The sequence below is a fragment of the Pseudomonas sp. RW409 genome (assembly GCF_003184125.1).
Taxonomy (GTDB): Bacteria; Pseudomonadota; Gammaproteobacteria; order Pseudomonadales; family Pseudomonadaceae; genus Aquipseudomonas; species Aquipseudomonas chlororaphis_I.
Genome location: NZ_QHHP01000042.1, coordinates 130,335 through 188,005, shown reverse-complemented (window position 1 = coordinate 188,005; position 57,671 = coordinate 130,335). Strand labels below are relative to the sequence as shown.

The following is a 57,671-nucleotide window of genomic DNA, read 5'->3' as shown; positions in this document are numbered from 1 at the left end:
GCGCATGCTGATCGGCGGCGTCTTGATCATCCTTGCCATCGTGGTCTCCAGCAGCCTGTCCGGCTCAAGCAAAAAAACCGTAGCAGCAGAAGCAGCGTCTCACTGAGTGCGGTCGTTGTGACCGAGGTCGCGCTGCGGGTCGATCTGGTCGCGCACCCGCTGCTTGAGCACCTTGGCTTCGGGGAAACCGCCATCGGCCTTGCGCTCCCAGATCTGTACGCCGTCGCAGGTAATGCGGAACGTGCCGCCGGTGGCCGGTTCCAGGGACACCTTGCCCAGGTCGTCGCTGAAGGTGCTCAGCAGTTCCTGGGCCAGCCAGGCGGCGCGCAGCAGCCACTGGCACTGTGTGCAATAGGTGATGACCACTTCCGGTTTACGTTCTGTCATGGTGCTGCCGACTCCTGGGCTCAAGGGCGTCGTTATAATAGCCGCCTTTATCGCTCGCCCCGAGATCCATGATGCGTCGTTTGCTGTCCTGCCTGCTCCTGTGTTTGCTCCCCGTGTTCCTGCACGCCGCCGAGGCGCCACGGCCGAAGATCGGCCTGGTGTTGTCCGGTGGCGCGGCCCGTGGCCTGGCACATATCGGCGTGCTCAAGGCCCTGGAAGAGCAAGGCGTGAAGATCGATGCGATTGCCGGTACCAGCATGGGCGCGGTGATCGGCGGGCTGTACGCCTCGGGCTACAAGATCGACGAGCTGGAAAAACTGGCCCTGGGCATCGACTGGCAACAGGCGCTGTCCGACGCGCCGCCTCGGGAAGACATACCCTTTCGGCGCAAGCAGGACGACCGCGACTTCCTGGTGAAACAGAAACTCAGCTTCCGTGACGACGGCAGCCTCGGCCTGCCGCTGGGGGTGATCCAGGGCCAGAACCTGGCGCTGCTGCTGGAAAGCATGCTGGCCCACGCCAGCGACACCCGGGACTTCGACAAATTGCCGATCCCCTTCCGCGCGGTCGCCACGGACATCGCCAGTGGCGAGAAAGTGGTATTTCGCAAGGGCCACCTGCCCCGGGTGATTCGCGCCAGCATGTCGATCCCGGCGGTGTTCGCCCCGGTGGAGATGGATGGCCGGCTGCTGGTGGACGGTGGCATGACCGACAACATTCCGCTGGATGTGGCCCGTGATATGGGCGTGGACATCGCCATTGTGGTCGACATCGGCACCCCGCTGCGCTCGCGCCAGCAACTGGCGACCGTGGTCGATGTGCTGAACCAGTCGATCACCTTGATGACCCGGCGCAACTCCGAGGAACAACTGGCGTCCCTGCACAAGAGCGACGTGCTGATCCAGCCTCCCCTGGCCAGTTTCGGGGTCACCGACTTCGGCCGCGCCCAGGAAATGATCGACGCCGGCTACCGCGCCACCCGCATCCTCGACGCACGCCTGGCGCCGCTGCGCCGGGCCGAACCTATGGATGCCGAACTCAGCGCCGCGCGCACGCCCAGCCAGCGCACCCCGATCATCACCGCAATCCGGGTGGAAAACGATTCGAAGGTCAGCGACGACGTGATCCGCTACTACATCCGCCAGCATATCGGCGAGCCTCTGGACCTGGGCCGGCTGCAGACCGACATGGGCACGCTGTACGGCCTGGACTACTTCGAGCAGGTGCAATACCGCGTGGTCCACAAAGGCAATGACCACACCCTGGTGATCAACGCCCGGGGCAAACGCAGCGGCACCGACTACCTGCGCCTGGGGCTGAACCTGTCCGACGACATGCGCGGCGACAGCGCCTTCAACCTGGGCGCCAGCTACCGGGTCAACGGCATCAACAGCCTCGGCGCCGAATGGCTGACCCGGGTGCAGATCGGCGATCAGCAGGAGCTCTACAGCGAGTTCTATCAGCCATTGGATGTCGGCTCGCGCTACTTCATCGCGCCTTACATCGGCATCGAATCGCAGAATATCGAAGCCGTGCTGGATAACGACCCGATCGCCGAATACCGCCTGGAGCGCTACGGTTTCGGCCTCAATATCGGGCGCCAGATCGGCAACAGCGGCGAGATCCGCTTCGGCGTCGGCGAGGCCTGGGGCAAGGCCGATGTGCGCGTCGGCGACCAGGACCTGCCCAGCGAAAGCTTCAACGAGGGTTACTACGAACTGCGCTACTCGTTCGACTCCCTGGACAATGTCTACTTCCCCCACGCGGGCGAGGACATCGGCCTGTCGCTGCGCCAGTTCGAACCCAGCCTGGGCTCGGACAAACGCTACCGGCAGTGGGAGTTCAAGCTGGACAAGGCCCTGAGCAGCGGCCCGAACACCTTTATCCTCGGCGGTCGATATGGCCGGACCCTGGATGAGGCCGAAGTGGTGACCTCGAGCTTCGTGCTCGGCGGCGCCCGCCAGCTATCGGGCTTCCGCCAGGATGCCCTGTCGGGCCAGAACATCAGCCTGATGCGGGGCGTCTACTACCGGCGGCTGACACCCCGCTCCTACCTGCCCCTGGACTTCCCGCTGTATATCGGCGGCTCCCTGGAGCGAGGGCGGGCCTGGAACAACGACAACGAGTTCGACAGCGGCTATATCAACGCTGCCAGCGTCTTCCTCGGCTTCGACACGCCGCTGGGGCCACTGAATTTCAGTTATGGCATCAACGACGACAACCAGAAAGCGGTCTACCTCAACTTGGGCCAGACGTTCTGAGGCTGGGCGTCCGACTCGGCTTCGGCCTTGGTGCCGGAGCCCGGCTCGTCTGGTTCCTCCAGGCGCCAGACGATCGAGTCGGCATTGAAGGGCGCCGGTGTGGCAGCGGGAGACGCCGGAACGCTGGCGGGCTCGGAAGGTGCGATCAGGTCCCAGTCGACATCGATCGAAGGCTCGCGATCGGCAAGCCGCTCTCCTGCCACGGGCTGTACCGGAGCAACCGGGGGCGTTGATCTCAACGACTCCCGGGCTGCCACTGTCGTCACAGCAGTGGCCAGCGTTCGTGTGGGCCGGTTCTCGGGGGTCAACCGCGCGTCCGCTACGGCTGCGGACTGACGACGGCGACGCATGACCAGCACCACCAGCAAGGCCGTCAGCAGCAAGGCGGCAAGCATCAGCCAGGGATTCGAGCCTTCGGCCTCTGGCGCCTGTTCGGCTGGCGGAGGTGGACTGACGGCGGTGGGCGTCGCGGGTACAGGTGCGGAAGCCGGGGCAGGATTATCAGCAGGCTTGCTCCGGACTTCGGCCAACTGACGTTGCAGCTCCACCAGCTGTTGCTGCTGGCGCGCCAGTTGTTCGTCCCGCTGCTGCAATGTGTTCTGCAGCGCTCGGGCCTGGTCCTGCAATTGCTGGTTGGCCTGCAGGGCTTGCGCCAACTGTCCGGCCACCGGATCAACCGCCTTGGCCGCCGCTGGGGGAGCCTGGGTGGCAATCGTCGGTTCAGGTTTCGCGACCTCCCTGGCCGGGGCCGGCACTATCTCGGGGCTGCCCGGGGGATCGATCAGCAGCGTGTATTCGCGCAACTGCCGGCCATTGGCCTGGTTCACCTGCAACAGGAAATCCAGGAACGGCTCGTTCACCGGCTTGCTCGACACCACCCGGATCACCCTGCGTTCACCCCGCAGGATCGGGGTAAAGCGCAAGTCCTCGAGAAACGGCAAGCGCTCGACACCGGCCTGCTTGAACTCGCCGGCCGTCGCCAGGCTGACCGCCAACTCGCCCTCCTCCAGGCCTTGCGCCTGCACCAGGGCGATCTCCGCCTCCAGCGGCTGGTTCAGCGCCGAATGCACGGTGATTTCGCCCAGGCCTACCGCCGAGGCCAGGGACGAATACAGGGTCGCCAGCAACAGCAGAAGGAGCCAGGGACGATTTCCCAGGCAAGATGACCCGACGGAGCCGCGCAGAGCGGCCAGCAGACTCTGGAACATGAGCAACCTTTTTTGAGGACCGAAAGCGACCACAGCGGCGATACGCTGGCTGCGCATGCCGCTGTGGACCTGGTATTTCTTATAGTCCGCCGGTGTCGGTAGCTCAAAAATCCGCGGCGCTAGTTATGCCTCAAGACTTTTCCAGATTGGCCAGAATATGCGCGTGAACCCGCATGCATACCCGCATATCCTCTTCATCGACACCGACGAACAATTCACTGCGCAAGGCGGTGGCGATGGTTTCGATCTGCTCGATCAAGGGCAGCGCCGGGGCGCACAGAACGATCTTCTTCGCCCGGCGATCCTCGACCACCGACTGCCGTTGCACCAGGCCCTGGGTTTCCAGGCTGTCGAGCAGCCGCGCCAGGGTCGGTCCTTCGACGCCGACACTCTGGGCAAGTTCACGCTGGGTCGGAGCTTCATCGAAACGGGCGAGGTGCAGCAGCACCAGCCAGCGGGCCTGGGACAGGCCAAGTCCGGCCAGACGGCGATCCAGTTCGGCGCGCCAGCCTCGGGACATCTGCGCCAACTGCATGCCAAAACGGTGTTGATCGGTTAACGGCATAGACAACTCATGAGTTAGTAGACTGAAAATTAAGAAAAACTAATTATTAGTCAGCTAAGCATGACAGTTGCCGAGTGGCAAGGTTTGCCATGAACTGAATCGTTACATCTTGCCGCCAGACGACTCACATCTCGAATTCCGATTCCAGCGCCGCACGCACGCAATACAGCACACCTTCCGGCACGCGACCGGCAAACAGCTCGGCCACTTCGCTCACCGAAGGCAGCTCGCCTTCGCCGTCGAGAAAGGCGTCCTGGATCTCGCCGAGCAGGTCTTCCGGCAGATCCAGCGCCTGCTCCAGGGACAGCTGCTGCTTGCCCACGGCTTCGGCGAGCATTGTGTAAACGTTCTTTTCCGAGCACTGCAATTGCCCGGCGATCTGCAGCGGCGTCATACCGGCGCGGGCCAGGGTAATCAGCTCGTGGCGGATGTCGGCCACCACTTTCGGCACCTGGGCCTGGCCGCCCAGCACTTCGAGGAACGCCTCGCCGTAGCGCTCCAGTTTGCGCGCGCCGACGCCGCTGACCCGGGCCATTTCCGCCAGGGAGCCGGGCTGGCTGCGGAGCATTTCCAGCAGGGTAGAGTCGGGGAAAATGACATAGGGCGGCACGCCATGTTCTTCCGCCAGTTTGCGCCGCAGGGCGCGCAAGGCTTCCCACTGTTCGCGCTCTTCGCCACGTACCAGTTGGCTGGCCTGGCTGGTGCTGCTCTTGGCGGCGGTCTGCGGCTTTATGTCGCGGCGCAGCTCCAGGCTCACCTCGCCCTTGAGCAGCGGCCGGCAGCTGTCGCTCAGACGCAGGCCGCCGTAGCCTTCCAGATCGATGTCGGCCAGGCCGCGGGCCACCAGTTGGCGGAACAGCGAGCGCCATTCGCCTTCGCTACGCGCCTTGCCCACGCCGAACACGGAAAGATGCTGATGGCCGAAGCTGCGGACCTTTTCCGTGTCCTTGCCCAGCAGCACGTCCACCAGGTGGCCGACGCCATAACGCTGGCCGGTACGATAGATCGCCGACAGCGCTTGGCGCGCCGGCTCGGTGGCATCCCAGGTCTGCACGCCATCGACGCAGTTGTCGCAATGGCCGCATGGCTGCGGCATGTCTTCGTCGAAGTAGGCCAGCAGGGTCTGGCGCCGGCAGCGGGTTTCCTCGCACAACGCCAGCATGGCATCGAGCTTGTGCTGCTCCAGGCGCTTGTGGCGCTCGTCGCCCTCGGAGTTCTGCAGCATCTGCTTGAGCATCAGCACGTCCTGCAGGCCGTAGGCCATCCAGGCATCGGCAGGCAGGCCGTCACGCCCGGCACGCCCGGTTTCCTGGTAATAGGCCTCGAGGGACTTGGGCAGGTCCAGGTGCGCCACGAACCGCACGTTGGGCTTGTCGATACCCATGCCGAAGGCGATGGTCGCGACCATGATCAGCCCTTCCTCGTTGAGGAAACGCTTCTGGTGATAGGCACGCAGTTCGCTGGGCAATCCAGCGTGATAGGGCAACGCCGGGAAGCCTTGCTCGCAGAGGAATGCGGCCACCTCGTCGACCTTCTTGCGCGACAGGCAGTAGACGATGCCGGCGTCGCTGCGCCGCTCACCGAGGAACGCCAGCAGCTGCTTGCGTGGCTGCTCCTTGGGAACGATGCGATAGAAGATGTTCGGACGGTCGAAACTGGAGAGGAAACGCTCGGCATTCTGCAGGTGCAGGCGATTGACGATTTCCTCGCGGGTCCGCTTGTCCGCGGTGGCGGTCAGGGCGATGCGCGGCACCTGGGGAAACATTTCCGCCAGTTGGCCCAATTGCAGGTATTCCGGGCGGAAATCATGCCCCCACTGGGACACGCAATGCGCCTCGTCGATGGCGAACAGGGCGATGTCGAGGTTCTGCAGGAACGCCAGCATCCGCGGTTGCACCAGGCGCTCCGGCGCCAGGTACAGCATCTTCACTTCGCCCCGCCGGATGCGCGCGGCCAGGTCGCGCTGCTGCTCGGCGCTCAGGGTGGAGTTCAGCGCCGCCGCGGCGACCCCGAGTTCCTCCAGGGTCGCGACCTGATCGTCCATCAGCGCGATCAACGGCGAGACCACCACCGCCAGGCCCTCGCGCAGCAAGGCCGGAACCTGGAAGCACAACGACTTGCCGCCGCCGGTAGGCATCAGTACCAGAGCGTCGCCGCCACTGGCCACGCGCTCAATGATCGCACCTTGGCGGCCACGGAAACTGTCGTAGCCGAAGATGTCCTTGAGGACGCGCTGAGCCTGTTCGAGCATGAAAAACTCCAAAAATCGCTGAAATCCCTGTGCGCAGGCTGGCCGAAAAGACCACGGTTTTCACTGACAAATCCGTTAGCGGACTTTTCCTGGACCGTTACGACGCCTGCCGGGCATCACAAAACGCGCAAGTATACCCGAGCGCTTGCCGGCGAAGGGTGCCGACAATGGACCGCTGGTAACCTTCAGGCTCTGCATGAAAAGTGGCTGCACGCTGGGCGCCTTCGGCGCTACGCAGGCCATGCTGCGCGCTAGACGCCTACGGCGTTACGCAGAAACAGGCTCGGAATACTCATGTAGGTCCCTACAGTCGGGCGCGACCCCGGCCGTTCCTCGCCTGTTTTTGCCTTGCCTGGCCTTCGCTCGCCGACTTTCCTGCAAAGCCCGGAAGCGCGCAAATATGCGCTGCGGCTGGCCTGAGCGCTCAAGAAGGCCTAGAATTCAGCATCGTTTATTCCCAAGGTAGTCCTTCAATGTCCTTCGCTGAGCAATTAACCCGCCTGCAAGCCTTCCTCGACGCCGATGAGCTGCATGACGAGGCGCTGGACTATGTGGCCGCCCACGGCTACCTGACTGCGCTGTCCATCTGTTCCGAAAGCGTTCCCGACCGTGAGTGGATCGACGCCCTGTTCGCCGAGGAGCCGCACTACAGCGACGCCGCCCAGCGCGAAGAGATCGAATCCACCCTGATTGCCCTCAAGGCCCACATCGCCCGCCAACTGGCCTCCGACGAAGAGTTCGAGCTGCCGTGCGACCTCGACCTCGGCGACGAGCCGGACGACTCCGACCTGCGCGGCTGGTGCATCGGCTTCATGGAAGGCGTGTTCCTGCGCGAAGCGGCCTGGTTCGAGACCGCCGAGGAAGAAGTCAGCGAGATGCTCCTGCCGATCATGGTCGGTTCCGGCCTGTTCGACGAGCAACCCGAGTTCTCCGACATCGCCAGCGATGCCAATCTGATGGACGACATGATCGTGCAGATCCCGGAAGCCCTGACCGCGCTGTACCTGCTGTGCAACGCGCCGGACGAAAAACCGGCCATTCTCAAGCCCCGCCACCACTGAGTCACTGCCTATGGCCAAGCCCATAGGCAACCGCCCCCTGATCCTGCGTTACGTTCTGCTGGCCATCGGCTGGCTGAGCGTAGTGCTGGGGGTGACCGGCATCTTCCTCCCTGTATTGCCCACTACCCCTTTCCTGCTGCTGGCCGCCGCCTGCTTTGCCCGCAGTTCGCCGCGCTTCTATCAATGGCTGGTGGACCATCCGCGGCTCGGCCCATGGATCCGCGATTACCTGGACGGCCACGGCATTCCGCTCAAAGGCAAGGTCTACGCCATCGGCCTGATGTGGCTGAGCATCGGCCTGTCCTGCTACCTCGTGCCCCTGCCCTGGGCCCGCGGCTTCATGCTGACCAGCGCGGTGCTGGTGACAATCTACATCCTGCGCCAGAAGACCCTGCACAGGCCTTGAGCCCGGCCCTTGCGCGCCTCCTTCCTCTGCTCGTGGCAACCCGACCAGCTGCCCATGCTCGCGAAAAATACCGCCTAGACTTCAGAAACCTGCATTCGAGCAGCCCGCCATGCCCGCACGTTCGCGTCGCCCCGAGTGGACACTGCTCCGGCCTCGGCTGGCCGGCTGGTCGCTGTTGCTGGTCTGTTTATGGACCGACCCGGGCAATGTGCGGGCGAACTGGGAATTCGTTTCTGTCCTGAGCACCTTCGAGCACCGCCATCAGGTCCTGGGCCCGGCCCGGGAGCGTCTCGACGCCTGGAACCAGTTATTGCAGGACGTGACCGGGCAACCGGAAGACGAACAACTGAATGCCATCAACCGCTTCTTCAACCAACAACTGAGCTTCAAGGAGGACCAGCGCACTTGGCAGCAGAGCGACTATTGGGCCACGCCGATCGAGGCCCTGCTCAAGGGCGCCGGGGATTGCGAGGACTATGCGCTGGCCAAGTATTTCAGCCTGCGCAGCCTGGGGGTTTCCAGCGACAAACTGCGTCTCACCTACGTCAAGGCCAGGCGCGGCAACCGGCCGCACATGGTCCTGGCCTATTACCCCAGCCCCGGCGCCGGACCGCTGATACTGGACAACCTCAGCAACGACATTCGTTCCGCCGCCCAGCGCCAGGACCCGAACCCGGTATACGCCTTCAATGCCGAGGGGCTGTACCTGCCCGGAGCCGCGGGCGACACGCGCAGCATCGATCCGAAAAAACTCTCGCGCTGGCAGGACGTGCTGAAAAAGATGCAGGACGAGGGCTTCACCGTGGGTAATGGCTGATCCGACAAGGAGTGCCGAATGTCGCTACTCAAGCAACTGTTTCTCGCCATCTGCCTGTTCCTGCTGGTGGCCTTCAGCGGCAGTTTTTTTGTCAGCCTGGAAAGCTCCCGCGAGCAGATGCTCAGCCAGTTGCGCTCCCACGCCCAGGATGCGGCCACCGCCCTGGGCCTGTCCCTGACCAGCCAGATCGACGACCCGGCGATGATGGAACTGATGGTCAGCTCGATCTTCGACAGCGGCTACTACAACAGCATCCGGGTGGTGAACATCGAAGACGAAAGCCTTCTGCTGGAGCGTTCGGTGCCCGCCAACATCGAAGGCGTCCCCCAGTGGTTCGTCAGGCTGGTGAACCTGCACCCGCAAGGCGGCGACGCCCTGGTCATGCGCGGCTGGGAACAGGTGGCGCGGGTGGAGGTGCTGAGCAACCCGCAGTTCGCCCTGGCCAGGCTCTGGGACAGCAGCCTCGGCGGCCTGCTCTGGCTGCTGGTCTGCGGGCTGCTCAGCGCGGTGTTCGGCGGCTGGCTGCTGCGGCGCCAGTTGCGACCGCTGGATGCCATGGTCAGGCAGGCCGAAGCCATCAGCCATCGTGAGTTCATCAGCCTGCCGACGGCGCCACGCACCCCCGAACTCAAGCGGGTGGTCCTGGCCATGAACCAGATGGTGGAAAAACTCAAGGCCCTGTTCACCGAGGAGGCTGCGCGCAGCGAGAAGCTGCGGGCCGAGTCCTATCAGGACAGCCTGACCGGCCTGGCCAACCGGCGCCTGCTGGACGAACAGCTCGGCGATCAGTTGCTGCTCAACGAGCAGAGTGGCGATGGTTACCTGCTGATGCTGCGGGTCAACGACCTCAGTGGCCTGAACCAGCGCCTGGGCGGCCAGCGCACCGACGCCCTGATCAAAAGCATCGGCGACCTGCTCAAGCGCATCGGCACCCAGGCCGACCGGCGCCACTGGCTGGCGGCGCGCAATCGCGGCGGCGAATTCAGCCTGCTCACGCCGGGCCTGGACAGCCGCGGCGCCGAGCGCCTGGCCATGGAAATCAGCGCCACCCTGGAGAACCTGCGCCTGACCGGGGCCAGCGACTGCACGCCGGTGGCGCACCTGGGCATCGTCGCCTACCGGCCGGGCGACCCGCTGAGCGGCGTATGGCTGCGTCTGGACCAGGCGCTGGCGCAGGCCCAGCAGCACCCCGAACGTCCCTGGGCGCTGCTGCAGGACTTCGCCGCCGGCCCCAGCCAGCCGCAGCATGACTGGCGCGCCTGGATCGACGACGCCCTGAGCAACGGCAAGTTGAAGTTGTATTTCCAGCCGGTGGTGCAGTGCGCCGACACCAGCGAGGTGCTGCATCACAAGGTGCTGGCGCGCTTGCTCGACCCGCAGGGCGAAGCCATCGCCGCCGGGCATTTCCTACCCTGGATCGAGCGTCTCGGCTGGTCGGCGCGCTTCGACCTGGCCATGCTCGAACACACCCTGGATTATCTGGTCGAGCATGCCTGGCCGCTGGCCCTGAGCCTGTCCGACAGCACCCTGCGCGACCCCGACGCCTTGCAGCGGATCCTCGACCAGCTCAAGGCCCTGCCCGACCTGGCCAAGTTACTGACACTGGAGATCGACGAACGCCAACTGCCCTCGGCCAGCGAGTTGCAGCAATTGAGCCAGCGCCTGCGGGACAGCGGCTACCGGATCGGCCTGCAACATTTCGGCGGCAACTTCAGCCAGATCGGCAATCTCGCCCACCTCGGCCTGGCCTACCTGAAAGTCGATGGCAGCTACATCCGCGACATCGACCGGCAAAGCGACAAACAGCTGTTCATCGAGGCGGTATTTCGCGCCACCCACAGCATCGACCTGCCGCTGATCGCCGAACAGGTCGAAACCCAGGGTGAACTGGACACCCTCAAGGCCCTGGGCCTGTTCGGGGTCATGGGGCGGCTGATCGGCCCACCGCAACCGATGTAGGCCCTTCCCCGTTCAGCCCCGGCGCCAGCCTCGCTCGAGGCTGGCGCCGGGCCCGTCGGGCCTCAGACGGTATCGACCTTCAGCGAATGGTCGTTGAGCATGCCGTTGATGATGGTCGCGGTATCCGCGCCACCGGCGATCACCCCACCCGCGCCCGGCGTCACCCCGTAATGCGCCGCCAGGTTGACCCCGGCCAGGTCGATGGTCTGGCTCGGCGTGGCCCCCGCCGCCGCGCTGACATCGATGCTGGTGACCAGCGACGGGCCGCTGCCGGTGACGGTGAAGTGCAGGTAGTCATCCAGCGATGCGCTGCTGGCGTTCTCGCCTTGCAGCAGTTGCGACAGGTCGAGCTTGTCGGTGCCCGGCGTGAAGTCGGTGACCAGGTCATGCCCGCTGTTGCCCTGCTGCCACTGGAAGGTGTCGCTGCCGCTGCCACCGGTCAGGGTGTTGTTGCCCAGCCCGCCGATCAACAGGTCGTCGCCGCCACCGCCGTTGAGCACATCGTTGCCCAGGCCGCCGGTGATGATGTTGGCGTTGCTGTCGCCGGTCAGGCTGTCGTTGTAGTTGGAGCCCACCAGGTTTTCGATGGCGGCCAGGATATCGGTGCCGGCACCGCCGGTGTTCTGCGCACCGAGCAGCGCGAGGTCGACCGTGACCCCGGCACTGGCATGGGCGTAGCTGGCGGTGTCGTTGCCCGTGCCACCGTCGAGCAGGTCGTTGCCCGGCCCGCTGAACAGCAGGTCATTGCCAGCGTCGCCATGCAGGGTGTTGTTGCCGCTGCCGGCGATAAGCACGTCGTTGCCGTCGCCGGCATTGATCAGGTTGTCGCCGCTGCCGGCCAGCAGCACATCGTCGCCAGCGGTGCCGGTCAGGGTATGGCCGCCCTGATAGCTGATGCTCACCGCCGCGCTGTCGCTGCCGCCATGGCTGTCGCTGGCGGTGTAGGTGCCGTGGTAATCCGGCGTGGATTCCTGGCCGCCGGCGTAGTTGACGGTCATGGTCAGTTGGTAGTTTTCCGAACCGTTGGCGTTGCCGCCGCTGGGGTTGGTCAGGTTGGTGATATGGATCTGGTAGGTGCCGTCCGCCCCCGCGGTGAACGAGCCACCGTCGGTAATCGCGGTGTAGGCCCCGCCATTGAAGGCGTACTCCATGCCCACCCGGCCCGCCGTCAGGTTGTGATCCAGGTTCAGGGTCTCGCCCTGCTTCAGGTTGACGCTGATCACATCCTCGTCGTTGTCATTGCCGTTGTTGATGCTGCCCAGGAAGCCGCTGATCACCACCGCGGCCGTCATCGCCGCCGTATTGGCATTGAACGAGGCCCGGGCGACGGTCAGGGTCTGGTTGGACCCTCCGGTGAAGCCGATGGTCTGCAGGCTGCCGGCGGTAAAGTCCGCCCCCGGGGACAACCAGCCGGTGTTGAAGCTGGTCGGCGCGGCCGTCAGCGGATCGCCGTTGGCGTCGCTGTCGTTGGCCAGCAGGGCATCGGCCGGCACCACGATAGTGCCCGACAGAATGTTGGTGATGATGTGGTCGTCGCCCGCCACCGGCGCCGCGTTCGGGTTGACCTTGACCACCAGGGTCGAGCTGGCCAGGTCGCCGTCGTTGTCGCTGACGGTGAAGCCGACCGTCTCGGTCAGCACCACGCTGGTGATTTTCTGCGAGGTGTAGGTGTAGTCGCCCGTGTCGAGTTTCACCACCAGCGTGCCGCCATTGTTGGTGGCGATGCTGAGGCTGTTGTCCAGGGTGTTGAAGGTGCCGTGGTTGACCCCGCCGCTGAAGCTCAGCGAGCCCTGGTTGCCATTGCCGCTGGGGTCATAGGTGTAGGTGGTGCCATCGACCACCAGGGTCTTGATGAAACCGCCGTCGGCGCCGAACGAGCCGCCTTCGCCGAGCAGCGAGCCGGTGACCGGGGTGCCCTGTACCGTACCGGCCAGCACCGAGTCGAGCTGGTTCAGGTCGGTGACCACCACGGCATTGGTGTCGATATGAGTACTGCCGTCATAGGCCAGCGGGTCGAGGTTGCTGTTGCTGACACCGCTGCCCAGGCCGATTGCATAGTTCTTGATGCCGTTGGCGTCGAGGAAGGCTTTCCAGGCGGTCTCGTCAGCCGTGCCGATTTCCTGGCCATCGGTGGGCTTGCCGTCGGAGAAGAAATAACCGACGTTCTGCGCGCCGCTGATCTGGCCACTGGTGCCGAACGCCAGCTTCGCCGCGGCTACGGCCGCATCGTAGTTGGTGCCGCCGCCCGCGCTCAGTGAGGCAATGATCGACTTGGCCGTCGCCACATCGACCCAGATCGGCGTCTTGTCCGTGGCGCTGCTGCTGAAGGTGACGATCTGCACCTTCACATCGCCCATGTCGTCGTACTTGTCGAGCAAGGTGCTGATCGCCTGCTTGGCCAGCTCCAGGCGCGACAGGCCGGGGACGCCCGACGGATCGGCCATGCTGCCGGAGACGTCGATCACCAGCAGCAGGTTGGAATCGACTTCCAGCGCGGTGACCGAACGCTCGCTGGCGACCGCCTGGGGCACATCGTCGACGATGCTGATCTGGATGGTGCTAGTGGTGGTATTGCCCACCGCGTCGGTGGCCTTGTAGGTGAAGCTTTCGCTCAGCACGTTGGGGCCGTCGTTGGCGGTCGGCGAGGTTTTCGGCGCCGAGGTCAGGGTGTAGCGGTAGGTGCCGTCGGGGTTGAGCAGGATCTGCCCGTAAGTGCCAGTGGCGCTGCCGACCAGGGTGTAGGTGATCGCCCCACTGCCGCCGATGACCGAGCCGACCAGGGTGCCGGTGGCGGTTTCGCCGGTATTGCCCGGGTCACTGCCGATCACCGTGCCGGCCGCCAGGTCCTGGCCATCCTTGTTCAGGTCCAGGGCTTTTTCGAAGACAGTGACATCCTGGTCAGTGACCGCCCTGAGCTCGTTGCCGCAGATCTGGATGGTGATGGTGGTGGTGCTTTCATCGCCGTCCGCGTCACGCACGGTGTAGACGAACACATCCTCCGAATCGGGAGCGGTGACCGAGTTCGGATAGCTGTGATAGGTCGCGTTGCCGAAGGCGTCCAGGGTCAGCGTGCCATACAGGCCGTTGATGGTGGTGTTCAAACCGCCAATGGCCGAGGTCGAGGTATCGCTGCCGGCGCGCACGCCGACCACCGCGCCCGTGGCTGCCGGCCCATCGGCTCCCCCAACGTCGTTACCCAGCACGTTACCGCTGATGGTGGTGCCTTCGTCGGCCATCACCACGTCAGGATTCGCGGTGGGCAAGTCATCGACGATATTCACATCGATCACCCCGGAGGCACTGCTGCCGTCGCCATCGCTGGCGAACACAGTGAAATGCTCGGCGATGCTGTTGGCCCCCAGCCCCGTCGGGTGATTTTCATTGTCAAGCAAGGTGTAGCTGTAACTGACGACACCGGTGCTGGCGTCGTAACCGTTAATGGTCAGGACGTTGCCCAGGGCGGTCATTATCGATTGCGGGAAGCCCGCGGCCACTCCGCCGGTCACCACATTGATCCCGCCCACGGTCAGGGTTTGCAGGCCGTCCGGCGCGCTAACGGCGAAGAAGCCGCTCTGGGTCAAGGCCGGGGCATTGGGGCTGGTACCGTCGCTGAGGTGCTTCTCGTAGACCGTCAGCTCGCCACCCGGGACATCCAGGCAGTAGAGGGTCACGCAGTCATCGTTGTTATGGATGTCCAGCACCAGGTTGGCGGTGCTGGAGTCGCCGTCGGCGTCGGTGATGGTGTAGGCGAAGGTCTCCGTGCCGTTGCCATTGCCGTACAAGGCCTTGAAGTCGGCATCCTCGGCATTGAGGGTATAGGTGTAGGTGCCATCGGCTGCGAGAACCAGGGTGCCGTAGGTGCCGGTGAAGGTGCCGGCGGTGACTGGACCAGTAGGTACCCGGTCGGCGCCTTGTATATCGTTGGTCAGTACGTTGCCACTGAGCACCAGCTGGCTTTCCGAGGCGACGCCGTTGCTGTCATTGACCGCTGTTGGCAGGTCATCCACCACGTTCACATCCAGCGAACCGCTGGCGGTGCTGCCATCGACATCGGTCGCCAGCACACTGAAATGTTCGCTGAGGCTGTTGGCGCCGTTGGCGGTTGGGTGATCCTCGTTGTCCACCAGGGTGTAGCTGTAGCTGATCACCCCGGTAGCCGCGTTGTAGCCGGTGATGGTCAGGGTATTGCCCAGGTCGGTGGTGATCGATTGGGGGAAGCCCGCGGGCACCCCGCCGGTCACCACATTAACTCCGCCTACGCTCAGGCTCTGCAGGCCGTCCGGCGCGGTCACGGTGAAGGTGCCGCTCTGGGTCAGCGCGCCTGCATCCGGGCTGCTGCCATCTGACAGATTCTTCTCGTAGACCGTCAGTTCACCGCCGTTGCTGTCCAGACCATTAAGGGTCACGCCGTCGTCGTTGTTGTGCACCTGCAACACCAGGTTGGCGGTGCTGCTGTCACCGTCGGCATCGGTCAGGGTGTAGGTAAAGGTCTCGGTGCCGCTACCGCCGCCCTGAAGGGCGAGGAACGCTGAATCACCAGGGTGCAGGGTGTAGGTATAGGTACCGTCGGCCGCCAGTACCAGGGTGCCGTAGGTACCGTTGAAGGTGCCGGCGGTGATCGGCCCGCTGGGCACCCGGTCGGCGCCCTGTACATCGTTGGTCAGCACATTACCGCTCAGGGTCAGCTGGCTTTCCGAGGCGACACCATTGCTGTCGTCGACCGCCGTCGGCACGTCATCGACCACATTGATATCCAGCAGGCCACTGATAGTGCTGCCGTCGACGTCCGTGACGGACACCGTGAAACTCTCACCCAGCGCGTTGCTACCGTTGCCGGTCGGGTGCGCGTCATTGGCGGCCAGGGTGTAGCTATAGCTGACCACGCCAGTGCCGGGGTCGTAGCCGGTGATGGTCAGGGTATTGCCCAGGCCGGTGGTGATCGATTGAGGGAAGCCCGCAGCCACTCCGCCGCTGACCAGGGAGAGACCGCCGACCGTCAGGTTTTGCAGGCCGTCGAGCGCCGAGATGCTGAAGGTGCCGCTCTGGGTCAGCGCGCCCGCATCCGGGCTGCTGCCGTCCGCCAGGTGCTTCTCGTAGACCGTGACCTCGGCGCCTTCGAGGTTGAAGCCGCGAATCACCACCGGATCGTCGTTGTTGTGCACCTGCAGCACCAGGTTGGCGGTGCTGCTGTCACCATCGGCATCGGTCAGGGTGTAGGTAAAGGTTTCAGTGCCACTGCCGCCGCCCTTGAGCGCGAGGAATGCCGGATCGCCAGTGTGCAGGGTGTAGGTATAGGTACCGTCGGCCGCCAGCACCAGGGTGCCGTAGGTGCCATTGAAGGTACCGGCGATGATCGGTCCGCTGGGCACCCGGTCGGCGCCCTGCACATCATTGGTCAGGACATTGCCAGTGAGTACCAGCTGGCTTTCCGAGGCGACACCATTGCCGTCGTTGAACGCCTGGGGCACATCGTCGGTAATGTTGATGTCCAGCGAGTTGCTCGCCGAATCGCCATTGCTGTCGCTGGCCAGCACGGTGAAATGCTCGCTCAGGTTGTTGGCGCCATCGGCGGCGGAATGGATTTCGTTGCCGACCAGGGTGTAGCTATAGCTGACCGTACCCGTGGCAGGATCGAAACCGGTGATGGTCAGGGTGTTCCCCAGGGCAGTGGTGATCGACTGGGGAAAGCCCGCGGCCACCCCGCCACTGACCACGACGATCCCGCCCACACTGAGGTTGAGCAGGCCGTCGGGCGCGGAAACACTGAAGGTGCCGTTCTGCACCAGCGCCGCCGGATTGCTCGCCGAGCCTTGGGGCAGATTGGCTTCGCTGAGGGTCAACTCGCCATTGGCGACCGACAGGCCGCCCAGGGTGACCGGGTTGTTCGGTGGGGGTGGCGGTGCGATACCGCTGTCGTCGCTTGGCGGTACCGCGGCAATCCGCTCAGGCACGAATTCGGGAATTCCGTTGAAGCCCGCGGTGGGGAAACCAATGACCGGCTCGACCCGACCCGCGACTTCTTCAAGCAGTACAAAGGTGTGCCCGCCGCCCAGGGCGCCGGCGGTGCCACCCGTGGCACCGGGGCCGGCCGCCGTGGCTTCGCCGGTTTGCGTCGGGTCGGCACCGGCAGCAATGGCTTTCTGCAGTTGCTCGACATCGGTCAGCTGCGCCGCGCTGGGGGTCACGGCTTCCGGAGTCTGTACATGGGGCGCCTGGTGCGCCAACAGTTGCGGAGTCAATTGCAGGCTGCTGTCGCGCCCGAGGGTCAGTTCCTGGCCGTTCTGCAAATGCACGGCCACCGCGCCTTGCGCACCGGTCACCAGTTGATCCCCTGCGAACAGACGATCGCCTTCTATCAGGACGCGCCGGCTGCCATCCGCCGCGACCACTACTACCTGCCCGATTACCTTACTGACGACGCCGATCAACTTAGCCATGAGCACTTCCTCCGCTGCCGACCGCTATCGGCATCTGGTTGCACGGAAAAGTGCTATGGCGTTATCGGGTCAGCGACGGGAAACGCCAGCCTGAAGGCTCGCTGATGTCTGCTCAGTCGAACCTGCGCACCGGCCTGTCCCTCTCGCTCGTCCCTCGCTGGCCTGCTGTTTCTGCCGAAGGCAAAACCGAATGCAGTCAAGCGCATTCCGGCTCCGGACAGCCCTCCCGCGAAAGTCGCGACACGGATTAAAACACTGCAAGTGACAAAAAAATGTCGCTCAAAAATCCGTATCGCACCCTCCTCACCGCTCCTTTCCCGCCCTATGTCGCAAATTTTGTTGAACCTTTTCAAGTCCCCAAAAAGCTCCCTAGAGCCTATAAATACGGGGCTTTCGAACTGAACAATGTGCTGGATTTCACAGAGTGCATAAGTTTTTTTCAGCATAAGGCTTATGAAAAATTCTTCTTAGCTTCCGCTCAGGATGTTCTTAGCTCTGTTGTTACAAGCCTGAAACGGTTTGACCTATAAATTTCGTCATTTTTTTGGCGACTGCAAAGCACCATACATGGACCAGGGAGATGTACCTCATGCGCGTTTTTACCCCCCTCAGTAGCGCGATTTTATTAGCCATGGCCTGTATTCATCAGGCCCAAGCCATGTCTCTGACGGAGGCGATTCAAAGCACGCTGGACAACCACCCGGAACTGCGCGCGAGCCAGAACAACCGTCTGTCGGCTGATGAGGACGTCAAGGTCGCCAAAGGGGGCTTCTATCCATCGCTGGACCTGAATGCTGCCTATGGCCGTGGCTACAGCGACAACACCACCACGCGCGCGTTGGGCAACCATCACACCGAGACGCTGACCTATACCCAGTCGGAGTTGCGCCTGCGGCAAATGCTCTTCGACGGCTTCAATACCGCCAACGAGGTCGGGCGCACCCAGTCGGTCTCCAACTCGCGGGCCTACTACACCCGCGGTACCGCCGAGAGCCTGGCCCTGCGCACCATCGAGGTGTACCTGGAAGTGCTCAAGCGCCGCGAACTGGTGACCCTGGCCAAGAACAACCTGCAGGCGCACCTGCGGGTCAACGACCAGATCAGCCTGCGCAGCGAACGCGGTGTCGGCAGCACCGCCGACCTCGACCAGTCCAAGGCCCGTCGCGCCCTGGCGGAAAACAACTACGACACCGCGCAGGTCGACCTGGCCGATGCCGAGGCCAACTTCTTCAGCGCCGTGGGCCGTATGCCCGACGAACTGGAAAGCCTGCCTTCGGTGCGCGGCGAGATCCCCGCCAGCCTGCCGGACGCCCGGCAGAGCATGCTGGAGAACAACCCCTACCTGAAATCGGCCCAGGCCGACGTGCACGCGGCCGAAAGCCAGTACGAGGTCGCCAAGTCGCCGTTCTACCCACGCTTCGATGCCGAGGCCGCGGTGGGCGCCAACGACAACGTGCAGGGCGACAAGGGCCACGACAATGAATGGCGGGTGGGCGTGGTGATGAACTACAACCTGTTCCGCGGCGGCAGCGACAAGGCCCGCCTGCAATCGGACGCGCACAAGATCAACCAGGCCATGGACATCCGCAACAACGCGCTGCGCATGCTCAACGAGAACATCACCCTGGCCTGGAACGCCATGCTCAACGCCAAGAAGCAGACCCCCACCGCTCGCGAATACGCTGAAACCACCACCCGCGTACGGGCCGCCTACCAGGACCAGTTCGGTCTCGGCCAGCGCACCCTGCTCGACCTGCTGGACAGCGAAAACGAGCTGTACAACGCCAACCGCCGCTACACCGAAGTGCGCTACACCGAGGAGTTCTCGATGTATCGCGTGCTGGCGAACATGGGCGAGCTGTTGAACAAGGAAAAAGTCGTGGTGCCAGCCGAAGCGATCGCCCAGACCGAAGTGAAGAGCGACGCCCGTCTGCCGGAGATGCGTTAAGTCCTCGGAGGACTTCAATGTGACCAGCATGGAACCCGGGAGCTCAGGCGTCGATCCGCGCCTGAGCTTTGATGACCCGTTGTTGGACGGATTGCTGATCCTCTGCAAACTGCATGACTGCACCGTCAGCCGTGCCAGCCTCAGCGCGGGGCTGCCCCTGGCCCAGCAACGCCTGAGCCTGGACCTGCTGCCCCGCGCCGCGGCCCGCGCCAGCCTGCAGGCGCGCCTGCTGCGCCGCGAGCTGTCGGCGATTTCCAAGCTCAACCTGCCGGTGCTGCTGATCCTCAAGCATGGCCGCTGCGCGGTCCTGCGCCGCTGGGGCGATGACGGCCAGGCGCTGATCCTGCCCAGCGAAGCCGAGGGCGGCGAACAGTGGGTCAGCCAGGCGGAGCTGAATGACGACTACAGTGGCCAGGCGCTGTTCGCCCGGCCACGCCATGAACTGGAAGAACTGCGCAATTCCCTGGTGCCGCGGGTCGAAGCCTGGTTCCGCGACACCCTGAAACTCTCGCGCTGGCTGTACAGCGACGCGATCCTCGCCAGCCTGTTGATCAACCTGCTGGGGCTGATGGTGCCGCTGTTCGTCATGCAGACCTACGACCGCGTGGTGCCCAACCAGGCCACCTCGACCCTCTGGGTGCTGGCTATTGGTCTGTTGATCGGCACTGGCTTCGAGCTGGTGCTGCGGGTGGTGCGCGCCCATCTGCTGGACAGCGCCGGCAAGCGCACCGACGTGATCCTCTCCGCCACCCTGTTCGAGCGCATCACCGGCATGGCGATGAAAGCCAAGCCGGCGACCATCGGCGGCTTCGCCCAGAGCATCCATGACTTCCAGGGCCTGCGCGAGTTTCTCACCGCCGTGACCCTGACCAGCCTGATCGACCTGCCCTTCGCCGTCCTGATGCTGCTGGTGATCGGCCTGCTCGGCGGCTGGCTGGTGGTGATTCCGCTGCTGGCGTTTCCCCTGACCATCGTCTTCGCCATGCTGATCCAGGCCCGCCTGCGCGACACCGTGCAAAAGAGCCTGAGCCTGGGCGCCGAACGCCAGGCGCTGCTGATCGAGACCCTCGGCGGCCTGGAAACCCTCAAGGCCTGCAGCGCCGAAAGCGAACGCCAGCACCGCTGGGAAAGCACCCACGGCGCCCTCACCCGCCTCGACAGCCACGCGCGCAATCTCTCGGCCCTGGCCACCAACGGCACCCTGTTCATCCAGCAGTTCTGCGGCATGGCGACCATAGTCGCCGGGGTCTACAGCATCATCGCCGGCAACCTCAGCGTCGGCGCGCTGGTGGCCACCTACATGCTCGGCAGCCGGGTCCTGGCGCCGCTGGGGCAGATCGCCGGGCTGATCACCCGCTACCAGCAGGCGCAACTGACCATGCGCAGCACCGACGCCCTGATGGCCCTGCCCCAGGAGCGCGATGCCCGCCAGCGCCCGCTGGAACGCACGCAACTGCAAGGCGCGCTGGCGCTCAATCAGGTGACCTTCCGTTATCAGGGGCAGAATGCCGCGGCCCTGAGCAATATCAGCTTCAGCATGCAGCCCGGCGAACGCATCGGCATCATCGGCCGCAGCGGCTCCGGCAAGAGCACCCTGGGGCGCCTGGTCATGGGTTTCTATGCCCCCGAGGAAGGCCAGTTGCTGCTGGACGGCCTCGACCTGCGCCAACTGGACGTGGCCGACCTGCGCCAGCAGATCGGCTATGTCGCCCATGACCTGCCGCTGCTGGCCGGCAGCCTGCGCGACAACCTGACCCTCGGCGCCCGCTATATCAGCGATGCACGCATGCTCGAGGTCGCCGAGCTGACCGGAGTCACCGAACTGGCCCGCCAGCATCCCCAGGGCTTCGACCGGCCGGTGGGCGAGCGCGGCCAACTGCTGTCCGGCGGCCAGCGCCAGGCGGTGCTGCTGGCCCGAGCGCTGCTGCTGGACCCGCCGATCATGCTCCTGGACGAACCCACCAGCGCCATGGACAACAGCAGCGAAGACGCCCTGCGCCAGCGCCTGCACGCCTGGGTACAGGGCAAGACCCTGCTGCTGGTGACCCACCGCACCTCGATGCTCAGCCTGGTGGACCGGCTGGTGGTCCTGGACAACGGGCGGATCGTCGCCGACGGGCCGAAAGAAGCGGTCATCGATGCACTGCGCAAGGGCCGTGTCGGCTCTGCGGCGGTCTAGGAGTCGCCCCATGCCTGCCTCATCGCAATCACGCGGCTACTTCGCCAGCCTGCGCAAAAGCGCGGAAAGCGAGTTCATGCCCGAAACCGCCGGTGCCTCGCTGCAGGACTCGCCCCGCGGCTCGCGCATTGTCGTCTGGCTGACCACCGGGCTGCTCATCAGTGCCCTGCTCTGGGCCAAGTTCGCGGTGCTGCAGGAGGTGACCACCGGCGAAGGCAAGGCCATTCCGTCGAGCAAGGTGCAGGTGGTGCAGAACCTGGAGGGCGGCATCGTCACCGAGATCTTCGTGCGTGAAGGGCAGATGGTGAACAAGGGCGACACCCTGCTGCGCCTGGACGACACGCGCTTTTTGTCGAACAAGGGCGAAAGCGAGGCCGACCGCTATGCCTTGATGGCCCAGGTCGAACGCCTGTCCGCCGAAGCCGAGGGCCGGCCGTTCAAGCCATCCGACGAGGTGGTGGCCAAGGCGCCGCAGGTGGCGGAGGACGAACGCTCGCTGTACGAACAGCGCCAGCGTCGCCTGGCCAGCGAACAGCGGACCTTGAGCGAACAGCTGCGGCAAAAGACCCAGGAGCTGGCGGAGTTCCGCTCGAAACAGGGGCAATTCAGTTCCAGCCTGGCCCTGCTCAACCAGGAGATGAACATGTCGGCGCCGCTGGTAAGTACCGGCGCGGTGTCACCGGTGGAGATCCTGCGTCTCAAGCGCAGCGCGGTGGAGATCCGCGGCTCGCTGAATGCCACGACACTGGCCATTCCCCGGGCGGAATCGGCGATCAACGAAATCCGGAGCAAGATCGACGAGTCCGAACAAGGCTTCCGCTCCGACGCCGCCAAGGAGCTCAACGAGAAACGCACCGACCTGTCGAAAATCACCGCCTCGAGCATCGCCATCGACGACCGGGTGACCCGCACCACCGTGACCTCGCCGGTGCACGGGGTGATCAAGCAGCTCAAGGTCAACACCATCGGCGGCGTGGTCCAGCCGGGCAGCGACATGCTGGAAATCGTGCCGCTGGAGGACAACCTGCTGATCGAGGCCAAGGTACGGCCGCAGGACGTGGCCTTCCTCCATCCCGGGCAGAAAGCCATGGTCAAGTTCAGCGCCTACGACTACACCATCTACGGCGGCCTGAGCGCCAAGCTGGAACTGATCGGCGCCGACACCATCACCGACGACAAGGGCAACAGCTTCTACCTGATCCAGGTGCGGACCGACAAGAACCACCTGGGCGGCGACCTCAAGCCGCTGCTGATCATCCCCGGGATGGTCGCCACGGTGGACATCATCACCGGCGAGAAAAGCGTGCTCGACTACCTGCTCAAGCCGGTGCTCAAGGCGCGGACCGAGGCGATGCGCGAGCGTTAACCTGTAGCCGCTGCCGCAGGCTGCGACCGACCGCGAAGCGGGCGTCAATCAGGCGCCTCGGTCTTTCAGATGGTATGAGGTATGGCGTTTTGGGCCGCTGCGCAGCCCATCGCAGCCTGCGGCAGCGGCTACAGGGAGTCGTCTTGCGCCCGCAGGTGGTTACGCTGATAGGTGTCCTCCCCCATCGCCGCAATCTGCCCGTCGATCAAGGCCTCGAAAGGTTTCAGCAAGGGCTCGAACGAGGTTGGCGCCTCCAGGGTCTGCAGGGCCTGGACGATGGCTTCGATGGTCGACAAGGCCCCCGGTCCCGGCGCCTTGCGCAGCCGGTAACGGGACACCGCGCCTGCGGCCAGGGTCACTCGCGGCAACGCGGCCAGCAGCGGATTGAGGTGCAGCAACTTGCGCGCCTTGCGCCAGGTGCCGTCGGGTACCACCAGCAGCAAGGGCTGCGCGTCCGGCGTGCTGGAATAGGCCTGCAACGGCTGCGCGTCTTCCGCCGGGAACAGCAGGCGCGCCTGATACCCGGGGCAGTTCAACAGCTTCGGCAGGTCGTCAAACACCTCCCCCACGATCAACTCGGCATTGTTCAGCCCCAGCGCCGCCAAGCGCGCAGTATTCAGCGCGTGGTTCACTTCGCTGGGATGCTGCAACAGCAGGATCCGGGTGCGACTGTCCAACCGTGGAATCAACGGGCACAGGCAATGGGTTTTCGGGCGCAGGCAACGCGGGCATTGGGTTCTGGACACATCGGCCTCCTCAGACCTGGTTGAGCTGCGCCTTGAGCAGGTCGCGGAACGTCTGGATCAGCGGCTCACGGCTACGCCCGCGGCGCACGATCATCGAAAACGGCGCCTGATAGCCGAAGGTGGCCGGCAGCAGCACGCGCAAGTCGCCCTTGTCGGCCCAGGCCTGGGCGTAATGCTCCGGCAGGTAGCCGATATAGGCGCCGGACAGCACCAGGATCAGCTGCGCCTCCATGCTCTCCACCGTCGCCGCGCTGTGCTTGAAGCCATGGCGCGCCAGTTCGGCCTGGCTCCAGTAGCCACGGCCGACCATGCGCTGCTGGGTGATCACCTGCTCGGGAATGCGCCGTTCGTTGAACAGCGGGTGCCGGCTGCTGCAATACAGCCAGTGCTGCTCGCGGTACAGCGGCATGTACACCAGCCCGCTCATGCGCGTGGAGAACGCGCCGATGGCCAGGTCCAGGCGGTTGTCCTGCACGCCGAGCTGCAATTCGTAGGGGCTGAGCACCGACAGATGCAAGTGCACCGCCGGGTGTTCCTGGCTGTAGGCGCCGATGGCTTCGGCGAACGGCAGGGCCTTGTCGCTCACCGTCGAGTCGATCACCCCCAGGTTGAGGGTGCCGCGCAGTTCGCCCTTGAGCGCCGCAGCGTACTGCTCGAAGCCCTCCAGCTCGCCCAGCAGGCGCAGGGTTTCCTGGTGGAACAGCTCGCCCTTGCTGGTCAGGCTGAAACCGCCGCGGCCACGGTGGCACAGGACCAACCCCAGGGCCGACTCCAGCTGGCTCATGTAGGTGCTGATGGCCGATGTGGAGAGGTTCAGTTCGTGCTGGGCATTGGCGAATCCCTGATGCCGCACCACGCTGACGAAGATGCGCAATAGTTTCAGATCAGGTAAAGCGTTGGCCATGGGAGCTCCACAAGGAAAATCGACAACGGGGATCGAGTGTCAGGGTCATCCTGCCCCATCGGCGTTCCTCCATAGAGAATCTGGCGATCTTGATTATGGCTGCCATGCAGCCAATCGCGGGCAAGCCTCGCTCCTACAGGACCGTGCGTTTCTGTAGGAGCGAGGCTTGCCCGCGATTGCATCAGCCCTGACGCCACCCACCCTCGACAGCGGGAAGTCTATCCTCTAGCGCCGCCCTTAGTTTAGAAAAATCTGAACTAAGTATTTGCCCGTAGCGATTCTTCCCGCCCACTACATTTCGCAGAATCGGCCCCACTCGGTTTCGCCGGCACTCATTGCTGCGCTGAAAACCCCATAAATAAAACAACGATGAGGCCAATCCCGTGGACAAGATTCTCCACCAACCACTGGGCGGCAACGAAATGCCGCGCTTCGGCGGCATCGCCACCATGATGCGTCTTCCCCATGTACCTACTCCGGCTGGCCTGGATGCCGCCTTTGTCGGCGTCCCGCTGGACATCGGCACCTCGCTGCGCGCCGGCACCCGCTTCGGGCCCCGTGAGATCCGTGCCGAATCGGTAATGATCCGTCCGTACAACATGGCCACCGGCGCCGCGCCCTTCGACTCGCTGAACGTGGCCGACATCGGCGACGTGGCCATCAACACCTTCAACCTGCTGGACGCCGTGCGCATCATCGAAGAAGCCTACGACGGCATCCTCGAGCACAACGTGATCCCGCTGACCCTGGGCGGCGACCACACCATCACCCTGCCGATCCTGCGTGCCATCCACAAGAAACACGGCAAGGTCGGCCTGGTGCACATCGACGCCCACGCCGATGTCAACGACCACATGTTCGGCGAGAAAATCGCCCACGGCACCACCTTCCGCCGCGCCGTCGAAGAAGGCCTGCTGGACTGCGACCGCGTGGTGCAGATCGGCCTGCGCGCCCAGGGCTACACCGCCGAAGACTTCAACTGGAGCCGCAAGCAGGGTTTCCGCGTGGTGCAGGCCGAAGAGTGCTGGCACAAGTCGCTGGACCCGCTGATGGCCGAAGTGCGGGCAAAAGTCGGTGACGGCCCGGTGTACCTGAGCTTCGACATCGACGGCATCGACCCGGCCTGGGCGCCTGGCACCGGCACCCCGGAAATCGGCGGCCTGACCACCATCCAGGCGATCGAGATTGTCCGTGGCTGCCAGGGCCTCGACCTGGTCGGCTGCGACCTGGTAGAAGTCTCGCCGCCGTACGACACCACCGGCAACACCTCGCTGCTGGGCGCCAACCTGCTGTATGAAATGCTCTGCGTACTGCCGGGCGTGGCGCGTCGCTGAGGCCCGGCCATGAACGAGCGCGAGCAGGTTCTCAAAGCCGCCGCCGAGCTGGTGGCGGCCTTCGCCCGTAACGATCGCGAAGCCTACTTCGGTGCGTTCAGCGTTGACGCCAGCTTCGTCTTCTACACCCTCGCCCAGCCCCTGCTGTCCCGCGACGCCTACCAGGCGCTGTGGGACAGCTGGCGCCGCGAGGATGGCTTCGAGGTGCTGTCCTGCACTTCGAGCAACGCGTTTGTCAGCCTGCTGGGGGACACCGCGGTATTCATTCATGACGTCGCCACCGAGCTGCGCATGCAAGGGGAGCAACACTTCAGCCAGGAGCGCGAGACCATTGTTTTTTGCAGACAAGGGTCCGGCACACAACAACAAGGCCTATGGCTGGCCTGCCACGAACATTTGTCCGCAATGCCGGAAGGGCTGCCACCCCCTTAGCCAGAAAGGTGACGCTCACACACGATGAGCGCGCCTTTGTGATCGGAGCAGATCATGAATAACAACAACAAAGAAAAAAGCCTTAGCAGCATCGAAACAAACGGAGTCGAACAGATTCCCGACCATGAACGCGACGCCCGGCCCAGCGACCTGTTTCGCCTGATCTTCGGCGGCGCCAATACCTTTGCCACCGCCGTGCTCGGCAGTTTCCCGGTGCTGTTCGGCCTGTCGTTCCAGGCGGGTGTCTGGGCGATCGTGCTGGGCGTGATCCTGGGGGCATTGATCCTCGCGCCCATGGGCCTGTTCGGGCCGATCAACGGCACCAACAACGCGGTCTCTTCCGGTGCGCACTTCGGCGTGCACGGACGGATCGTCGGCTCGTTCCTGTCGTTGCTTACCGCCATCGCCTTCTTCTCGCTCTCCGTGTGGAGTTCGGGGGACGCCCTGGTGGGCGGCGCCAAGCGCCTGATCGACCTGCCGGAAACCGACCTGACCCTGGGCCTGGCCTACGGCCTGTTCGCGATCCTGGTACTGACGGTGTGCATCTACGGCTTCCGCTTCATGCTGTGGGTCAACCGCATTGCCGTATGGGCGGCGAGCCTGCTGTTCCTGCTGGGGATCTTCGCCTTCGCGCCGGCCTTTGACAGCCAGTTCGCCGGGACCGTGGCCCTCGGCCAGGCGGGTTTCTGGGCGGCCTTTATCGGCGCCGCGCTGGTGGCCATGAGCAACCCGATTTCCTTCGGCGCGTTCCTCGGCGACTGGTCGCGCTATATCCCCCGCGAAACGCCGAAGGGCCGGATCATGCTGGCGGTGATCGCCGCGCAGATCGCCACCCTGATTCCCTTCCTGTTCGGCCTGGCCACCGCCACCATCGTGGCGATCAAGGCACCCGACTACATCGCCGCCAACAACTACGTCGGCGGCCTGCTGGCGGTCTCGCCGAGCTGGTTCTTCCTGCCGGTGTGCCTGATCGCGGTGATCGGCGGCATGTCCACCGGCACCACCTCGCTGTATGGCACCGGCCTGGACATGTCCAGCGTGTTTCCGCGGGTGCTGTCGCGGGTCAAGGCGACCCTGCTGATCGGCGTGCTGTCGATCGCCTTCATCTTCATCGGGCGCTTCGCCGCCAACCTGGTGCAGAGCGTGTCGACCTTCGCCGTGCTGATCATCACCTGCACCACCCCGTGGATGGTGATCATGCTGATCGGCCTGCTGGTGCGTCGCGGCTTCTACTGCCCCGACGACCTGCAAGTCTTCACCCGTGGCGAGCGAGGTGGCCGCTACTGGTTCCAGCATGGCTGGAACTGGCGTGGCCTGGGGGCCTGGATCCCCAGCGCGCTGGTTGGCCTGTGCTTCGTCAACCTGCCCGGGCAGTTCGTCGGTCCGCTGGGCAACCTGGCCGATGGCATCGACATCAGCCTGCCGGTGACCCTGGGCCTGGCCTCGCTGGTGTACCTGGCCCTGCTCAACCTGTTCCCGGAACCGCCCGCGGTCTACGACCCCAATGATCCACGCAGCAAGAGCACGGATTCGCTCGGTAAACCGGTCATGCGCCAAGCCGCCTGACTCAAGCATGACCTGTAGCGGCAGGCTCGCCGGCAATCACGCCTCACACGACGGGTCCGCCAGACCGCGTCGCCTTGATTGCGGCAAGCCTCGCTTCTACAGCAAGCCACTATAAGAAAGACAATCGGAGACACGCCATCATGGCTTTAGATCTACTCGTCGTACTCATCTATGCCGCCGGCATGCTGGTGCTCGGCTATTACGGCATGCGCAAGGCCAAGACCCACGAGGACTACCTGGTAGCCGGCCGCAACCTGGGCCCGACCCTGTACATGGGCACCATGGCCGCCACCGTGCTGGGCGGGGCCTCCACCGTCGGCACCGTGCGCCTGGGCTATGTCCACGGTATCTCCGGTTTCTGGCTGTGCGCGGCGCTGGGCCTGGGCATCATCGCCCTCAACCTGCTGCTGGCCAAACCCCTGCTCAAGCTGCGGATCTTCACCGTTACCCAGGTCCTGGAAAAACGCTACAACCCGATGGCCCGCCAGGCCAGCGCGGTGATCATGCTGGCCTACGCGCTGATGATCGGCGTGACCTCGATCCTCGCCATCGGCACCGTGCTACAAGTGCTGTTCGGCCTGCCGTTCTGGATCTCGGTGCTGCTGGGCGGCGGCGTGGTGGTGATCTATTCGGCGATCGGCGGCATGTGGTCGCTGACCCTGACCGACATCGTCCAGTTCGTGATCAAGACCGTCGGCCTGATGTTCATCCTGCTGCCGATCTGCCTGTACCGCGTCGGTGGCTGGGATGAGCTGGTGGCCAAGCTGCCGGCGGCCAGCTTCAGCTTCACCACCATCGGCTGGGACACCATCGTCACCTACTTCATGATCTACTTCTTCGGCATCCTGATCGGCCAGGACATCTGGCAACGGGTGTTCACCGCCAAGACCGAAAAAGTCGCGCAATACGCCGGCACCGTCGCCGGCTTCTACTGCATCCTCTACGGCCTGGCCTGCGCCCTGATCGGCATGGCCGCGCACGTCTTGCTGCCGGACCTGGACAACGTCAACAACGCCTTCGCCGCCATCGTCAAAGCCTCGCTGCCGGACGGCATCCGTGGCCTGGTGATCGCCGCGGCCCTGGCCGCCATGATGTCCACCGCCAGCGCCGGCCTGCTGGCCGCCTCCACCACCCTGACCGAAGACCTGCTGCCCAAGCTGCGTGGCGGCAAGCAGTCGAGCCTGGGCATCAACCGCCTGTTCACCCTGCTGACCGGCATCCTGGTACTGGGCATCGCCCTGGTGGTCAACGACGTGATCAGCGCCCTGACCCTGGCCTATAACCTGCTGGTGGGAGGCATGCTGATCCCGCTGATCGGCGCCATATTCTGGAAACGCGCGACCACCGCCGGCGCCATCGCCAGCATGGGCCTGGGCTTCCTCACCGCCCTGGCGTTCATGTTCAAGGACGGCCTGGATGCCAACACCCCGATCTACTACAGCCTGGCTGTCGGCCTGATCAGCTTCGTGGTGGTGAGCCTGCTGTCTCGTCGTCCGGCAACCCTGGCCAACGCGATCTAACCTCAGGTCAGACGCCGTACATTTTTCTTCGGCGGGTGCAGCGTCGGTGGCTGCACCCGTTTTTTTCGCCTGGAGGAAAGTCGATGAAGATTGTCAGCCGCGACCGCTGGTTCGAAGTCAGAAGCCTGAGCGACGGGATTCGGCTGATCCACGAGCCCTATATCCGGCCGTTCTATCGCTGCAACCTGTGGCATATCCAGGGCCGCGACAGGGACTTGCTGCTGGACAGCGGCTCCGGCCTGGTCAGCCTGCGCGAGCAGTTGCCCTGGCTCACCGAACGGCCCTTGCTGGCGGTGGCCAGCCATTGCCATTTCGACCATATCGCCGGACATCACGAATTCCCCGAACGCCTGGTGCACCCGGCCGAGGCGCAGATCCTCGCCGCGCCCGACGGCGCCAATACCCTGTCTGCCGCCTACGTTGGCGACGCAATGTTCGAGGCCCACCCGGATTGCCCGTTGTGCTACGCCGAATATCGGGTCAAGGCCGCCCCGGCAACGCGCCTGATCGAGGAAGGCGACGTGCTCGACCTGGGCAACCGTAGCCTCCAGGTGCTGCATACGCCCGGTCACTCCCCCGGGGGGATCAGCCTCTGGGAAGCGGCCAGCGGCACCCTGTTCAGCGGCGACATCATCTACGACGGTCCGCTGGTCGAAGACGCCTATCACTCCAACCTGGAGGACTACGCCACCAGCCTGGAACGCCTGTACCAGCTGCCGGTGCGTACTGTGCACGGCGGCCATTTCGGCAGTTTTTCGGGAGCGCAGCTGCGCACGATGATCGAGGATTGGATCCGTCGGCACCCCTGAAGCTGTGCTGTACTGCACACAATCCCGCCCGCTTCAAAGCCCCTGCGCAGGCCCCTGGCGAAAAGAGCGACATGAATAGAGCCGAAGTCCGACAAGCCGTGCATGACTTCATCAGCCGCCTGCTGGATGGCAATGACGGATTTTCCGACGACGTGAGTCTGCAGGAATTGGGGTTGGACAAGCAGGATATCGAGGACCTGATCTTCCACCTGGAAGATGAGTTTGGAGTGACCGCCTTCACCCACGAAGAAGACCAGATGCTCAAGGCGGCGAACAGCGCCAACGACCTGAGCCGGTTTCTGCTGACGATTTCACGGCGCTAAGGATTTCACGGCGCTGGGCGCCATTGGCGGGTTGCGAGTTGACGGGTTTGAATCAGAAGGCGGCAACCGATCGCGAGTGAACCTGCCCTCGCGCGGCTGAAAAGTGACGGGAGCAGGCTGAAAAGTGACGGGAGCAGGCTGAAAAGGCCTGCTCCACTCCCGAGCCGATGGTTAGCGGCGACGCTGTTGCCGACGCCGTTGTTCGTCGTCTGTGCGAATTGGCACCGGCTGCAATGGCGGCTCGATCAGTCCCAGTGCGACCCCGAGGTCGTGAAGCCAGTTTTGCAGTTTCTCTTTCATAGTGCCCCCCTTAAGGGTCGTGCCCAGCGGCAGGGTTCAGGAGCCGCTTAGCTCTGATAATAGCGCTAAGTTCCGCGCATTGCTCAACCTGGATGGCAATGATCTGTTACCGGATTAATCTGAATCAGCCCGCCCGTTTCAGGCCGTCGCCCGCAGATCCGTCTGACTCGCCTGTTGCAGCTCGATCCAGGCATTGAGGTTGGCACCGAGCATGCCCTTGCGCCACATCAGCCAGGTGGTGGCACTGGCGAACGGCTCGGCCAGCGGATGGACCGCCACGCTTTCGCGACCGGGCAGGCTGGCGAGCATCGACTCCGACATCAGCGCCACCCCGGAGCCGGCAATCACGCAGGCCAGCATCCCCTGATAGGACTCGATTTCTATCGCCCGCCCCATGGCCGCATGATAGTGGGCGAACCACGACTCCAGGCGCAGGCGATACGAACAGCCGCGACGAAAGGTGAACACCGCGCGCCCTTCGACATCCCGGGCGCTGCGGATCGGCGGATGATCCGCCTCGCTGATCAGCACCAGCTTTTCATCGCACAGCGGCACCCCGTCCAGGCTGGCCAGCTCCAGAGGGCCGTCCACCAGCACCGCATCCAGGCGCCCGGCCAGCAGGCCTTCGAGCAACTCGCTGCTGGGCGCCGATTGCACCTGCAGGTTCACCGCCGGGTAGGCGCGGTGGTAACGCGCCAGCAGCGCCGGTAATTGAATCGCCGCCGTGCTGTACATGGTGCCCAGTACGAAATCCCCGGCCGGCTGACCGCCCTGCACTGCCCCATGGGCCTCATCGCGCAGGGCAAACAGGCGCGCGGCGTAATCGAGCAGTACCTTGCCCGCTGGCGACAGTTGCAGCCGCTGCCGTTCCCGCAGGAACAGCTCGACGCCCAGTTGCTCTTCCAGTTGCTTGAGCCGCGTCGACAGGTTGGACGGCACCCGATGCAGGCGCTCGGCCGCCCGGGTGATGGAACCTTCCTCGGCGACCGCCTGGAAGATGCGCAACTGGCTGAACTCCACGACCATTCTCCAAAAACGAACAAGTTACTCAATATTATTCATTTTTATAGAAAGTCAATCAGTCCTAGCCTGACGGTCATTGCCCACTCGACGGAACCCGGACCATGTCACCGCTGATTCGCTTACTCGCCAGTTTCATTGCCCTGATGATGGCCATGGGCATTGGTCGCTTCGCCCTTACCCCGCAACTGCCGCACCTGCTGAGCGAAGGCCAGGTCGACCTGACCGACACCGGCCTGATCGCCGCCGCCAACTACCTGGGGTATTTCATCGGCGCGCTGGATGCCATGTTCGCCCGCCGCCCAGCCCAGGTCCGTCGGCGTTTGTTGGGCGGGCTGTGGCTGTGCGTGCTGCTGACCCTGGCCTCGTTCTGGGCCAACGGCTTCTGGGCGCATGCGGTATTGCGCTTCGGCACCGGAGTGGCCAGTGCCTGGGTGATGGTGATGATCGCCGCCCTGAGCCAGTCGCTGGCCCTGGCCACCGGCCGGCCACGCCTGGGCGCCCTGGTGTTTGCCGGGCCCGGGCTGGGGATTTTCCTAACCGGCCTGCTGGCCCTGGGCTCGAACCTGCTGGGGCAAAGCTCCGCGACCCTGTGGCTGGTGTACGCCGCGGCCGGCCTGCTGATGCTGCTGGTGATCCTGCCGATCCTGCCGCAACCTGCCATGCCCGCACTGACCGCCCAGATGCCACACGCCTCGAGCCACAGCGGCATCCCCCGCCTCGGGCTGGTTTATGCGCTGTACGGCCTGGGTTACATCATCCCGGCGACCTTCCTGTCACAGATGGCCAGCGCGCGCTTTCAAGGGCAATGGCAGGCCGACCTGTTCTGGCCGTGCTTCGGTCTGGCGGCAGCCATCGGTGTGGGGCTGGTGAGCCTGCGCCGGCACAGCCCGAACGCCACCCGCCACTGGCTGATGGCGACCTTGTGGCTGCAAGCCGCCGGGGTCTTCGCCTGCCTGCTGGGCAATGGCGCTGGCCTGGCGCTGGGGGTGATGCTCTGCGGCACGCCGTTCCTGGCCTGCATGCAACTGGTGATGCAGCGCTCGCGGGAGCTGGCGCCCCACACCACCCAGCGCAACGCCGGTTTGCTCACGGCCTGCTTCGCCATGGGCCAGTTGAGCGGGCCACTGCTGGCAGCCCTGAGCAGCCATTTCAGCGGTGGCCTGCAACCGGCGCTGATCGCCGCCGGCAGCAGCCTGCTGCTGGCGGGGGTCTTGCTGTTGAGCCAACAACCGCTTGCCCGGGAGTGCCACGCCACCGCCTGAGCCTGGGGTTACAGCAAACTGCGGATCCGTCGGCGCAGCCACTGTTCGGCGCTGACGAAGGTGATGCCCAGCAACACCAGCACCGCACCGATCACGAAGTTGAGACTCAGGGGTTCGCCCAGCAACAGGACCCCGAAGGTGACGCCGAACAGCGGCGTCATGAAGGAAAACACCGCCAGGTTAGCGGCCAGGTAACGGCGCAGCAGCCAGAACCAGGTCAGGTAGCTGAAAAACGACACCACCAGCCCCTGGAACAGCACGCTGGCCACCGCCACCGGGGTCAGGCTGACATGGGTGACCTGGCCGCTCAGCACGGCGATCAGCAGCAGGCCGACAAAACCGACGATCAACTGATAGAACAGGGTCAGGGTCGCCGGCGCCTCGGACAGGCGCGACGCGCGCACCACCACCGTGGTCGCGCCCCAGGCCAGGCCGGCCAGCACGCCCAGGGCATCGCCAAGCAGCATGCGCGTGTCCAGGTTATCCAGCGAGATGCCGCCGGCGAAGGCCACGCCGATGCCGACGAACGCCAGCAGGATCCCCAGCCATTGCAGGGGCCTCAGGCGTTCGCTGGGCAGCAGCCAGTTCACCCCCAGCGCGGTAAAGATCGGCGCGGTATAGAGAAACACCGACATGTGCGCGGCGCTGGTGAGCTTGAGCCCTTCGGCGATAAACAGGAACTCCAGGCCGAACAGGCTGCCGGCCAGCAAGCCGCCGCGCCAGGTACTGCCGATCTGCGACCAGCCGCCCTTCCAGCACATCAGCAAGGCCACCAGCAGCGCCGAAATGCCCGAACGGGCGGCCGCCTGCATCACCGGCGCGATATCCGCCGCGGCCCACTTGATCATCACTTGCTGTACGCCCCAGATCAGGCACAGCCCCAACATCACTTGCAGTGCAAAACCGTCGGCGCTGCGCCGCTCGATGCTCACCGCAGCCCCTCGGGCAGATTCATAGACATGGCAGTTACTCGACAGAAACGACAAAGCCCCGGAACCGGTCCGGGGCGAAGAATTAATGTGCTGTCGATTATCAACCAAACGGACAGAAAAAAACGCCTGGAAAAAGACCTTTATCCTGACCCTCAGCTCAAGGCCGTCGGGCTCAGCCTCAGGGATGGCGAGGCCTCATGGCGCGCGAGGAGGAAAAACAGCGCGCCACCGAGGAAACACCCGGTGAACCAGGCGAAGTTGGCCATCGGCTGCAATGCTGGCGTGAAGGTGATCGCCACGCCCACCAGGGTCGCCGGCACCAGCGCCTTGACCGCGGTCCAGTTGACGCCGCCGCTGTAGTAATAACGCCCGTCCGGGCCGTCGTTGAACAGCGAGTCGACATCGATCTGCTGCTTTTTGATCAGGTAGTAGTCCACCAGCAGAATGCCGAACAACGGGCCGATAAAGGCGGCCAGCACGTCGAGGGTGTAGTGGATCACCTGGGGGTTGTTGAACAGGTTCCAGGGGGTGATGAAGATCGACGCCAGGGCCGCGATCATGCCGCCGGTGCGCCAGCTGATCCGGCTCGGGGCGACGTTGGCGAAGTCGAAGGCCGGCGAGACGAAGTTGGCGACTATGTTGATGCCGACGGTGGCAGTGACAAAGGCGAAGGCGCCGAGCAGCACCGCGACGTCGTTGTCGATCCGCGCCACAGTGGCGATCGGGTCATGGAGCATTTCACCGAACACCGGCAAAGTGCCGGAGACGATGACCACGGTCACCAGGGAGAACGCCAGGAAGTTCACCGGCAAGCCCCAGAAGTTGCCGCGCCGCACATCCTGCATGCTGCGGCAGTAGCGGCTGAAGTCGCCGAAGTTCAGGGTCGGCCCGGAAAAGTAGGACACCACCAGCGCCGTGGCGACGATCACCTGGCCGAATGCCTGCCAGCCCGACAGCGACTTCTCCCCAAGGGTGAAGCTGATGTTGCTCCAGCCCGCCTTCCACACGATCCAGCCGGCAAGAAGGAACATCACTGCATAGACCACCGGACCCGCCCAGTCGATAAAGCGCCGGATCGATTCCATGCCGGCCCAGAACACCAGGGCCTGGACCAGCCACAGCGCCAGGAAACCGAACCAGCCCAGGTAGGACAGCCCGGCAAAATGCGGCTCGGCATAGGCCGCCATGGCCGGGAAAAAGCGCAACACCACGATGATCAGGGCGCTGGACGCCAGGTAGGTCTGGATCCCGTACCAGGCCACCGCGATCAGGCCGCGGATCACCGCCGGGATATTCGCCCCGAACACGCCGAACGCCAGCCGGCAGATCACCGGGTACGGCACCGCCGCCTGCTGGCTGGGCCTGGCCACCAGGTTGGCGATCAGTTGCACGATGCAGATCCCCGCCAACAGGGCCACCAGCACTTGCCAGCTGGCCAGCCCGAGGGCGAACAGGCTGGCGGCGAATACATAACCGCCGACGCTGTGCACGTCGCTCATCCAGAAGGCGAAGATGTTGTACCAGTTCCACTTCTGCGGCAGCGGTCCCAGGTCCTGGTTGTACAAGCGCGGGCTGTAGCCCTTCGGTAGTTGCTCGGTCATTGCAAGGCTCCTTGTTGGACAGGCTCTGCCCCCGCGATTGACCTTGCGACCACACTGCGTACGGGAGCCGGCATGATTTGTATACGAAGCGCTACGCAGAATGCGTGCCATACCGGAAAAAGCTGTAGGCGAACGGCGCTAATCGCTTGTCCATCAAGGGCTGAGGCTTGGCTACACAAAGATGATCAGCAGGCGGAATCAGAAGCAGGCATGCCCGTTGGCTGTGCATGACTGCCTGATATCAGTGCATCGACAAGGGGTGATCGATTGTATACAGCGCCTTTGCGAGTGTTCGGATACACCGGCCCCGACTCCCGCCTCAAGCAGCCAGAAAAAAGGCAATAAAAAACCGCTGCCGGAACCGGCAGCGGTTGTTCGGTAATGCCCTCGTGGCGCGGTCGTGATCTTCGACTGCACCTACGCCCGGGAGGAACGGATCAGGTCAGCTCAATGCGATCGGCATGAATAACGATCTGGCCATTCTTGTACAAGGCGCCGATGGCCTTCTTGAAGTTGCCCTTGCTGACACCGAACAGTCCACTGATCACCGTTGGATCGCTCTTGTCGCTGACCGGCAGTGTGCCGTTGTTTTCCCGCAACTTGGCGAGGATCTTGGCGTTCAGGCTGCTGGCCAGTTCTTCGCCCACCGGTTGCAGGCTGAGGCTGATCTTGCCATCGGCGCGGATCTCTTTGATGAAACCCTTTTCCTGTTTGCCCGGACGCAGGAACTTGAACACTTCGTTCTTGTGGATCAGGCCCCAGTGCTTGTTGTTGATGATCGCCTTGAAGCCCATGTCGGTGCTCTCGGCCACCAGCAGATCGACTTCCTGGCCGACCTTGTAGGTCACCGGAGCCTTGTCCAGGTAGCGGTCCAGACGGGCCGTGGCGGTGATGCGACGGGTGTGCTTGTCGAGGTAGACGTGCACCACGCAATACTCGCCGGCGGTCAGTTGGCGCTTTTCCTCGGAGTACGGCAGCAACAGGTCCTTGGGCAGGCCCCAGTCGAGGAACACACCGATGCTGTTAACTTCCACGACTTTAAGACTGGCGAACTCACCGACTTGAACTTTTGGTTTTTCGGTAGTTGCAATTAACTTGTCGGCGCTATCCAGATAAACAAAAACATTCAACCAGTCTTCATCTTCACTGGGAATATCCTTGGGAATATAACGATTGGGCAGCAATATTTCGCCATCCGCCCCGCCGTCCAGATATAAACCGAAGTTAGTGTGTTTAACCACTTGCAAACTGTTGTAGCGCCCGACTAAAGCCATTTCCAATACCCTCATTGCGTGGGCGGCATTCTACCCGTTTTTCCGGGCCTGGTTGGCCCGAGTCGCCGGATAGCAGCGGATATTTTCCTGAATGCCTTGATTTTTATGGCTTTGCGCCAGCAACCGGTTCCGCCCGTCAGGCCAACCGGCAGCGGCTTTTGCCTCAGCGCCGCCGAGCAAGCCTTTCTTTTTGCCATTGTCTTTATTTAAAACAGCAGCTTATGGGGATATTCCCGAGATCAACTTAGGATTATTCGAGAGTTTTCCACTGTTATTCCAGGAGGATATTTACCAAGCAATTGTCAAGCATTTCATGTATGATGGCTGGCCAAATTAATTTCCTGAAGGTTAATGGCCGCCATGCGTGTAAAAGCATCCAACAGCAAAGCAAAGCCAGCTCCAGCCGTTGAAACCAGCGAATCGATCAACGATCAGATTGCTGCTTTCCTGAAATCCGGCGGCGAGATCCAGCAAATTGCCAAAGGCGTCAGCGGCCAGACTTTCGGCCCGTCCAAGCAGATCAGCCTGGGCAAGAAGTAATCCCCCCGCAACACCTCCTGGTCCCTATGCGCTTTGAGCCTCAAAGCGCTAGGACTAGAGTTCTGAGTCCTTCCCTCCTGTAAAAATCGACGAACGGCCCTCATCCCCGAGGTTTCGCCGGTATCCTTGCACACCTCTAGATCGAGCATTTCAGCAGGTTTCGCGGTTCCTGCTCCTCGCGTTTCATGGAGTGAAGCATGCTCAAACCCTCTCATGTGCTGCTTGCCAGCCTTCTCGCCAGCCCCTTGGTCCACGGGCAGATCTTCCAGCGCGAACTGGGGGATTTCGACCTCAAGCTCAGCAGCACCCCGAGCCGCAGCATGGCCCAGGGCCTGGTCAAACCCTCAGCCACCGGTTCGTTCCATGGCGGCCTGGACCTGACCCACGACAGTGGCTGGTACATCGGTCAGTGGTCGCCGAGCATGGGCCTGGGCGAGAGCGACCTGGAAGTGGACTCCTACCTGGGCTTCAAGCGCCCCTTCGATAAGACCCTGGGTTATGAAGTGGGGATGATCCAGTACAACCACCCGCAACTGGCCCCGCAGGACAGCCAGGAGTTCTACGGCGGCCTGACGCTGCTGGGCAGCCGCTTCGGCGCCGCGTTCAGCCAGGACCCGGACAAGCGCAACAGCACCCTGTTCGCCGACCTGGGCGGCAACCAGCCTTTCGGCATCGGCGTCAGCATCAAGTACACCACTCATCAGCTGGGCAACCCGGTTTCGGTGAGCAGCGGCTACGTCAGCAGTTTCAACGACTGGTCGATCAAGTTCTCCCGCCCCTGGATGGGCATCGACCTGAAACTGATCTACAGCGACTCCAGCCTCAACGGTAGCGATTGTTCGGCCTATTCTGGACATAACGCGCAATGCGACGGTCTGCTCACCTTCAAGGCCGAGCACTCGTTCTATTGAGCGGCTGAACTGCCGGAAGCGTTCCGGGTTCAGATAAGAACCCCATGCCTTACAACCCCAGGCCTTCGCAAGGACTTGCCATGTCGCGCCGGCTGCAACACCTCACCCTGCTACTGCTGCTGAGCCTGGTGCTGACCTCCTGCAATCGGGTCGGCCTGGCTTACCGCAACCTCGATGTGATCATTCCCTGGACGCTCAACGACTACCTGGAAATGAACCGCGAGCAGAAAATCTGGTTCAACGAGCGCCTCAAGGAACACCTGAGCTGGCATTGCGGCACGCAACTGCCCGGCTACCTGGACTACCTGGACCGCCTGCAGCAGATGCTCGAGCGCAATCAGGTCAACGATGCCGAGCTGCAAGAGTTCACCCGCGAAGCCAAGCAGGCCATTGCCCAGACCGCCCGCGCGATCGCGCCGTCGGCCATCGAGTTGTTGCGAGGCCTGGATGATCAACAGGTCGCGGAAATGAAGGCGGCCTTCGCCAAGGACATGCGCCAACGCCGCAGCAAATACCTCAAGTCACCACTGGAACAACAGATCAGGCTGCGCGCCGAACGCATGGACAAACGCCTGACTACCTGGCTCGGCTCCCTCACTCCCGAGCAGACCCGGCGGGTGGCGGACTGGTCGACGTCCCTCGGCGAACAGAACCAGCTCTGGCTTGCCAACCGGGCCAACTGGCAGGCGCAGTTCAGTGCCGCGCTGGAACAACGCCAGAACAGCGACTTCGACAAACGCATCGAGCGCCTGCTGGTGGATCGTGAAAGCTTCTGGACACCGGCTTATCGCCAGGCCTATGCCAACAGCGAACAGGCGTCGCGCAACCTGCTGGTGGACGTGATGGCCCAAAGCACGCCAACCCAGCGCAAGCATCTGCGCAACAAGCTGCAGAATGTGCGCAATGAATTCGAAGCGTTGAAATGCATGAGGACGGCACGCCAGAAGTAACGCCTGAATAGCCGTCCAGCGAGGTGGGGCTGGCGGGCGACCGTTGGGCGGAACCGTCCGGCGGCTGTCGATTTTCCCGCGGGTGAAACGACTAGCCTGTGTAGGCACTGTCGCCGCGCCACCTTTGCCGCAGGAGAAGACGTCATGCACCTCAACGATCATCCGGTCGTATCCCGGGAACAATGGATACAGGCCCGCAAGCAGCACCTGATTCACGAAAAGGCGTTCACCCGCCAGCGCGACCAGCTCAGCGCCGAGCGGCGCGCCCTGCCCTGGGTGAAAATCGACAAGCCCTACCGCTTCCAGGGCCCCCACGGCGAACTGAGCCTGGCCGACCTGTTCGGCGATCACAGCCAACTGGTGGTCTACCACTTCATGTTCGCCGAAGGCTGGGACGAAGGTTGCCCGGGCTGCTCCTTCCTCAGCGATCACATCGACGGCGCCAACCAGCACCTGGCTCACCACGACATCGCGCTGGTGGCGGTGTCCCACGCGCCCTTCGCCGAGTTCCAGGCGTTCAAGCGGCGCATGGGCTGGAAGTTCGACTGGGTCTCGTCCGCCGGCTGTGATTTCAACTATGACTTCGGGGTCTGCGCCCGGGCCGACGAGGTCGCCGCCGGCACCGCCACCTACAACTATGAAAAGACCGACGGCGCCGAAGAAGAGCTGCCCGGCCTCAGCGTGTTCTACCGCAATGAAGCCGGCGAGATCTTCCACACCTACTCCACCTACGCCCGTGGCCTGGACCTGCTGGTGGGGGCCTACAACTACCTGGACCTGACACCCAAGGGGCGCAATGAAGAGCAGATCATGGACTGGGTCAGGCACCATGATCGTTATGACGACAAACCGGCCGCCAGTTGCTGCCATGGCGGTTCCTGAGCGTTAGACCGAGATCGCGAACAAGCCCGCCCCTGTAGGAGCGAGCTTGCTCGCGATCTCGTCCGTCCTGTCACGACAAAAAAACCGGCCGGCGCAAACCCACCGTCTCGCCCCCGGCTAAACTTGGCTCCATGAGTTCTGCCTATCACAGCCTCCACGAATACACCCTGCGCATGAACCGGGTGCTGGAGCATATCGACCAACACCTGGACCAGCCGCTGGAGCTGGCCGAACTCGCGCAGGTCGCGCATTTTTCGCCCTTTCACTTCCATCGCCTGTTCACCGCCTGGGTCGGCGAAACCCTGGGCGACTACCTGCGCCGGCGGCGCCTGGCCTGTGCCGCCTATCAGCTGGCCAGTCATCCGGAATTGAGCATTCTGGAGGTGGCGCTGGAGGTCGGTTTCAGCTCCGGCGAAGCGTTCTCCCGGGCGTTCAAGCAGCATTTCTCGGTCACCCCGAGCACCTGGCGCAGCACCGAACCCAAGCGTTGGCACCGCCGCCTCAGCGACGTCCGCGAACGGCGCCTGCGCGAATTGAGCAATCCTGATCAGACGCACATCCCGGCCTTCGACGATCCTGACGCCTTCATCCACCTGAAGGAACTTACGATGAACGTCACCCTCAAGGAACTGCCACCGGTCCGCGTCGCCTACCTGCGCTACATCGGCCCCTACGGGCCAGGCATCGGCACCTTCTGGCGCGACACCGTCGCCCCCTGGATGGTCGAAAACGGCCTGCTGGGCCGTGCGCGCTACGGCATCGGCCACGACGATCCCTACGTCACCCCACCGGAAAAATGCCGCTACGACGCCTGCGTCGAAGTCCCCGTCGACTTCAAGGCCAGCGCCCCCGCCGTCGTCACCACCCTGCTCGGCGGCCTCTACGCCGTCGCCCACTACCAGGGCAAAGGCCCCGACATCGCCGACGCCTGGACCGAACTGTGCCGCGACTGGCTGCCCAAAAGCGGCATGCAGTTCGACGCCCGGCCAGCATTCGAGCGTTATCCGGTGGACGCGAAATACGACATGAAGACGGGGGAACTGGAGTGTGAGATCTGTATTCCGGTGAAGGCGTTGTAAGCCGCGCGGGGCGCGGGCGAAACGATACGGGGCAGCCTTGTGCTGCCCCGTTTTCTGTTCCTCAAGCATGCTCTAGAGGCTATTGCCCGGAGTCCTTTGTGGGAAGCCGTACTCTAGAAAGCGCACGGGGTGTTTTATTGAGTATTGGAGCTGCCCGCCAAGCCGACAGCTTCCTCCTGGGTGAATCAGAAAAGCCCTACAGCCTGCTGTGCACTCCCCTTATTCCCGCCAACCACAGTGCGATTTACAGTCGGTGGGTCGCCCAGATGGCGACCGGGTTTGGCGACCTGACACCAGAACAAATGCAAAACCTCCCGCTTGCAGGTATTTTTGCATCCGCACGATCGCTCTATGACGGCTGTGCGTGGGAGATCTTCGGGTCTGCCGGCTTTACCTCTGGTGTCGGTTCGCCAACCTGCGTACAGCTGTCACCCTCGTTTGGCGACGATGGGTGACGGTTCGGGCACTCAACCAGAGGTGAACCTATGAATCGATACATGCCGATTACTGGCCACGACTGCAATATTCCCTACCTGCTGATCGACACCCAAGCACCTGTCGATGTGCTTCACGATGCAGCGACTTATCGCATTCGTGCGGTGACTCAGTTGTTGGAAAACTTTGTGGAACCTGAAAATGCTAGAAGCCACCCTATGGTTCTTCAGGAGTTGACGTTGGTCTGCACTATTCTGTTGCGTGACGGTTGCGATCTTCTAGATGTAACAGGGCGAAAATTAAAAGAGCAGATTTCGGCCTAAACAATAGCGGGCGATCTTAAAGTCGCCCGTTTTCCCTTTCGAGATTTAAGCCATTCAATTGTTAGCCCCCACACCCATCTTTAAAACTAATCAAACCTTAGCATCACCCGACCTGCGCCTTGGGTTAGACCACACGAACCAAATGGCTAGCCAACTTATTTAATCAATGCCTCTCGCAATTTAACTTCCAACCCCTTAGCCACAAGCAACGTCTCAGGCTCCTCTCCCAACAAATGTTCGCCATCAACAAGAACAGATAAAAGCCTTTGAGCCAAAAGTTTATTATCAAACCAATAGATTGATGGCAAATCATTGATCAAGGCCAGCAACTCCCCATCATCAAAGAAACCTGAGAGCAGGTTCTTAGAAAGAATATCAATAGCAATTGGCAGTAATTCTAATGAGAATAAATCCTGCCTCAAAGCCCGACATAGATCCTCAAGCCCAAGCTTTTCAATAGGTATATCGCGAACGGACAAGTACCACTGAGTCAAGGATGAAGGCTCGCTTTCCGGCTGCCACTTAGAGTCCATACCGGCCGATATTGAACGAAATGTCTTTCTCATATCTTCAGTAGTCCAATAGTACCTTTTGCACAGGAGCCGACCTGACCCTTGCCTCCCACTTACTGGAGTCAACCCTGGACTGTTGGTCTGAAATCATCAATCGTCTTGTTTTTTTCTTTCAACAGAGACATGACGAACTCAGGATCAAAACCCATCAACAATTCGATAGCATCGTAAATCTTCCAACGATGTATTTCTGGATGATCAATTATCGAAACAAGGTGCTGTTTAATAGGAGGTACATACTCCAGGTATCTTTCACGCTTCACGAAAGCAAACGCATCGGCTATTTCAAAAGGTTTGCTGCCCGCCAACGCTATGATTTTCGACAAGGGTGAGTAGACCTGGGTTCTCGCCACCTCTCTTCCCCCCCTGTCAGCCATATTGGCAAAATACATGGTCACGGCCATAAGTATCTGACGATAAGTATCATCGTATCCATGCAGTCTATGAGAATAGATGCCTTCGATAATTTCGGGGCTTTCCATGTTCTTCTCCAAGGCAACCAGGCCTTCATGCCCCCCCCAACTGGTCAATAACTTCGCAGCCAGGAAACGCACCACGTCATTATCTGCGTGACGAAGCAAATCCATCACAGCATCCATTCTTTCCTGCGGAATATCCTCCGGGTCCAAGTCTCCTGCATCAGCTGCATAATCTGCATGCTCCGGAATGCTATTAAGCAGGTCGTTTGTTTTCCGATCCATGACAAATACCTATTTATCGATAAATTTAATATAGCCGGCCGGGGCGCAGCCCTTGATCAAGCACTCTCCATCACGCGTGGCGTTGCTCAAGCCTGCCTCTGCCCTCATCAATAAAGTCTCATTTCTCGTGTGAAAGGTTGTTCGTGTATTTCTCCCGCATCTGCCCTTGATTGCAACTCGGCCGCGATTTCATGGTTGTTCAAGAACCTGGTATTTGGTAATACACCGGAATCAATATCCTGCTGCAATCGCTTCACGTCGATTTCGATTTGATGCGTACCGTAGTCCTTAGGATTCGAGGCAGCGCTCGGGTCGGTTACGGAGATGTTTTGCGGGGCTTTAGGTAACTAAGAATTTTAGAGTTAAATCATGAAGGGCGTCTGGTGATTACGGCAAGACAAATACAACACCCCAGTTCAAGAGCTGAGGTTGCCCTGCCCTGAAAATACTTGACGAACATATTGGGTTAATCCGACCAAGTCTTCAAAAGAAATAGGGCCAAACTCCGGCTCATATTCAGAAAGATAGTCCTCAGGCGACAAACCCAAAGCCCCAGCCTTAGTCTCTACCTCTTTAATTCGCGCAGGCTCTATCACCCAATTCATGCCAGGAAACGCATGGCGCTCATACCCTGTCAAGACCCAATCTATCAGACCTTTATATAAACTAACCGCCCCCCTCAAAGTAGAAACAATACGATCATCCTCTCTTCCAAATCGAAAGGATACATACGGAGGAAGACTCGAGCGATCCTATCTTTCAAAGTGATCTTTCACCCACACCTCTGGCTTGCGCTGCCTATACTCAAGCGCACTCAAATCATAAAGTACATTCAGCAACTCACCTTCTGCATCTAAAACCCTAACAAGGATCATTATTGCAGCCCTTTAACCTTATCCGATATCAATATTCCATCAGAATTGATATTTCTGATATGTTGCTCCCAATCGTTTTACAGCATCCTTGGTTATTCGCTCGACATACCGCTCCATTGACTGGCGTACCATCTAGCTTGAAAAGCCTACTAATCTGGCCAGCATTTGCCTGCCCCCCTCCAAAAGATTACTTGCATTACATGGTACGGACGGAGGATTGACTCCTTTTGCACCAACTACCCAAAGCGCTTAATCAAATACTCCCTATATCTTTTGGGTGAGGCATCAATCAACCTCGCAACATTTTGTCCACCGACAGAATACACATCAACTACAGCCTCAACAAAGTAATACTGCTCCCCTGGCAACTCGCTCAGAACTTCACTATTCGATTCAACAAAGAAAATCATTTCTTCAAAAGATCGAAGATGGGCAAGGTAGCGAGCGATCTCCTCGTATGCTGATATATACAAATTGCTTTCTATAACTCCCTGAACACCATCAAACCCCTCAAGTATTTCAAGAAGTTCCCCCTCAGAAACAAGACACAAAGAGAGCAACCAATTCACAAAGCCAGCAAATACCTTAGCGCTTGAGTGCATTATTCAAGTCTAAACATCATTACTTACATCTACATTCTCAGAAACACTCACCGATAACACATGAAGAACATTTTTAATTTCATCCGGCAATTCCTGAAACTTTTTAAACCCTTTAGGCCTAGCTATCAGCTTATAACCAGCATCACTCACATCGTAACTAAACAAACCTCTTTTCGCCATTTCCACAAACGACTGCAAATAACGATCACGCTGAGCAGCAGAATTAAATTCCTGCAAATTTCTTTCAACAACTTCAAACTCAAAACCATCAGTCAACGAATAAAAATAATCATAAATAACTTCATATTCAAAAACTGACTTCCTTATCGCTACAGGAACAAATCCTCGGCCTCCACTCGCAAAATGCGCAAGCAGCCCATCTTGGCAGCAAGCAAACCAATCCAAATCATTAGTTTCTAAAAACTCATCATCCATCTCCATCATTCCGCTCCAAAAATATTAGTACAGTTTTCACAACGAGGAACAACCTCTCCCGTTCTTGGACGAATAGCAGGAGTAAATTTAATATCGTTAAGCTTAAGAGCAGGATTACTCAAAAGCAGTTCATTAGCAGCTCTAAACTCAGCACAACGCCCTAGAGTGTTTCCACATGCAGTTTTAACACCCAAGCCTCCCAACTTATCTGCATACATCTGTAATTCAGGTGCAATTTTAGTCGGTACTTTCCCGCTGGACATGGTGACTATTTTTCCTGTCAATGGATCTACGGCACCAATCGCGGTTGGCGGTTTATATTTATCAAACGTCCTGATGTATTGCTCTAATTGTTTACTAGCATCATCTAGGAGCTTAGCTGTTCCTCCTCCCACGCTTGTACCGAAGCTTGCATCATTAGCTGCAGCTTTGCCAGTACCTACAGTTTTCGTTTCCCCAGACACCAAGTCGAGTGCTGCTCCCTTCGCAGCTTCACCACCTGATGATCGAGTTTCAGGAACAGCCGCCTTAACCCCATAGAAACCTGCAAGGGTTGAAGTCACTGCCTGCAGGGTCATCGCCAAGTCATAACGCTGCTCAATTTCCTCTCGACTTCTCCCCGACTCTTTAACGATTGCGGTTATAGCAGAGTCCCGGGTAATGCTCCCAGAATCTAACCCTCTCAATACCCTCTCAACGTTAGCAGCGTCGTTCGGAAACAAATCTTTATAAAGCAGTGAATAGCTAACATTTTGACCATATTGCGCTAACGCACTATTTGCCAACGCAACTAGACGTCCACACTCCGCTCCAGCCTTATTGCCCGCAGTACAAGCTGCACGGATTGCAGAATCTCTATCTTGGTCAAGCTTGTTTATAGCTACTAATTCTTTGACTTCCTCAGATGTAATTGTGCCTTGACGCTCTTTAGCTAATAGATCTTTCTTTTTCTGAGCCTCGCGCACACTAAGATAATTATTCTCAACCGCATTCTTCCCAACCTGAGCCGCCGCCACCGCATTCAGCGCATCCTTGCCCACAGCAGAGCCCGCAATACCCGCCGCCAATGTCGACAACGCGGAGATCGTTTGCTTCTGCTCCGGCGTCAGCTCTTCGTTGCTGACGTCGCCATACAGCTGGCTGCGGATCAACTTCGCCGTGACCTCAGCGGCTACAGCGCCACCTGCCCCTGCCAGTGCCGAGTTACCGCCGGCCCTGGCCAGCACTGCGCCCAGCACCGCGTGAGCCATGAGGTTCGCGGCGGCATCGCCCTCGGTCATTTCCTTCACTGTCCGTGCCAGATACGGCGCCGCTGCCCCCGCAGCGGCCGCTCCGATATTCCCACCTGCAATCCCCTGCACGATGGCCGACACAACCTGGGTGGTGCGCTGGAAGCTGCTTCCCACACCGTAATCTTGCTGGACCTGCTGCCTTACCTGATCGGTTGTCGGGTTGACGATCCCCTTGTCCAGTAACTTTTGCCGCGCCGTTTTCGCCGTGTCGCTATTGGCATCTTCTGCCTCGCGGATTTTGTCTGTAGCGATGGTATTGCCAATGCTTTGCGCCAGCGCCACCGAACTGGTGATCAGCTCCATACGCTCGCGCATGGCCTTTTCATCGGGTTTGTCGAGTTTCTTGTTGGCATTGGCCGTGTCGCGATTGAGGCCAACCAAGTCATTGGCGCCCTCAGGATTGCGCACGATAATCGTGCCCTCGCTGACCGCTGACTGGGTCCGGCTATGGTCCGACTCATTGAGCGCCATGCCCATCGGAGCCCCCAGTGTCGTGCCTCCCGAGCCACTGGAAACACTGGCGCTGGCCGATGTGCTTTTGATTTCGCTGGTGTTCTTGATGTCGCTGAGCAGCAACCGATCAGTGATCAGCAGGTTCTTGTCGGCAGAGGCCTCACTCGCGATGACGGCGCCTTGCAAGGTGGTGTTCTTGCCGACATCGATCGTGTAGCCGCCCTTGCCCGCATACAGACCACTCTGGTCAGTGACCCCCTTGTAATCGCTGCTCATGTTGCCGGCGGACATGCTCCCGGACGCCGTGACCATCGAGCCGTAGCAGAACGGCGGTACGCAAATGCTCGCGCCAAAACCAGCGCTGCTTTGCTTGCTCTTCTGCGTCTCGGTGTCCTGCCGTGAAGCGATGTTGAGATTGCCGCCGACATCTGCCTGGATGCTGTCGGCATGTACCTGGGCGCCGGCCAAGGTCGTGTCCTTGCCGCTGTTCAGGACCAGTGCACCGGTTTCCAGCGTGCTGTTGACCTGAGTGACCGAGCTGCCCGAACCCATGCCTTTGGCGATCTGTGCCCCCAGGTCCAGGGTGAAACCGTTTTGCTCACCGATGTTGAAGCTGGCACCGATGCTGGTTTTGTTGTTTTTACTGTCGTTTTTTCTCTCAGTGGTGTTCTGCGCACTTTCCAGGGTGATGTCGTTTTTGGCCACCAGCGTGGTACTGCCTGCCTTCAGGTCGCTGCCCACCACATGGATATCGCCTTGGGTATCAGGTGCCTTACCCGTTGCCACGATAGACAGCTCTTTACCCACATTGAGCGTGCTTTGCTTGGCAGTTTCACTGGTGTATTCGCTGGTGCTCTTGCTGTGGGTATTGGCAAGCTCAGTACCGATTTTGATCAACGAACCATTGCTGGCCGTCCCACCTTGCTTGTCTTTGAAACCGGAACTCTGACCATTGGCATCCGAGGCGTACCCGCCAAGGTTGTAGGCATCCATGGCGACCTGGGCCAGCTTCACGGCCTTGAGGCGCGGGTCATCCGCCTCTTTTGCGGCCTTGACCCCATCACGAATACTCCGTGCAGTATCCACAACGGTGCCGCCGATCACACGCCCCACGGCAAGGCTCTTGGACTTGTCGGTAGAGCTCTGGCTAGCGCTCTCCATACCCGCGGTAATGGTGACATTGGAACCTTTAAGGGCCATATCCTTGGTGCTGACCAAATCACTGGCCACCACCTTCAACTCACGCCCCGCCTCAAGCTTCACACTGCCTTCGCTCGAACCCACGGTACTGCCGGTCAAGGTGGTTTGCGCCGCCTTGCCGGTGTGGTTACTGCTGCTGATCGACAAGTGCTGGTTGCCGGTGATGTCGTCCACGCCCAGGTTGTTGGCGGTGAGCACGCCCATCAGGTCGCGGTTTTTCTGCTTGTGCAACTCGCTACGGGTGAAGGTATTTTCAGCCGCGTCGATGGTCAGGTCATTGCCGGCCTGTACGCTCAGGTCTTTGGTGCTGACCAGCGCGGAACCAGTAACGGTGGCATCGTGCTTGGCAACCACGTCCACGGTGTTGCCGGAAATGATGCTGCCGACCGCCTTGGTCTGGGTTTCCGCCAGTTTGTCCTGGACCTTGCTGGCCTTCAGGCCGCCCCAGCTGCTTTTGCTTTTACTGCTCTCGTGGCGCGCGCTGTTGGAGTCGCTGACGGCCAGGATTTGCACGTCATTACCCGCCGTCAGCCGGGCAGCGCCTTTGTCTGCTGCGACTTCGCTGCCTTTGACCAACAAGTCGTTGCCAGCGATCAACACGCTGTTATTACCCGAGGTGACTGAACTGGCGATGTTGGTGGTGCTAGCCACCTCATCAAGCCGACTCTTCTTGCCCGACGAACTCTTCTTGGTCTTGCTGTAGAAGCTGTAGTTGCTGTCCTCCGCGGACTCCAGCGCCAGGTTGCCGCCGGCCACCAGATACGCCTCATCCCCCGCACTCACCCGGCTGGCAATCAGCTCCAGATCCTTGCCGGCACTGAGGGCCACGCTGCCACCCGCGGTCACCGCCGTGGAGACCTGGCTGACCTTGTCGGACTGGCCCTTGTACTTCTTGGAACTGGAGTACGAGTGCTGCTCGTCCGCCGCCGAGGCCAGGGTCAGGTTGCCGGTGGCGGCCATGGCGAGGTTGCGTTTGGCGTCGATCTGGCTGGCGATGGCCGACAGATCGCGGCCGCTGTTGATTGTCAGGTCGCGACCGCTGGTGAGCACCGAGCCGTGCTGGCTGGTGCTGGTGTGCAGGGAGTTGGTCCGAGTCTCGTTGTCCTGCTGTTCGACAGCGGTAAGGTTGGCATCCCGGCCGGCGTTGATGGTGGTGTCGCGCGCGGCTTGCAGCACGCCAGCGGCGTTGTTGAAGTCACGACCGGCCTTGAGCGTCAGGTCGTTGGCGGCTTCGATACGCGCGGCGCTGTCGAGGAAGTCACGCCGTTGTTGCAGATCGCCGCCGCTGTTCTGGTGGCTGGTGACCGTGCGTTCATTGATCAGGTCGCCGTTGAGCGCGCTCAGGTTCACATCGCGACCGGCGATGATACCGCCCGCCTTGTTCACCAGGTTGTTGCCCGCCAGCAGGTCCAGGCGATTGCCGGCTGCGATCAGCCCGCTGTTGACCAGGTCGTTGCCGGCCTTGGCCGAGAGGTTGTTGGTGGCGCGCAGGGTGCCGGCGTTGAGCAGGTCCTTGCCGGCGATCAGGCTGATGTCCTGCCCGGCGATCAGCGCGCCGTTGGCGGCCAGGCGGTTGTTGGCGTGGGCCATGTACAGCACCGGCACCAGCACGTTCTCGCCATTCACCTGATGCGATTCGAGCCAGACGATGTCGTGGGTCAGGGCCGCGACCTGCTCGGAGGTCAGCGAGGTGCCGATCGCCAGGTTGAGCTGCTGCTTGCTCTGCAGCGCGTTATCCATCAGGTACTTGAACAGTTTCTCGTCGGAGTTCTGGCCGTCGATGAAACGTTGGCCGGTGCGGGCGACCACCGCCTGCTGGATCAGCCGTTGTTCGTAGAAACCGTCGCCCAGGCGCTTCCAGCTGTTGTCGGGGTTGTAACCCAGGTTCGACAGCAGGTAGTCCGAGCTCATGAACTGTTTCTGGTTGGTCAGCACCGGGTTGGTTTCAACCAGGTATTTGTGCGCTTGAGGGGGATTGTCGAGCGTCGGGATACCCTGGACCCGCACAATGCTGCCTTGCACCTGTTGCGCTGGGGTACGGCTGTATACCGGCCCCTGAGCAGTCGTTCCACTGTCTATCGGGGTCGTGACGCTAATCGTCGGCAGGCTGGCATCGACGCCAGGCTGCACCGCACCAACCTGCGCCAGCTTGCGCTCAGTCGCCGCCACCGGGGCCACCGAATCGACCTGGAGCGCCCGCGCCTGACTCTGGGCCAGGTTCTGCTCGCGCTCGGCGAATCTCAGGCTGATGCTGCCCATGCTCCAGTCCATCGGTGCCGGGTTGCGCTGGGTCGCCGCGGTGTCGCCGGCTCCTTCGCTGCTCAGGCGGAACAGGCCGTGTTGCCCGACCGGCAACGTGAAGCCTGGCAGGGCCAAGGGGTTGACCTGCTGCTTGGCCAGGTCCGGCGGCAATTGCGAGTTGATGTAGATCGGCGTCGAATACTGACTGCCCGCCGAGGTGTCGCCGGTCTTCTTGCCACCACCGACATAGGCGTAATAACCACGTACCACGCCGTTGTCGATCTTCTCCGAGGCGTTGAGCTGGACGCTGGCGCCGGACTGGATAATGGCGTCGAAGCGCTTGCCGTCGCTGCTGTCCAGGGTCTTGGTACCGCCACCGGCCAGTTTTCGGGTACCGGTCATCAGGGCGTTGAACCGCGCCAGGTCGGCTTCGAAGGTACTGGAGGGCTTTGCGCCATTTTTGGCATTGAAGTCAGCCACCGCGGCGACCGCGCCCTGGTACTCATCCACGTGGTTGTATTTGATGGTGGTGGTTTCAATGTCCTGAGGCACCACCCCCTGGTTCTTGATGCTGACGGCATTGATCGCCAGGTTGCCGGAGGAAGCGATAACACTGCTTTCGTTGCTCAGCTCCTGGGCACCGATGTTCAGCTGCCCGCCGCTGGAGATACTGGAAGCCGCCGTACTGGCGGTCACCTGCAGGCGATCACGCTCGGTGAGCTGCCAGACCGCATTGCGCCGATTGCCATGTTTCTTGACATGGCATACGCCAAAGGGGCCGCATGGCAGTTCGACGATGCTGGCGTAGTACTTCTCGTGTTCCGAGTAGGTGAGGATGTCCATGACGTTCTTCACGGTCATGGCGCGAATGGTCATGTTGCCCAGGCTTTCGATCGTGCCGGAGCGGTTTTCCAGCAGGCTCGACTGGGCCTGCCCGGCATTGGCGGCCACCAGCAGGCTGCCCATGCTGTAAACGTCGGCATAGCGATTGCTGAAGCTGTTGCCCAGCAACTGCATGTCGCCGCCGCTGAAGATCGAGCTGTGTTCGGCATCGCTGACACCGGAATTGAGCAGCGTCCCGAAATTGAGGGTCAGCGCCCCGGCGCTGCCGAGGGAGCCATAGTTATTGATCGCCCCGGCATTGACCGTCAGCCCCTGGGTGGAGCTCAGGCGTCCGCGATTGGTGAGCACCCCGCCGACATTGATCCGGGTGTTGCCACCACCGGCGATAGTCGCGGAGCCTGGCAGGTCGAGCTGGGCGGCGCCGAAGCTCATGTCGCCCAGGCTGGTCAATCGGCCGTTGCCACCGTAGGCACCGGACAGTTGCAGGCTCAGGCTGCCGTCACTGGCGATCAGGCCATCGTTGGTCCAGTTGCCGCCACCGCCTTCGAAGCTGTCGGAGGCCAGCAGTTGGCCGCTGGCACTCTGGTAGAAGTTGTTGACATTGACCTTCAGACGCCCGGCCTGGATGACGCTGGTGTTGCTCCACGAATCGGCCGCGAGGGTCAGCCCCCCTTGGGTGACCAGGGTGCCGCCCGCCCCGCTGACGTTGGCCATCGAGATATCGAATTGCCCTTTGCCGGAGTGCAGCAGGGTACCGCCGGCATTCTGCAAGCTCGTCGCGTTGAGGCCCAGGTCGGTACTGGCCACTTCGATGCGGCCGTTACGGTTGTCCAGCAAGCCGCCGATCTGGAACAGGCTCTTGCCGCCGCTCCCTGCGGCCCGTAGCTGACCCTGAGCGTTGTCGATACTGGCCGCACGAATAAGCAGCGAGGTGTCACTCTCGATAACCCCCAAACGGTTATTCAATGCACCGCTCAAGCCGAGATCGATGCCTTGACCGGCGACCTGCCCGCCTTTGTCGCCGCCGTTGTCGAACGTAGTCGCAGTGACGCCAAGCTGGCCGCTGGCGTAAAGCCCGCCATTGCGGTTATCGAAGCCGGCGGTGTTGACGATGACATCGCCCTGGCGCGCGGCAATGCGGCCCCCGTTGTTGTTCAGCCCGGCCAAGGCACGCAGGTTCAAGCGCTGGGCTTCGATCACGCCACGCTGGCGTTGGTCGTTCAGGTCATAACCGTTGAGCAGCACGCCACTGATGTGGGTTTCAAGCGCGCCCTTGAGGCTCGACAGCACCCCGCCACGGTTGTCGACGCTGGCCGCGGTAATACTGACCGCGCCGTCCTGACCGATGACCTTGCCGCCCTGGTTGTTGAAGTCGCCGCTGATGTTCAGCGTCAGGCCGTTCTGGCTTTGCACCGCGGCCTTGCTGTTATCGAGGCTGGCAGCCGTCAGCTCAAGACCCGCATCACGGCTGTAAATCAAACCGCCCTGAGCATTCTGGACAGCTCCCGCGACACCCAGCGTGGCTTGCTGATTGGCCGCCACGGTGCCGTGGTCACGGTTGTCCAGGCTGTCGGCATTGAAGGTCAACAGATCCTGGCCGATCAGTTTGCCGCCGCGGTTATCGACGTGGGCCGCGTGCTTGAGTAACAAGGCCCCGTCACTGCTGAGGGTACCCAGGGCGTTGTCCAGGTTACCCGCCACATCCAGGGTCAGGGCACCTTTTGTCGCCAGGCTGCCGCCACTGTTGTCCAGGCTGCCGGCGCGCAGATCGACCGATTGCAACGCACTGAGGTTGCCGGCCTTGTTGTTCAAGGTTGCCGCCTTGAGATCAAGCGTGGCACCGCTGTCGAGCAGACCGCCGCCCGCGTTATTCAGCAGGCCGGCGACCGTGAGCGTCTGGCCGCCGACACTGGAGACCACCCCTTCGCCGCTGTTGTCCAGGCTCGCGGCGCTCAGTTTGAGCGTGCCATTGCTGGCCAGGGCGCCGGCGCCGCTGTTCAGCAGGGCGCCGCTGACATCAACGGCCAGGTTGCCCTCCTTGCTGGAGAGCGTCCCGTGGTTGCGGTTGTCCAGGCTCCCCGCCTCGACGGTCAGGCCCTTGATCCCCGACACCAGGCCATTGGCATTCAGCAACTGGCCGGACACGACACCCAGTGCCGCCTCACTGATCAACTTGCCTTGGCTGTTATCCAGCGTGCGGCCCGTCAGCGTGAAGCCTTGACGACTGGACAATGTCCCCTGCTGGTTCTTCAGGTCCTGCAGTTGCTTGATGCTCAACAAGCCTTTGGCATTCAGCTTGCCGAGGCTGTTGTCGAGATCGCCATTGGCCAGGTCCAGGGTCACCGCGCCGTCGCCCAACAGGCGACCGCCACGCTGCGTCAGCCCCGTGACCTTGAGGTTCATGTCACCCTTGGCCGATACCTCGCCGGCATCGCTCGAGTCCAACTGGTGCGCGGTCAGCTCCAGCGCGCCTTTACTGTTGATCAGCCCGCTGTCCGTGTTGTTCAGCGCCTTGGCCGACAGGTTCAGCCAGTCACCGGCCAGAACGGAACCGTGACGGTTGTTCAAGTCACCGCTGGCGATGCTCAAGCCGTTGATGGCGTTGATCAGCCCCTGGTCCTGGTTGGTCAATGACCCCTGTACCGTCAGTTTCAGCCCGGAACGGCTGGTCAATGCGCCGGCGCTGTTATCCAGGCTGGCGGCCTCTACCTCCAGCGCCGAGGCACCGATCTTGCCCTTGATGGAGCTGAGCGCCTGTTCGACCCGCAGGGTCAATGCCTGGTTGCCGAGCAACTGGCCGCCGTCGTTGTTCAGGCTCTTGGCGTTGAGTTCGTAGGTCGCGTCGCTGGAGATTTCGCCGTTGCGGTTATCGACGTCACTGAGGTTTTTCAGCAGCAGCGCACCCGGTGCGTGAATGAAGCCGCCCTGGTTGTTCAGCCGCCCCCGATTCAGGTCCAGGCTCAGGCTGGTGTTGCTGAACAGACTGCCTCCCTGCTGTTCGAGGCTGCTGACCTTCGCGGTCAGTGCCTTGTCACTGCCGATGCGCCCGGCCGCGTTGGTCAGTTTTGCCGCCGTCAGGTCCAGGGTGTCGCCACTGTCGAGGCTGCCGGCCTGGCTGTTATCGAAGTCACCGGTGGTGACCTGTACCGCGCCCTTGCCGCTGATCACGCCTTTGTGGCTGTTGTCCAGGCTGGCGCTGCGCAACTGCACGCCGCCCTCGCTCACCAGCTTGCCGCCCACGTTGGTCAAGGCGCCACGAGCGCCGAGGTCCAGCGCAGCAGCGCTCATGAGACGACCGTCGCTGTTGTCCAGGGCTGCCGCAGCCACATCAAGGGTGCTCTGGCTATCGATCAGCCCTTGGTTGTTTTGCAGGTCGCCCTTGAGGGTGAGGTCCAGGCCTTGCTGGCTTTTGATTTTCCCACTGCGGTTATCGATACGCCCGCCCGTGATCGTCAGGTCGGCCAGCGCATTGATAAAGCCGGCATCCTGGTTGATCACCTCATCGACCTTGAGCGTCAGCCTGTCATGGGCCTCGACCAGACCCTGGTCGCTGTTATCCAGCTGCTTGCCTGTCAAGCTCAGACCGGCCTGGGTAGAAAGCTCGCCGCCTCGGTTATCGAGCGTATCGACCTTGAGTTTCAGCGCTTTTGTCGCCCCTACCAGACCGCCTTGGCGGTTATCCAGGCTCGCCCCCGTCAGGTCCAGCGCGCCAGTGGCGATCAACTTGCCGCCCTGGTTGTTCAGGGTGCCGATGTGCGCGGTCACATCCTGTTTGCCGGAGATATCGGCAGCGCGGTTGTCCAGGCTGGCGGCGGTGAGCAGCAACGCTCCGTCGGCAACAACGGTGCCGCGCTGGTTAGCAAAAGCCGTATCGACCTTCAGGTCCAGGTCACCGGTCGTGCTGAGCAGGCCATCCGTGTTGTCCAGGCTGGCGCTGTGGCTGTCGATGGAACTGGCGCTGACCAGGCCCTTCACGTTGTTCAGGGCCTCGGCGATGCGCAGTGTCAGCCCCTGGTCACTGATCAGTTTGGCACCGTTGTTGTCCAGGCTTTGCGCTTTCAGGCTGAAAGCCCGGGCGCTGGAAATCTCACCCTTTTGGTTGTCGACACCCTTCAGGTTCTTGAGCAGCAGGGCTCCCGGCGAATGGATGTAGCCGCTCTGGTTATTGAGCTGTCCGTTGTTCAGGTCCAGGCTCAGGGCGGCCTCGCTGAACAGCTCCCCGTGTTGCTGATCGAGCCCGGTCACGCTGGCCGTGAGGTCCTGTGCGCTGCTGATGCTGCCATCGGCGTTATTGACCTGGGTGGCGATCAGGCCAAGTCTGCTTTCACTGCGCAGGCTTCCACCCTGGCTGTTGTTGAAGGTCGTCGCGGTGATTTGCGTGGCGTGCTTGCCGGACAGCAGGCCCTTCTGGCTGTTATCGAGAGGGCCACTGGCAACAGTCAGGCCCTTCTCGGACTTGATGGAGCCGCCCTGATTGAGCAGTTCGCCACGGCTGGTGATCGACAGGTCTTCCACGCTCTCGATACGGCCGGCGGTGTTCGTCAGTTTGCTGGTGCCCAGGGTCAAGGAGCGGTCGCTGTGGACCCGCCCGCGGGTGTTGTCGAGCCCACCGGCCAGGGTGATCTGCAGCCCGTTGTGGCTGTCGATCTCGCCATCGGTGTTATCCAGGCTCTGGCTGTTCAGCGTCGTGGTGCCCTTGCCCTGGATCAGCCCCTTGCTCTGATTGATAAGACGGGCAACCTTCAGCTGCAGATCGCCACCGACCAGGACTCTGCCGCCGTCACTGTTGTCGAGTTGCTGGCCGGCAATTTCAGTGGTGATTCCGCTGGACAGTTTTCCGGCGCGGTTGTCGATGCCCTGAACCTCGAGCTTCAGCGCTTTTGTCGCCGCGACCAGGCTGTTGTCACGGTTGTCGAGAACACTGCCGATCAGCGTCAGGTTGCCTTGCGCCACCAGGGTGCCGCCCTGCTGTTGGAGGGTGTCGACAGTCGCATGTACGTCGCCTTGGCTGGCGATCCGCCCCAAGGCGTTTTGCACGTTCTGGGCCTTCAGCGTCACCGGGCCAACGGCGCTGAGCAAGCCGCCGCGGTTGTCCAGGTGGGTACCGGTCAGGCCGATCCCTGCCTGGCTGGTGATCACGCCTTTGTCGCGATTGTCGAGTTGGCGCACATCGAGCTGCAGGTGCTTGTCGGCGCGTACCTTGCCCCCGCGGTTGTCCAGCAAAGCCGTGTCCAGGGTCAGGCGATCCTGGCCGGTCAGGCTGCCGCCACGGTTGTCGAGACTGCCAGCCTGCAGGTCCACCACACCCTTGGCGCCCAGGTCTCCTGCGCTCTGGTTATCGAACAGGCCCGCGATCCGCGTGGTCAGGCTGCCATCGCTGGCCAGGCTGCCTGCATGGCGGTTATCCAGGCTGGCGGCGCTGATGCTCACACGCTTGGCGGAACCCAGGACACCGCCCTGGTTGTTCAGGGCGCCGCTCAAACCGATGTTCAATGCCACGTCACCGCTGACCTGACCGTCGCTGTTGTCCAGGCTGTTGGCCGTCAGGGTGGTGATGCCGGCGCTGGAGACTTCGCCATCGTGGTTATTCAGATGGCCCAATGTGGCGCTGAGATTGCCGTCGCCGCTGATCAGGCCCCGGCCGTTGAGCACCTGACCGGCCTTGAGATCGATGCTGCCGCTGCTCAGCACCCGCCCCTTGCTCTGGTTATCCAGGGTCGCGGCGCTGACGTTGGCGCTCTGCCCGGCACTCAAGGTGCCGCCCTGGTTGTTCAGGGTTTGCACAGTGTTGACCGTCAGGTTGCGGCTGGCGATCACGCTCTTGCCGCTGTTGTCGAGGTGCTGCGCGCTCAGGCTGACATCGCCATTGGCATTGCGGCTGTTGCCGGTTTCGACCCCGGCTTCGATGATGCCGCTGTTGCTCAGGCGGCCGCCGGCGCTCAGGCTGATGCTGTCGCGCGCAGTCAGGTTTTGTCGGTTGTTCAGGTCGCCCTGGGTCTGCACATCGAGCGTGCTGCCGGCATGGACCGGACCTTGGGCCTCCAGACTCGCCGCCTTGACCTTGATCGCCGTATTGGCCGAGGCCTGCATCAGGCTCAGGTGGCCGTTGGCATCGAGCTGGATATCGCCGCCACTGGCGATCAGCTTGCCGTCGAGTTTTACCCCCACGCCCGCTTCAGTTCCCACCAGCTTGATCGCCCCGGCATACATCCCGCCCAGGGCCGAAGAGTCGATCGCCAGTTCCGGCTTGGCGCTGCCGTCGTCGGCACGTGCTGTGGCGTTCAGTGTCTGGGCGTTGACGTCGTTGCGCCCGGTGACGATCGTCAGGTTTTTCGCCTGGATCTCGGCGTTGATCTTGGCGCTGCGGGTGATGATTTCGAAGCGGTCGACGTTGTTGGCGTTGAGCGTCGCGCCCTCGATGGTCACCTGCCCCTGATCGACCTGATAACGGCTGAGCTGGCCGTTT

The 57,671-nt window shown here is 62.0% G+C and carries 42 protein-coding genes (1 of these 42 only partly in view); 24 read left to right on the top strand and 18 right to left on the bottom strand.

Annotated features, from left to right (window positions below):
* A protein-coding gene (locus DK261_RS27835; RefSeq protein ID WP_110177053.1) for a DMT family transporter crosses the window boundary here: on the top strand, positions 1–106 show its 3' end. It extends 785 nt beyond the left edge of the window; the window shows 106 of its 891 coding nt (coding positions 786–891); its start codon lies beyond the left edge, outside the window; the stop codon is at positions 104–106.
* Here the strand turns inward: DK261_RS27835 and DK261_RS27830 are convergent.
* Positions 100–387 carry a SelT/SelW/SelH family protein gene (locus DK261_RS27830; RefSeq protein WP_009047647.1) on the bottom strand — a complete coding sequence of 96 codons (288 nt, stop codon included), beginning with the start codon at positions 385–387 and terminating at the stop codon, positions 100–102. The genes DK261_RS27835 and DK261_RS27830 overlap by 7 nt on opposite strands.
* Before the next feature lie 71 nt (positions 388–458).
* Between DK261_RS27830 and DK261_RS27825 the strand changes: the two genes are divergently transcribed.
* Complete coding sequence (locus DK261_RS27825) at positions 459–2,648, top strand: patatin-like phospholipase family protein (RefSeq protein WP_009047646.1); 2,190 nt, start codon at positions 459–461, stop codon at positions 2,646–2,648.
* Here the strand turns inward: DK261_RS27825 and DK261_RS27820 are convergent.
* From DK261_RS27820 to recQ, 3 genes are all read right to left on the bottom strand, one after another.
* On the bottom strand, positions 2,621–3,856 hold the full coding sequence (locus tag DK261_RS27820) for a peptidoglycan-binding protein LysM (RefSeq protein ID WP_110177051.1): 1,236 nt from the start codon (positions 3,854–3,856) through the stop codon (positions 2,621–2,623). The genes DK261_RS27825 and DK261_RS27820 overlap by 28 nt on opposite strands.
* A gap of 130 nt (positions 3,857–3,986) precedes the next feature.
* Complete coding sequence (locus DK261_RS27815; protein WP_007929752.1) at positions 3,987–4,421, bottom strand: MarR family transcriptional regulator; 435 nt, start codon at positions 4,419–4,421, stop codon at positions 3,987–3,989.
* Positions 4,422–4,545: 124 nt separating this feature from the next.
* Complete coding sequence (gene recQ, locus DK261_RS27810) at positions 4,546–6,672, bottom strand: DNA helicase RecQ (protein WP_103331161.1); 2,127 nt, start codon at positions 6,670–6,672, stop codon at positions 4,546–4,548.
* A gap of 473 nt (positions 6,673–7,145) precedes the next feature.
* Here recQ and DK261_RS27805 point away from each other — a divergent pair, with 473 nt between their 5' ends.
* From DK261_RS27805 to lapD, 4 genes are all read left to right on the top strand, one after another.
* Entirely contained in the window at positions 7,146–7,733 is a 588-nt protein-coding gene (locus tag DK261_RS27805) for a YecA family protein (protein ID WP_007929756.1), read from the top strand.
* Between the two features lie 10 nt (positions 7,734–7,743).
* A complete protein-coding gene (locus DK261_RS27800; RefSeq protein WP_016702286.1) occupies positions 7,744–8,139 on the top strand; it encodes a YbaN family protein in 396 nt (131 codons plus the stop codon).
* A 109-nt stretch (positions 8,140–8,248) separates the two neighbouring features.
* Positions 8,249–8,956 carry a transglutaminase-like cysteine peptidase gene (locus DK261_RS27795; protein ID WP_009047642.1) on the top strand — a complete coding sequence of 236 codons (708 nt, stop codon included), beginning with the start codon at positions 8,249–8,251 and terminating at the stop codon, positions 8,954–8,956.
* A gap of 18 nt (positions 8,957–8,974) precedes the next feature.
* Positions 8,975–10,915, top strand: coding sequence for a cyclic di-GMP receptor LapD (lapD, locus tag DK261_RS27790; RefSeq protein WP_110177049.1), 1,941 nt, complete (start codon positions 8,975–8,977; stop codon positions 10,913–10,915).
* Positions 10,916–10,977: 62 nt separating this feature from the next.
* Here the strand turns inward: lapD and DK261_RS27785 are convergent, their stop codons facing one another.
* A complete protein-coding gene (locus tag DK261_RS27785) occupies positions 10,978–17,352 on the bottom strand; it encodes a retention module-containing protein (RefSeq protein WP_110177047.1) in 6,375 nt (2,124 codons plus the stop codon).
* A 272-nt stretch (positions 17,353–17,624) separates the two neighbouring features.
* On the opposite strand from DK261_RS27785, the gene DK261_RS32980 reads away from it, so the two are divergent.
* From DK261_RS32980 to DK261_RS27765, 4 genes are read left to right on the top strand one after another with little or no spacing between them, the layout of a single operon-like run.
* Complete coding sequence (locus tag DK261_RS32980) at positions 17,625–17,882, top strand: hypothetical protein (RefSeq protein WP_135006320.1); 258 nt, start codon at positions 17,625–17,627, stop codon at positions 17,880–17,882.
* A gap of 59 nt (positions 17,883–17,941) precedes the next feature.
* Positions 17,942–19,300: a TolC family outer membrane protein gene (locus DK261_RS27775; protein ID WP_009047639.1), complete on the top strand. Its 1,359-nt coding sequence runs from the start codon at positions 17,942–17,944 to the stop codon at positions 19,298–19,300.
* 19 nt (positions 19,301–19,319) lie between these two features.
* Entirely contained in the window at positions 19,320–21,479 is a 2,160-nt protein-coding gene (locus tag DK261_RS27770) for a type I secretion system permease/ATPase (protein WP_039967835.1), read from the top strand.
* A 10-nt stretch (positions 21,480–21,489) separates the two neighbouring features.
* Positions 21,490–22,845 carry an HlyD family type I secretion periplasmic adaptor subunit gene (locus tag DK261_RS27765; protein ID WP_016702292.1) on the top strand — a complete coding sequence of 452 codons (1,356 nt, stop codon included), beginning with the start codon at positions 21,490–21,492 and terminating at the stop codon, positions 22,843–22,845.
* A gap of 128 nt (positions 22,846–22,973) precedes the next feature.
* Here the strand turns inward: DK261_RS27765 and DK261_RS27760 are convergent, their stop codons facing one another.
* Together DK261_RS27760 and DK261_RS27755 are read right to left on the bottom strand one after the other, a co-directional pair.
* Positions 22,974–23,591, bottom strand: coding sequence for a tRNA-uridine aminocarboxypropyltransferase (locus DK261_RS27760; RefSeq protein ID WP_038630972.1), 618 nt, complete (start codon positions 23,589–23,591; stop codon positions 22,974–22,976).
* 10 nt (positions 23,592–23,601) lie between these two features.
* On the bottom strand, positions 23,602–24,495 hold the full coding sequence (locus DK261_RS27755) for a LysR family transcriptional regulator (protein ID WP_009047635.1): 894 nt from the start codon (positions 24,493–24,495) through the stop codon (positions 23,602–23,604).
* A 383-nt stretch (positions 24,496–24,878) separates the two neighbouring features.
* Here DK261_RS27755 and speB point away from each other — a divergent pair, with 383 nt between their 5' ends.
* The 6 genes from speB to DK261_RS27725 all read left to right on the top strand — a co-directional run bounded on the left by speB (position 24,879) and on the right by DK261_RS27725 (position 30,479).
* Positions 24,879–25,829 carry an agmatinase gene (gene speB, locus DK261_RS27750; RefSeq protein WP_007920678.1) on the top strand — a complete coding sequence of 317 codons (951 nt, stop codon included), beginning with the start codon at positions 24,879–24,881 and terminating at the stop codon, positions 25,827–25,829.
* Between the two features lie 9 nt (positions 25,830–25,838).
* Positions 25,839–26,261, top strand: coding sequence for a nuclear transport factor 2 family protein (locus tag DK261_RS27745; protein ID WP_009047633.1), 423 nt, complete (start codon positions 25,839–25,841; stop codon positions 26,259–26,261).
* A 54-nt stretch (positions 26,262–26,315) separates the two neighbouring features.
* Entirely contained in the window at positions 26,316–27,827 is a 1,512-nt protein-coding gene (locus DK261_RS27740; protein ID WP_110177045.1) for a cytosine permease, read from the top strand.
* 140 nt (positions 27,828–27,967) lie between these two features.
* On the top strand, positions 27,968–29,347 hold the full coding sequence (locus DK261_RS27735; RefSeq protein WP_016702295.1) for a sodium:solute symporter: 1,380 nt from the start codon (positions 27,968–27,970) through the stop codon (positions 29,345–29,347).
* An 83-nt stretch (positions 29,348–29,430) separates the two neighbouring features.
* Positions 29,431–30,156 carry an MBL fold metallo-hydrolase gene (locus DK261_RS27730; protein ID WP_009047629.1) on the top strand — a complete coding sequence of 242 codons (726 nt, stop codon included), beginning with the start codon at positions 29,431–29,433 and terminating at the stop codon, positions 30,154–30,156.
* A 71-nt stretch (positions 30,157–30,227) separates the two neighbouring features.
* Positions 30,228–30,479: a hypothetical protein gene (locus DK261_RS27725; protein WP_009047628.1), complete on the top strand. Its 252-nt coding sequence runs from the start codon at positions 30,228–30,230 to the stop codon at positions 30,477–30,479.
* 171 nt (positions 30,480–30,650) lie between these two features.
* On the opposite strand, the gene DK261_RS33690 is transcribed toward DK261_RS27725, so the two are convergent.
* Together DK261_RS33690 and DK261_RS27720 are read right to left on the bottom strand one after the other, a co-directional pair.
* Positions 30,651–30,779, bottom strand: coding sequence for a PA1414 family protein (locus tag DK261_RS33690; protein WP_009042667.1), 129 nt, complete (start codon positions 30,777–30,779; stop codon positions 30,651–30,653).
* 138 nt (positions 30,780–30,917) lie between these two features.
* The gene (locus tag DK261_RS27720) at positions 30,918–31,799 is read right to left on the bottom strand and encodes a LysR family transcriptional regulator (protein WP_041987047.1); all 882 of its coding nucleotides are present in this window, start codon (positions 31,797–31,799) and stop codon (positions 30,918–30,920) included.
* Positions 31,800–31,903: 104 nt separating this feature from the next.
* Between DK261_RS27720 and DK261_RS27715 the strand changes: the two genes are divergently transcribed.
* On the top strand, positions 31,904–33,064 hold the full coding sequence (locus DK261_RS27715; RefSeq protein ID WP_110177043.1) for an MFS transporter: 1,161 nt from the start codon (positions 31,904–31,906) through the stop codon (positions 33,062–33,064).
* 8 nt (positions 33,065–33,072) lie between these two features.
* Here DK261_RS27715 and DK261_RS27710 read toward each other — a convergent pair whose 3' ends face one another.
* The 3 genes from DK261_RS27710 to DK261_RS27700 all read right to left on the bottom strand — a co-directional run bounded on the left by DK261_RS27710 (position 33,073) and on the right by DK261_RS27700 (position 36,871).
* The gene (locus DK261_RS27710) at positions 33,073–33,996 is read right to left on the bottom strand and encodes a DMT family transporter (RefSeq protein ID WP_009047625.1); all 924 of its coding nucleotides are present in this window, start codon (positions 33,994–33,996) and stop codon (positions 33,073–33,075) included.
* A 152-nt stretch (positions 33,997–34,148) separates the two neighbouring features.
* Positions 34,149–35,597, bottom strand: a complete 1,449-nt coding sequence (locus DK261_RS27705; RefSeq protein WP_009047624.1) for an NCS1 family nucleobase:cation symporter-1 — start codon at positions 35,595–35,597, stop codon at positions 34,149–34,151.
* 437 nt (positions 35,598–36,034) lie between these two features.
* Entirely contained in the window at positions 36,035–36,871 is an 837-nt protein-coding gene (locus DK261_RS27700) for a S1 RNA-binding domain-containing protein (RefSeq protein ID WP_023968236.1), read from the bottom strand.
* Positions 36,872–37,222: 351 nt separating this feature from the next.
* On the opposite strand from DK261_RS27700, the gene DK261_RS27695 reads away from it, so the two are divergent.
* The 7 genes from DK261_RS27695 (at position 37,223) to DK261_RS27670 (ending at position 41,991) form a co-directional block, all read left to right on the top strand.
* On the top strand, positions 37,223–37,411 hold the full coding sequence (locus tag DK261_RS27695) for a hypothetical protein (RefSeq protein WP_016702300.1): 189 nt from the start codon (positions 37,223–37,225) through the stop codon (positions 37,409–37,411).
* Between the two features lie 197 nt (positions 37,412–37,608).
* On the top strand, positions 37,609–38,322 hold the full coding sequence (locus DK261_RS27690) for a TorF family putative porin (protein WP_038630966.1): 714 nt from the start codon (positions 37,609–37,611) through the stop codon (positions 38,320–38,322).
* 80 nt (positions 38,323–38,402) lie between these two features.
* Positions 38,403–39,272 (top strand): DUF6279 family lipoprotein, encoded by an 870-nt coding sequence (locus DK261_RS27685; protein ID WP_038630964.1) that lies wholly within the window; start codon positions 38,403–38,405, stop codon positions 39,270–39,272.
* Positions 39,273–39,416: 144 nt separating this feature from the next.
* Positions 39,417–40,154, top strand: coding sequence for a thioredoxin family protein (locus tag DK261_RS27680; RefSeq protein ID WP_009047621.1), 738 nt, complete (start codon positions 39,417–39,419; stop codon positions 40,152–40,154).
* Positions 40,155–40,285: 131 nt separating this feature from the next.
* A complete protein-coding gene (locus DK261_RS27675; protein WP_009047620.1) occupies positions 40,286–41,233 on the top strand; it encodes a GyrI-like domain-containing protein in 948 nt (315 codons plus the stop codon).
* A 98-nt stretch (positions 41,234–41,331) separates the two neighbouring features.
* Positions 41,332–41,688: a hypothetical protein gene (locus DK261_RS32975; protein ID WP_144241827.1), complete on the top strand. Its 357-nt coding sequence runs from the start codon at positions 41,332–41,334 to the stop codon at positions 41,686–41,688.
* Positions 41,689–41,718: 30 nt separating this feature from the next.
* Positions 41,719–41,991, top strand: a complete 273-nt coding sequence (locus DK261_RS27670; protein ID WP_038630962.1) for a hypothetical protein — start codon at positions 41,719–41,721, stop codon at positions 41,989–41,991.
* Positions 41,992–42,146: 155 nt separating this feature from the next.
* On the opposite strand, the gene DK261_RS27665 is transcribed toward DK261_RS27670, so the two are convergent.
* The 6 genes from DK261_RS27665 to DK261_RS27640 form a co-directional block, all read right to left on the bottom strand.
* Positions 42,147–42,557, bottom strand: a complete 411-nt coding sequence (locus tag DK261_RS27665; protein WP_144241826.1) for a contact-dependent growth inhibition system immunity protein — start codon at positions 42,555–42,557, stop codon at positions 42,147–42,149.
* Between the two features lie 68 nt (positions 42,558–42,625).
* Complete coding sequence (locus DK261_RS27660) at positions 42,626–43,264, bottom strand: hypothetical protein (protein ID WP_038630960.1); 639 nt, start codon at positions 43,262–43,264, stop codon at positions 42,626–42,628.
* Positions 43,265–43,680: 416 nt separating this feature from the next.
* Entirely contained in the window at positions 43,681–43,869 is a 189-nt protein-coding gene (locus tag DK261_RS27655) for a hypothetical protein (protein ID WP_100208957.1), read from the bottom strand.
* A 506-nt stretch (positions 43,870–44,375) separates the two neighbouring features.
* Positions 44,376–44,741, bottom strand: a complete 366-nt coding sequence (locus tag DK261_RS27650) for a hypothetical protein (RefSeq protein ID WP_016702309.1) — start codon at positions 44,739–44,741, stop codon at positions 44,376–44,378.
* A 9-nt stretch (positions 44,742–44,750) separates the two neighbouring features.
* Entirely contained in the window at positions 44,751–45,176 is a 426-nt protein-coding gene (locus DK261_RS27645) for a hypothetical protein (RefSeq protein WP_232788608.1), read from the bottom strand.
* A 5-nt stretch (positions 45,177–45,181) separates the two neighbouring features.
* The coding region (locus DK261_RS27640; protein WP_218278191.1) for a hemagglutinin repeat-containing protein at positions 45,182–57,671 on the bottom strand (12,490 nt) is incomplete at its 5' end.

Coding starts and splice junctions, on each gene's coding strand:
- DK261_RS27830 (WP_009047647.1), bottom strand. CDS start 387: ATGACAGAACGTAAACCGGAAGTGGTCATCACCTATTGCACACAGTGC.
- DK261_RS27825 (WP_009047646.1), top strand. CDS start 459: ATGCGTCGTTTGCTGTCCTGCCTGCTCCTGTGTTTGCTCCCCGTGTTC.
- DK261_RS27820 (WP_110177051.1), bottom strand. CDS start 3,856: ATGTTCCAGAGTCTGCTGGCCGCTCTGCGCGGCTCCGTCGGGTCATCT.
- DK261_RS27815 (WP_007929752.1), bottom strand. CDS start 4,421: ATGCCGTTAACCGATCAACACCGTTTTGGCATGCAGTTGGCGCAGATG.
- recQ (WP_103331161.1), bottom strand. CDS start 6,672: ATGCTCGAACAGGCTCAGCGCGTCCTCAAGGACATCTTCGGCTACGAC.
- DK261_RS27805 (WP_007929756.1), top strand. CDS start 7,146: ATGTCCTTCGCTGAGCAATTAACCCGCCTGCAAGCCTTCCTCGACGCC.
- DK261_RS27800 (WP_016702286.1), top strand. CDS start 7,744: ATGGCCAAGCCCATAGGCAACCGCCCCCTGATCCTGCGTTACGTTCTG.
- DK261_RS27795 (WP_009047642.1), top strand. CDS start 8,249: ATGCCCGCACGTTCGCGTCGCCCCGAGTGGACACTGCTCCGGCCTCGG.
- lapD (WP_110177049.1), top strand. CDS start 8,975: ATGTCGCTACTCAAGCAACTGTTTCTCGCCATCTGCCTGTTCCTGCTG.
- DK261_RS27785 (WP_110177047.1), bottom strand. CDS start 17,352: ATGGCTAAGTTGATCGGCGTCGTCAGTAAGGTAATCGGGCAGGTAGTA.
- DK261_RS32980 (WP_135006320.1), top strand. CDS start 17,625: ATGTCGCTCAAAAATCCGTATCGCACCCTCCTCACCGCTCCTTTCCCG.
- DK261_RS27775 (WP_009047639.1), top strand. CDS start 17,942: ATGCGCGTTTTTACCCCCCTCAGTAGCGCGATTTTATTAGCCATGGCC.
- DK261_RS27765 (WP_016702292.1), top strand. CDS start 21,490: ATGCCTGCCTCATCGCAATCACGCGGCTACTTCGCCAGCCTGCGCAAA.
- DK261_RS27755 (WP_009047635.1), bottom strand. CDS start 24,495: ATGGCCAACGCTTTACCTGATCTGAAACTATTGCGCATCTTCGTCAGC.
- DK261_RS27745 (WP_009047633.1), top strand. CDS start 25,839: ATGAACGAGCGCGAGCAGGTTCTCAAAGCCGCCGCCGAGCTGGTGGCG.
- DK261_RS27740 (WP_110177045.1), top strand. CDS start 26,316: ATGAATAACAACAACAAAGAAAAAAGCCTTAGCAGCATCGAAACAAAC.
- DK261_RS27735 (WP_016702295.1), top strand. CDS start 27,968: ATGGCTTTAGATCTACTCGTCGTACTCATCTATGCCGCCGGCATGCTG.
- DK261_RS27730 (WP_009047629.1), top strand. CDS start 29,431: ATGAAGATTGTCAGCCGCGACCGCTGGTTCGAAGTCAGAAGCCTGAGC.
- DK261_RS27725 (WP_009047628.1), top strand. CDS start 30,228: ATGAATAGAGCCGAAGTCCGACAAGCCGTGCATGACTTCATCAGCCGC.
- DK261_RS33690 (WP_009042667.1), bottom strand. CDS start 30,779: ATGAAAGAGAAACTGCAAAACTGGCTTCACGACCTCGGGGTCGCACTG.
- DK261_RS27715 (WP_110177043.1), top strand. CDS start 31,904: ATGTCACCGCTGATTCGCTTACTCGCCAGTTTCATTGCCCTGATGATG.
- DK261_RS27705 (WP_009047624.1), bottom strand. CDS start 35,597: ATGACCGAGCAACTACCGAAGGGCTACAGCCCGCGCTTGTACAACCAG.
- DK261_RS27700 (WP_023968236.1), bottom strand. CDS start 36,871: ATGGCTTTAGTCGGGCGCTACAACAGTTTGCAAGTGGTTAAACACACT.
- DK261_RS27695 (WP_016702300.1), top strand. CDS start 37,223: ATGGCCGCCATGCGTGTAAAAGCATCCAACAGCAAAGCAAAGCCAGCT.
- DK261_RS27690 (WP_038630966.1), top strand. CDS start 37,609: ATGCTCAAACCCTCTCATGTGCTGCTTGCCAGCCTTCTCGCCAGCCCC.
- DK261_RS27685 (WP_038630964.1), top strand. CDS start 38,403: ATGTCGCGCCGGCTGCAACACCTCACCCTGCTACTGCTGCTGAGCCTG.
- DK261_RS27680 (WP_009047621.1), top strand. CDS start 39,417: ATGCACCTCAACGATCATCCGGTCGTATCCCGGGAACAATGGATACAG.
- DK261_RS27675 (WP_009047620.1), top strand. CDS start 40,286: ATGAGTTCTGCCTATCACAGCCTCCACGAATACACCCTGCGCATGAAC.
- DK261_RS27670 (WP_038630962.1), top strand. CDS start 41,719: ATGAATCGATACATGCCGATTACTGGCCACGACTGCAATATTCCCTAC.
- DK261_RS27665 (WP_144241826.1), bottom strand. CDS start 42,557: ATGAGAAAGACATTTCGTTCAATATCGGCCGGTATGGACTCTAAGTGG.
- DK261_RS27660 (WP_038630960.1), bottom strand. CDS start 43,264: ATGGATCGGAAAACAAACGACCTGCTTAATAGCATTCCGGAGCATGCA.
- DK261_RS27655 (WP_100208957.1), bottom strand. CDS start 43,869: ATGAATTGGGTGATAGAGCCTGCGCGAATTAAAGAGGTAGAGACTAAG.
- DK261_RS27650 (WP_016702309.1), bottom strand. CDS start 44,741: ATGCACTCAAGCGCTAAGGTATTTGCTGGCTTTGTGAATTGGTTGCTC.
- DK261_RS27645 (WP_232788608.1), bottom strand. CDS start 45,176: ATGGATGATGAGTTTTTAGAAACTAATGATTTGGATTGGTTTGCTTGC.